Source organism: Coleofasciculus sp. G2-EDA-02 (assembly GCF_040226375.1).
Lineage (GTDB): Bacteria > Cyanobacteriota > Cyanobacteriia > Cyanobacteriales > Coleofasciculaceae > Coleofasciculus.
In genome coordinates this window covers 1-57671 of sequence record NZ_JAVKEW010000230.1, presented here as the reverse complement: position 1 = coordinate 57671, position 57671 = coordinate 1, and the positions used below count along the sequence as shown (strand labels likewise).

At 45.7% G+C, this 57671-nt stretch carries 52 protein-coding genes and 1 tRNA gene (1 of these 53 running past the window's edge); 22 read left to right on the top strand and 31 right to left on the bottom strand.

The annotated features are described in order from the left end of the window. Positions 1–278, top strand: the 3' end of a protein-coding gene (locus tag RLO19_RS26695) for a DUF6930 domain-containing protein (protein WP_446360411.1). 1375 nt of this gene lie to the left of the window's left edge; only the last 278 of its 1653 coding nucleotides appear in the window; its start codon lies beyond the left edge, outside the window; its stop codon occupies positions 276–278. 120 nt (positions 279–398) lie between these two features. Here the strand turns inward: RLO19_RS26695 and RLO19_RS26690 are convergent, their stop codons facing one another. Together RLO19_RS26690 and RLO19_RS26685 are read right to left on the bottom strand one after the other, a co-directional pair. Next, positions 399–1895: a hemolysin family protein gene (locus RLO19_RS26690; protein WP_446360410.1), complete on the bottom strand. Its 1497-nt coding sequence runs from the start codon at positions 1893–1895 to the stop codon at positions 399–401. 184 nt (positions 1896–2079) lie between these two features. After that, on the bottom strand, positions 2080–2847 hold the full coding sequence (locus RLO19_RS26685; protein ID WP_446360409.1) for a hypothetical protein: 768 nt from the start codon (positions 2845–2847) through the stop codon (positions 2080–2082). 60 nt (positions 2848–2907) lie between these two features. Here RLO19_RS26685 and RLO19_RS26680 point away from each other — a divergent pair, with 60 nt between their 5' ends. Together RLO19_RS26680 and RLO19_RS26675 are read left to right on the top strand one after the other, a co-directional pair. Continuing rightward, positions 2908–3183 (top strand): hypothetical protein, encoded by a 276-nt coding sequence (locus RLO19_RS26680; RefSeq protein WP_446360408.1) that lies wholly within the window; start codon positions 2908–2910, stop codon positions 3181–3183. 21 nt (positions 3184–3204) lie between these two features. Next, positions 3205–3277, top strand: a tRNA-Ile gene (locus RLO19_RS26675). 46 nt (positions 3278–3323) lie between these two features. Here RLO19_RS26675 and RLO19_RS26670 read toward each other — a convergent pair. Next, positions 3324–3704 carry a hypothetical protein gene (locus tag RLO19_RS26670; protein ID WP_446360407.1) on the bottom strand — a complete coding sequence of 127 codons (381 nt, stop codon included), beginning with the start codon at positions 3702–3704 and terminating at the stop codon, positions 3324–3326. A 156-nt stretch (positions 3705–3860) separates the two neighbouring features. Here RLO19_RS26670 and pyrE point away from each other — a divergent pair, with 156 nt between their 5' ends. Continuing rightward, a complete protein-coding gene (pyrE, locus tag RLO19_RS26665; RefSeq protein WP_446360406.1) occupies positions 3861–4490 on the top strand; it encodes an orotate phosphoribosyltransferase in 630 nt (209 codons plus the stop codon). Between the two features lie 284 nt (positions 4491–4774). On the opposite strand, the gene RLO19_RS26660 is transcribed toward pyrE, so the two are convergent. The 3 genes from RLO19_RS26660 to clpB all read right to left on the bottom strand — a co-directional run bounded on the left by RLO19_RS26660 (position 4775) and on the right by clpB (position 8163). After that, positions 4775–4972, bottom strand: coding sequence for a hypothetical protein (locus RLO19_RS26660; RefSeq protein WP_446338679.1), 198 nt, complete (start codon positions 4970–4972; stop codon positions 4775–4777). 240 nt (positions 4973–5212) lie between these two features. After that, positions 5213–5416, bottom strand: coding sequence for a hypothetical protein (locus tag RLO19_RS26655; protein ID WP_446338680.1), 204 nt, complete (start codon positions 5414–5416; stop codon positions 5213–5215). 119 nt (positions 5417–5535) lie between these two features. Continuing rightward, positions 5536–8163: an ATP-dependent chaperone ClpB gene (gene clpB, locus RLO19_RS26650; protein WP_446360405.1), complete on the bottom strand. Its 2628-nt coding sequence runs from the start codon at positions 8161–8163 to the stop codon at positions 5536–5538. Positions 8164–8382: 219 nt separating this feature from the next. Between clpB and RLO19_RS26645 the strand changes: the two genes are divergently transcribed. Beyond that, entirely contained in the window at positions 8383–8712 is a 330-nt protein-coding gene (locus RLO19_RS26645; RefSeq protein ID WP_446360404.1) for an element excision factor XisI family protein, read from the top strand. Between the two features lie 205 nt (positions 8713–8917). On the opposite strand, the gene RLO19_RS26640 is transcribed toward RLO19_RS26645, so the two are convergent. Next, positions 8918–9505, bottom strand: a complete 588-nt coding sequence (locus RLO19_RS26640) for a hypothetical protein (RefSeq protein ID WP_446360403.1) — start codon at positions 9503–9505, stop codon at positions 8918–8920. A 369-nt stretch (positions 9506–9874) separates the two neighbouring features. Between RLO19_RS26640 and RLO19_RS26635 the strand changes: the two genes are divergently transcribed. Then, entirely contained in the window at positions 9875–10552 is a 678-nt protein-coding gene (locus tag RLO19_RS26635) for a Uma2 family endonuclease (protein WP_446360402.1), read from the top strand. A 271-nt stretch (positions 10553–10823) separates the two neighbouring features. Here RLO19_RS26635 and RLO19_RS26630 read toward each other — a convergent pair whose 3' ends face one another. From RLO19_RS26630 to RLO19_RS26585, 10 genes are all read right to left on the bottom strand, one after another. After that, the gene (locus RLO19_RS26630; RefSeq protein ID WP_446360401.1) at positions 10824–12224 is read right to left on the bottom strand and encodes a tetratricopeptide repeat protein; all 1401 of its coding nucleotides are present in this window, start codon (positions 12222–12224) and stop codon (positions 10824–10826) included. Between the two features lie 146 nt (positions 12225–12370). Beyond that, positions 12371–12895: a cyclic phosphodiesterase-like protein gene (locus tag RLO19_RS26625; RefSeq protein WP_446360400.1), complete on the bottom strand. Its 525-nt coding sequence runs from the start codon at positions 12893–12895 to the stop codon at positions 12371–12373. 76 nt (positions 12896–12971) lie between these two features. Further along, positions 12972–15959, bottom strand: coding sequence for a hypothetical protein (locus RLO19_RS26620; RefSeq protein ID WP_446360399.1), 2988 nt, complete (start codon positions 15957–15959; stop codon positions 12972–12974). A 19-nt stretch (positions 15960–15978) separates the two neighbouring features. Then, on the bottom strand, positions 15979–16230 hold the full coding sequence (locus RLO19_RS26615; RefSeq protein ID WP_446360398.1) for a hypothetical protein: 252 nt from the start codon (positions 16228–16230) through the stop codon (positions 15979–15981). Between the two features lie 162 nt (positions 16231–16392). Further along, a complete protein-coding gene (locus tag RLO19_RS26610) occupies positions 16393–17307 on the bottom strand; it encodes a hypothetical protein (protein WP_446360397.1) in 915 nt (304 codons plus the stop codon). A gap of 165 nt (positions 17308–17472) precedes the next feature. Beyond that, a complete protein-coding gene (locus RLO19_RS26605; RefSeq protein ID WP_446360396.1) occupies positions 17473–18255 on the bottom strand; it encodes an RNA polymerase sigma factor SigF in 783 nt (260 codons plus the stop codon). A gap of 500 nt (positions 18256–18755) precedes the next feature. Then, positions 18756–19211 carry a DUF2996 domain-containing protein gene (locus RLO19_RS26600; protein ID WP_446360395.1) on the bottom strand — a complete coding sequence of 152 codons (456 nt, stop codon included), beginning with the start codon at positions 19209–19211 and terminating at the stop codon, positions 18756–18758. Between the two features lie 93 nt (positions 19212–19304). Beyond that, a complete protein-coding gene (locus RLO19_RS26595; protein ID WP_446360394.1) occupies positions 19305–19565 on the bottom strand; it encodes a MoaD/ThiS family protein in 261 nt (86 codons plus the stop codon). Positions 19566–19574: 9 nt separating this feature from the next. Then, entirely contained in the window at positions 19575–20129 is a 555-nt protein-coding gene (locus tag RLO19_RS26590) for a hypothetical protein (protein ID WP_446360393.1), read from the bottom strand. Positions 20130–20581: 452 nt separating this feature from the next. Continuing rightward, positions 20582–21307 (bottom strand): GNAT family N-acetyltransferase, encoded by a 726-nt coding sequence (locus RLO19_RS26585; RefSeq protein WP_446360392.1) that lies wholly within the window; start codon positions 21305–21307, stop codon positions 20582–20584. 463 nt (positions 21308–21770) lie between these two features. Here RLO19_RS26585 and RLO19_RS26580 point away from each other — a divergent pair, with 463 nt between their 5' ends. Together RLO19_RS26580 and RLO19_RS26575 are read left to right on the top strand one after the other, a co-directional pair. Continuing rightward, positions 21771–25442 carry a response regulator gene (locus RLO19_RS26580; RefSeq protein ID WP_446360391.1) on the top strand — a complete coding sequence of 1224 codons (3672 nt, stop codon included), beginning with the start codon at positions 21771–21773 and terminating at the stop codon, positions 25440–25442. 229 nt (positions 25443–25671) lie between these two features. Continuing rightward, positions 25672–26448 (top strand): DUF3747 domain-containing protein, encoded by a 777-nt coding sequence (locus tag RLO19_RS26575; RefSeq protein WP_446360390.1) that lies wholly within the window; start codon positions 25672–25674, stop codon positions 26446–26448. Positions 26449–26653: 205 nt separating this feature from the next. Here the strand turns inward: RLO19_RS26575 and RLO19_RS26570 are convergent, their stop codons facing one another. The 4 genes from RLO19_RS26570 to RLO19_RS26555 all read right to left on the bottom strand — a co-directional run bounded on the left by RLO19_RS26570 (position 26654) and on the right by RLO19_RS26555 (position 32383). Then, the gene (locus RLO19_RS26570) at positions 26654–27868 is read right to left on the bottom strand and encodes an FtsW/RodA/SpoVE family cell cycle protein (RefSeq protein ID WP_446360389.1); all 1215 of its coding nucleotides are present in this window, start codon (positions 27866–27868) and stop codon (positions 26654–26656) included. 272 nt (positions 27869–28140) lie between these two features. Continuing rightward, entirely contained in the window at positions 28141–28806 is a 666-nt protein-coding gene (locus RLO19_RS26565) for a hypothetical protein (protein ID WP_446360388.1), read from the bottom strand. After that, a complete protein-coding gene (locus RLO19_RS26560) occupies positions 28790–31864 on the bottom strand; it encodes an HsdM family class I SAM-dependent methyltransferase (protein ID WP_446360387.1) in 3075 nt (1024 codons plus the stop codon). The genes RLO19_RS26565 and RLO19_RS26560 overlap by 17 nt, the downstream gene beginning before the upstream one ends. 21 nt (positions 31865–31885) lie before the next feature. Next, positions 31886–32383, bottom strand: a complete 498-nt coding sequence (locus tag RLO19_RS26555; protein ID WP_446360386.1) for a MerR family transcriptional regulator — start codon at positions 32381–32383, stop codon at positions 31886–31888. A gap of 416 nt (positions 32384–32799) precedes the next feature. Here RLO19_RS26555 and RLO19_RS26550 point away from each other — a divergent pair, with 416 nt between their 5' ends. Beyond that, positions 32800–32961: a hypothetical protein gene (locus tag RLO19_RS26550; RefSeq protein ID WP_446360385.1), complete on the top strand. Its 162-nt coding sequence runs from the start codon at positions 32800–32802 to the stop codon at positions 32959–32961. Here RLO19_RS26550 and RLO19_RS26545 read toward each other — a convergent pair. The 4 genes from RLO19_RS26545 to RLO19_RS26530 all read right to left on the bottom strand — a co-directional run bounded on the left by RLO19_RS26545 (position 32958) and on the right by RLO19_RS26530 (position 38119). Beyond that, entirely contained in the window at positions 32958–33161 is a 204-nt protein-coding gene (locus RLO19_RS26545) for a phycobilisome linker polypeptide (RefSeq protein ID WP_446335895.1), read from the bottom strand. The two genes, RLO19_RS26550 and RLO19_RS26545, sit on opposite strands and share 4 nt — an antisense overlap. Before the next feature lie 202 nt (positions 33162–33363). Continuing rightward, the gene (gene apcB, locus RLO19_RS26540) at positions 33364–33849 is read right to left on the bottom strand and encodes an allophycocyanin subunit beta (RefSeq protein ID WP_446335896.1); all 486 of its coding nucleotides are present in this window, start codon (positions 33847–33849) and stop codon (positions 33364–33366) included. Positions 33850–33954: 105 nt separating this feature from the next. Further along, positions 33955–34440, bottom strand: a complete 486-nt coding sequence (apcA, locus tag RLO19_RS26535) for an allophycocyanin subunit alpha (protein WP_446360384.1) — start codon at positions 34438–34440, stop codon at positions 33955–33957. A 361-nt stretch (positions 34441–34801) separates the two neighbouring features. Further along, on the bottom strand, positions 34802–38119 hold the full coding sequence (locus tag RLO19_RS26530) for a phycobilisome rod-core linker polypeptide (protein WP_446360383.1): 3318 nt from the start codon (positions 38117–38119) through the stop codon (positions 34802–34804). A gap of 454 nt (positions 38120–38573) precedes the next feature. Here RLO19_RS26530 and RLO19_RS26525 point away from each other — a divergent pair, with 454 nt between their 5' ends. Further along, positions 38574–39773, top strand: coding sequence for a class I SAM-dependent methyltransferase (locus RLO19_RS26525; protein ID WP_446360382.1), 1200 nt, complete (start codon positions 38574–38576; stop codon positions 39771–39773). Between the two features lie 65 nt (positions 39774–39838). Continuing rightward, positions 39839–41506, top strand: coding sequence for a hypothetical protein (locus RLO19_RS26520; RefSeq protein ID WP_446360381.1), 1668 nt, complete (start codon positions 39839–39841; stop codon positions 41504–41506). A gap of 214 nt (positions 41507–41720) precedes the next feature. Here RLO19_RS26520 and RLO19_RS26515 read toward each other — a convergent pair whose 3' ends face one another. Continuing rightward, positions 41721–42191: a DUF4079 domain-containing protein gene (locus RLO19_RS26515; RefSeq protein ID WP_446360380.1), complete on the bottom strand. Its 471-nt coding sequence runs from the start codon at positions 42189–42191 to the stop codon at positions 41721–41723. Between the two features lie 154 nt (positions 42192–42345). Here RLO19_RS26515 and RLO19_RS26510 point away from each other — a divergent pair, with 154 nt between their 5' ends. The 6 genes from RLO19_RS26510 to RLO19_RS26485 all read left to right on the top strand — a co-directional run bounded on the left by RLO19_RS26510 (position 42346) and on the right by RLO19_RS26485 (position 48019). After that, positions 42346–43815 carry an ankyrin repeat domain-containing protein gene (locus tag RLO19_RS26510; protein ID WP_446360379.1) on the top strand — a complete coding sequence of 490 codons (1470 nt, stop codon included), beginning with the start codon at positions 42346–42348 and terminating at the stop codon, positions 43813–43815. A gap of 310 nt (positions 43816–44125) precedes the next feature. Then, positions 44126–44833: a hypothetical protein gene (locus RLO19_RS26505; RefSeq protein WP_446360378.1), complete on the top strand. Its 708-nt coding sequence runs from the start codon at positions 44126–44128 to the stop codon at positions 44831–44833. Between the two features lie 65 nt (positions 44834–44898). Further along, a complete protein-coding gene (locus RLO19_RS26500) occupies positions 44899–45336 on the top strand; it encodes a surface-adhesin E family protein (protein ID WP_446360377.1) in 438 nt (145 codons plus the stop codon). A 129-nt stretch (positions 45337–45465) separates the two neighbouring features. After that, a complete protein-coding gene (locus RLO19_RS26495; RefSeq protein ID WP_446360376.1) occupies positions 45466–45603 on the top strand; it encodes a hypothetical protein in 138 nt (45 codons plus the stop codon). Between the two features lie 103 nt (positions 45604–45706). Next, positions 45707–46915, top strand: coding sequence for a hypothetical protein (locus RLO19_RS26490; RefSeq protein WP_446360375.1), 1209 nt, complete (start codon positions 45707–45709; stop codon positions 46913–46915). 201 nt (positions 46916–47116) lie between these two features. Then, entirely contained in the window at positions 47117–48019 is a 903-nt protein-coding gene (locus tag RLO19_RS26485; RefSeq protein ID WP_446360374.1) for an RDD family protein, read from the top strand. Positions 48020–48182: 163 nt separating this feature from the next. Here RLO19_RS26485 and RLO19_RS26480 read toward each other — a convergent pair whose 3' ends face one another. The 4 genes from RLO19_RS26480 to RLO19_RS26465 all read right to left on the bottom strand — a co-directional run bounded on the left by RLO19_RS26480 (position 48183) and on the right by RLO19_RS26465 (position 49784). Beyond that, complete coding sequence (locus RLO19_RS26480; protein WP_446360373.1) at positions 48183–48404, bottom strand: rhodanese-like domain-containing protein; 222 nt, start codon at positions 48402–48404, stop codon at positions 48183–48185. Continuing rightward, positions 48392–48745, bottom strand: a complete 354-nt coding sequence (locus RLO19_RS26475) for an RRXRR domain-containing protein (RefSeq protein ID WP_446360372.1) — start codon at positions 48743–48745, stop codon at positions 48392–48394. Before RLO19_RS26475 ends, RLO19_RS26480 begins: the two co-directional genes overlap by 13 nt. 187 nt (positions 48746–48932) lie before the next feature. After that, positions 48933–49145 carry a hypothetical protein gene (locus tag RLO19_RS26470; RefSeq protein ID WP_446360371.1) on the bottom strand — a complete coding sequence of 71 codons (213 nt, stop codon included), beginning with the start codon at positions 49143–49145 and terminating at the stop codon, positions 48933–48935. Between the two features lie 117 nt (positions 49146–49262). After that, a complete protein-coding gene (locus RLO19_RS26465) occupies positions 49263–49784 on the bottom strand; it encodes a phosphoribosyltransferase (RefSeq protein ID WP_446360370.1) in 522 nt (173 codons plus the stop codon). 170 nt (positions 49785–49954) lie between these two features. Here RLO19_RS26465 and RLO19_RS26460 point away from each other — a divergent pair, with 170 nt between their 5' ends. The 5 genes from RLO19_RS26460 (at position 49955) to RLO19_RS26440 (ending at position 55983) form a co-directional block, all read left to right on the top strand. Continuing rightward, the gene (locus RLO19_RS26460; protein ID WP_446360369.1) at positions 49955–51325 is read left to right on the top strand and encodes an RNA-guided endonuclease InsQ/TnpB family protein; all 1371 of its coding nucleotides are present in this window, start codon (positions 49955–49957) and stop codon (positions 51323–51325) included. A gap of 151 nt (positions 51326–51476) precedes the next feature. Next, positions 51477–52445: a CBASS cGAMP-activated phospholipase gene (locus tag RLO19_RS26455; protein WP_446360368.1), complete on the top strand. Its 969-nt coding sequence runs from the start codon at positions 51477–51479 to the stop codon at positions 52443–52445. Between the two features lie 139 nt (positions 52446–52584). Then, complete coding sequence (rsmA, locus tag RLO19_RS26450; protein WP_446360367.1) at positions 52585–53421, top strand: 16S rRNA (adenine(1518)-N(6)/adenine(1519)-N(6))-dimethyltransferase RsmA; 837 nt, start codon at positions 52585–52587, stop codon at positions 53419–53421. A 97-nt stretch (positions 53422–53518) separates the two neighbouring features. Then, positions 53519–54499 (top strand): 4-(cytidine 5'-diphospho)-2-C-methyl-D-erythritol kinase, encoded by a 981-nt coding sequence (ispE, locus tag RLO19_RS26445; protein WP_446360366.1) that lies wholly within the window; start codon positions 53519–53521, stop codon positions 54497–54499. An 80-nt stretch (positions 54500–54579) separates the two neighbouring features. Then, positions 54580–55983, top strand: coding sequence for a protein kinase domain-containing protein (locus RLO19_RS26440; RefSeq protein WP_446360365.1), 1404 nt, complete (start codon positions 54580–54582; stop codon positions 55981–55983). A gap of 8 nt (positions 55984–55991) precedes the next feature. Here the strand turns inward: RLO19_RS26440 and RLO19_RS26435 are convergent, their stop codons facing one another. After that, entirely contained in the window at positions 55992–57392 is a 1401-nt protein-coding gene (locus tag RLO19_RS26435; RefSeq protein ID WP_446360364.1) for a GTP-binding protein, read from the bottom strand. Positions 57393–57671: the final 279 nt, after the last annotated feature.

Genomic DNA, 57671 nt, shown 5'->3' with positions numbered 1-57671 from the left:
ACGATTTGGGCATTCTGCAAACAGGAGATAGTCATCTTTACCTATTTGGTGAGTTTCCCGAAGCTGATCCGGCTCATACGGCTAATCGTAAGCATTGGGAACAACGGTGTCTAAAAACGAAGGGCTACTGTGGGTTAATTATCGCCAGAGGACTCAAAGGTGCTTCCCGTGGTAATCCTCAACCCAAAGACATGGTGGCATTTTTTGAAGCGCGATCGCTCTCGGTCAAGGAGTTAGGATTAGGGATGTTGCAGCTTATGCCTGTATTTGAATTCTAGATTCTGGGGAACAGGAAACAGGAAGTCTTGGTATGAAACACCTGTAGGGGCGACCCGCTTGCACCAATTAACAACTGTATCCACTCAATTTACTCGGGTCGCCCTTTACTCGCTTTTGGCTTATTCTAAATCATTGGTAGAAGCATCTGGCGTATCGCCTTGGGTTCCATTCGCTGTATTCTCGGTTGAAGTAATTTCTGACGTCACATCTGTTTCAGACAGATCTTCAGCGGGAACAGTTGTGGGTTCATTCCGATAAATGCGAATTCGGTTCAGGCGAGGTCCTTCGGCTGAGATAACTTTTAACTCCAGATTCTCATAGTTTAAGATTTCCCCTTGCAGCGGAATTTTTTGGAACTGATATAATAAAAAACCTGCCAAGGTTTGATATTCATCGGTTACAGGTAAATTTAAATCCAAAAGTTCGTTAACTTCTTCTAAATCTATTTGGGCTTGAACTAAAAAGGTTTGTTCATCCACAATTCGGATCGGCACCTCTTCGGGACTTTCTGGTTCTGGGTTATCACCAATAATTTCCGCCACTAAATCCTTCAGCGTCACCAAGCCAGCCGTACCGCCAAACTCATCTACAACCATCACCATCGCCAAGTGCGATCGCTGCATTAAGGGTAGGAGTTCGCTCAAGGGAGTTAATTCCGGGACAAATCGAGCCGGACGAATCCAGGGTTCAATTGGTGTATCTAAGGTTAATTTTCTCTCCGATAAGGGTTTAGCTAACTCTTTAAAATGAATAATCCCGCGAATATCATCCAGAGATTCCCCCGTTACCGGATAGCGAGAATGGTCAGTATTAGCAATTTCTTCTAACACCATTTGCACCGTTGCTGTACTGGGAATTGCGTCAATGCTGGTGCGCGGAACCATCACCTCCGTTGCCAAAACTTCGCCAAATTCAAAGACATTATTCAATAATTCTCGTTCTTCGGCTTCTAAACCCGTCGATTCCCGCTCGGTGGTAATAATTAACTGTAACTCTTCAGGGGTCACCTGATTATTCCACCATCCCCCCGTATATTGCACACCTACCAGCCGCAATAAACAGCGTGTTGATTGGTTCAAAATCCAAATAAACGGATTGAAAAATCGGGCAATTACCAGACTCGGAGGACCCAAAAGCCGAGCCAACTGTTCAGAATACAGCAACGCCACAGATTTAGGACAGAGTTCGCCGAGAACAATTTGCAGATAAGCAATCAGGAAAAATCCCACCGGAATCGCCAGAGAATGAGCCATTCCTTGAACCATCTCTGGGGGTAGGGGTAATTGAGTCAACACCGCCGCGACGAAAACGGCGACGGTATTTTCTCCAATCCAACCCAAGGCTAAACTGGATAGAGTAATACCTAGCTGAGTCGTCGAGAGGAGACGCTCAATACTCTGTTGTAGTGATTGAACCGTCTTGGCTTGCACATCCCCCGCATCAACCAATTGGTTAATCCGCGATCGCCGCACCGAAACCATCGAAAACTCAGCCGTGACAAAAAAGGCATTGATTGCAATCAAAAGCAGGACTAATAATAATCGCAACAGCATGTCCCGGCTGGTAAGGGGTCCAGAAGCACTCGCAGTGAGGAAAACCATTAACTGTGCAACCATAAGAACGGTAGCAGGTAACCCGCAAAAGTAGTTCTACTGCTTCCTAGAGAAAAGCTACAACGGTACTCCACAGATAGCCTTTCTCTAGGGGACTGTATTGATTGACAAATACCGTTTAACATAAAGGGAGCAATAGAACCGAAGGTAAGAAAAATATTATGCGCCAAACCTGCTCCGTTTCTGTTTACCTCGCGACAGGGATTTCGGACATTTTCAGCTTGAGCTTTTGATCAGGATAATCCGTGAGGGTTAATGACAGCGCTTTGGCGTCATCCAACAACGCTGTAGGAATACTCACCGTACCCGAAAATTCCTCGCCATTTGACGGCAATTCTCCCGGTAACCCTTCAGTAATCGCACTCAACGCTCGACCTTTGTCATCGGTAACATTTAAAAAACTATAAAGGAATCGAACCGGATTAGCGCCCTCATTCTTTAAGCTGACATCTAGCAACAATGAGCCTCCCTGAAGATTGGCGGAACGAACCTCCAAAGTGACCCCCCGATCCTGGCTTTTGAGGGGTAAATTTTGATTCGAGCCACTACTGGTAAACGATGTCTGTGTGTTGAATACATCCGATTCAGACGATGCTTCTTCAACTTCAGATTGCTGATTCTCTGCGGCTGACTCCTCTGGCTTCTGTGTATCACTCTGGCTCTTTGACTCAGAGTCGTTATTATCGGTATTGGAGTCTTTATCCTTGTCTTGGTCCTGGATATAGGCGTGAACGTTGACCAGGATATCCCGTTCACTCAAAAGCGTAACCTCTTTACCTCCAGGCTCAACCTCCTGGTTATTTGCCAGCTTCTTCGTCGGGCGAACATCGGGCTGAGTCACACCTTTGAGAGCTTCATGACCCAGGGAAAATCCCCACATCGCACTCACAAAGCCAGCACCTAACATCATTGCCAGCAGAATCAGAGTGAGTGCTACAGTCGAGTTGAATTTCATTAGTGATTCAAGTTATAGAAGAAAAGTAACACGACTTATGGTTATAGCGCATCGAGACAAGTGACAGCTTACACTAAAGCTGAAGGTAATACCCCCAAAGCCATTGTCGGGTGGGCAAGATTAGTCAAGAATAGCATAAAGCCCGATGACAGCTCACGGCTTTTACACAGCATTATCATAAATCCCAGGACTGGATTACTTCACAGAGCAGTCCTCTCCATTTTAGTTTTTGTCGCTGGGTTGATGTCAAAACTAAAAGCATCCTTGTGCAATAGGCGGCGAGCATCAGGAATAGCTCAACGGTTGCGGCAAGATATCCAACTCCGATTACTATAATATAGAGTAAGGATCAATTAACCAGGGTTGGCCGAGCGGTTGAGGCAGCGAACTCATAATTCGCCCAAGGCAGGTTCAACTCCTGCACCCTGGATTTTGTTTTGATATCCTCGTCCGCTCAAGTGGCTGATGTCAAGCCGCTAACGTGGCAATGGAGCTTCAAAGAAGAACTCACTCCCTTCAATTCGCGGACCCACCTGGGGTCTAAAGCGATCAGAAACAGGCAATAACCGAACCGAGGTGTCGAAGGGATTCGGTAAATCCGGTGTGCGAATTACTGGATCACTAGCAAACTGTTGGTTTAATGCATCCTCGTAGAGAATATTAATCAATTCGGCATCTCGCTCCAGTTCCAAATCTGGAAACGCCGCATCCCCTATTCCACCCGGACCGATAATATATTCAATCTGACGCCCGATACTGCGGTTTTCGTAAAACGTTCCCGATTCACTGAAAAACGCTCGATCAAAGGTGTCTGGAATCCTTTCTAGGCGGACTGGCTCAAAGTTTTCTTGTGCCATAGCTGTGCTAGCCACTATCGTGGAAGCAGCAATAAGTAAACCCCTGAGCGATATCCTCAACCCCTTATGCATAATTTGTCGCCTCACTTTTCCTCAATAATATTCTCATATTTGAATTCAGTATAGTGGTGGTTGGATTTTCACCCTTTGACTATCATGGCTGACAACAGTAAACCATTGCTTTCTCTGGATACCTCAACCCAATTAACACAACAGCGTCAGTTGCTGCTCGATTTATTTTGTCAACTGGCTTATCAAGAGGGAGACTTTGTTCTCTCCTCGGGACAGCGCAGTTCCTATTACATTAATGGCAAACAGGTGACGCTGCATCCTCACGGAGGATTAGCGATTGGACAATTGCTACTTTCTCTCCTCCCCCAGGATACCCAAGCCGTTGCGGGTTTAACTTTGGGTGCTGATCCGATTGTCAGCGCGGTGAGTGTGGTGTCTGCGATCGCAAATCGACCTATTCCTGCTTTAATTATCCGTAAAGAAGCAAAAGGACATGGTACAAAGGCATATATCGAAGGTCCTTCTTTACCAGCCGGCGCTAAGGTTGTGGTGTTAGAAGATGTGGTAACCACGGGAAAATCGGCAATGAAAGCAGTTGAGCGCCTGCGAGAGGCGGGGTATCAGGTGGATCAGGTGCTGGCTTTGGTTGATCGACAGCAAGGCGGTGCGGAATTTTACCAGTCGGTTGGGTTAGAGTTTCAGGCTGTGTTTACGATTCAGGATATCCAACAACGCTATCAGCAGCGCCTACATCAGGTATCGGGAATTATCTGATACCGGGAACATTGGGACAGGGGCTTTTTCGATATAGGTTAATTCTTACACCGCCTACTCTATGCAGCGACTCGCCCCTACAACCGCCAAAATTCCCACAATCTCAATCAATACTGCTCGGTTAAGAAAAATTGTTTGTTGGGTAGAGCGCAAGCGTTACCCAACAAACCCAGTAAAACGTTGGGTTTCGTTACCAAGGGCCCAACCTACCTGCCCTTCTGCTCAAGGCTTATCCGAGCAGTATTGCAATCTCAATGATAAGATGTGAGGTGAATTCATTTAGATTAGTACCGCTTGGTTTTCTGTACCCCGTAAATAACTCCTGTAGCAATCGACAGTAAAATTAATAACCACAAAATACCTCCGGGAATAAAGCTTAGGATTCCGAAACCTCGCAAAATATAAACCACAAACGTAACGGCTACAGAAATGGAAAAAATATAAGCATAAATTAGGGTATCCGATGGGGGAAGTGGACTCATAAGATGTCAGGGTTTATTCTAGATGAGTAACTTTATAGAGCCAAAGGCAGAAGGCAGAAGGTTTATGATGAGTACATAGTCATTTCAGCCATCAAGAAAGTCCTAACCTTTATGACAACAGCTATCTATAAGGAGTCGGACAAAATTAAAGATGATGGCTAAGGTTGGGAAACAGGAAACTCTTAACCAGGAATACCCAATTTAAATGCACATCAGCTAATCCACTCAGAACATCAAAATTTACCGCCTGATACTAATACCGCTGAGGATACCGATACCAATGGAAAAAAGAACGATCGCCCAGACAACAGCCGAGGGAATTTGCTTAATTACACCAACTCCCGTGAGTAGCAAAACAAATGCGGCGAGTAAAAGACCCACACCCAGGGAAATGCCAACAATATACAAAAAGGTTTTTGTGCCTTCATTTGGGGATTGATTCACAATCGAGTTCCTTGAGATTGAGACAACGACAGAATTACCGGACTTATTTTTGCATAGAATGGCACAATCCCCCTAAAGTGGGGGATTAACTTGTCCTAGATTCCCTGGCTGTCGAGGAATTAACTTGATTGCGTGGTCAACAACTCCGCAGGTAAGCGCTTGAACACCAGCCGTTCGTTCTCCACATCGACAAAGATGGTATCGCCATCGCTGAACTGACCCCGGAGGATGGCTTTGGCAAGTTGGGTTTCTAATTCCCGTTGAATCGCCCGCTTCAGGGGACGTGCGCCGTACACCGGATCATACCCCACTTCGGCTAAGTAATCGATCGCGTCTTCCGATAGCTTCAGCGACATTTGCCGTTCGGCGAGGCGTTTCTCCAGTAGGTGAGTTTGTAGGGAAACGATATGGCGTAACTGGTGTTTTTGCAGGGCGTGGAAGATAATCACTTCATCAATCCGGTTCAAGAACTCCGGACGGAAGCTAGTCCGCATCGCATCCATTACCCGTCCCCGCATTTCGTCATAGTGGGTATCATCGCCAGCTAAGTCGAGAATGTACTGCGATCCAATATTGCTGGTCATGATAATCACAGTATTCTTGAAGTCTACCGTATGTCCTTGAGCATCGGTGACCCGACCATCATCAAGGATTTGCAGCATGATATTAAATACATCATTATGCGCCTTCTCGATTTCGTCGAAGAGAATCACCGCATAAGGGCGTCGCCGAATTGATTCAGTTAACTGACCCCCTTCTTCATAGCCAATATATCCTGGAGGCGCACCAATCAGGCGAGAGACGGCGTGTTTTTCCATGTATTCTGACATATCAATCCGCACCAAGGCGTCTTCGGTGTCGAAGAGATAGGCGGCGAGGGCTTTTGCTAATTCGGTTTTACCCACACCCGTCGGACCTAGGAAAATGAAGCTAGCGGTGGGACGATTGGGGTCAGCTAATCCGGCACGCGATCGCTGAATTGCATCGGCTACGGCGGTAACGGCTTCTTCTTGTCCGACGACTCGTTGATGCAGTTCGTCTTCGAGTTGTAGCAGTTTCTCCTTCTCGGATTCTACCAGCTTGCTGATCGGAATTCCTGTCCACTTGGAGATAATTTCAGCAATATCAGACTCGGTGACTTCTTCCCGTAACAGGGACTTACCACTGGTTTGGGTTTCGTTTAGCTGTTGTTCAGAAGCTTGCAGCGATCGCTGTAACTCGGCGAGTTTCCCGTATTTGAGTTCAGCCGCCCGATTCAGATTGTATTCCCGTTCGGCTTGAGAGATTTCTATATTGACGCGATCAATTTCTTCTTTAATCCCTTGAATCCGATCCAGAACGTCTTTTTCGGATTGCCATTGGGCGTTTAAGGTGCGTTGTGCTTCTTTTAGATTAGCCAGTTCTTGTTCCAGGCGATCTAAGCGTTCCATGGAGGCTGGATCACTGTCTTTTTGTAGGGACAGTTTCTCCATTTCCAGTTGCAGGATTTTGCGATCGATTTCGTCAAGTTCTTCCGGTTTGGAGGTAATCTCCATTTTTAGTCTGGCGGCGGATTCATCGACTAAATCAATGGCTTTATCCGGAAGGAAGCGATCGCTAATATAACGGGTGGATAGTGTCGCGGCTGCAACTAAAGCACTATCGGAGATTTTAACGCCGTGGTGGACTTCGTAGCGTTCTTTTAACCCTCTGAGGATGGAGATGGTATCCACGACACTGGGTTGATCCACGAAGACTTGTTGGAAACGGCGTTCTAATGCCGCATCTTTTTCTAAATATTTGCGATACTCATCTAAGGTTGTCGCGCCAATACAGCGCAACTCCCCTCTAGCCAGCATGGGTTTGAGTAAATTCCCCGCATCCATCGATCCTTGTGTCGCCCCTGCGCCGACAACGGTATGGATTTCATCAATAAACATGATGATTTGTCCCTTGGAGTCGGTGACTTCTTTGAGAACCGCTTTCAGGCGTTCTTCAAATTCACCTCGGAACTTCGCCCCAGCGATTAACGCGCCCATATCTAGGGCGATTAATTTGCGATCCTTGAGGGATTGGGGGACATCGCCGGCGACAATGCGCTGTGCTAATCCTTCTGCGATCGCAGTTTTACCCACTCCTGGTTCCCCAATCAAAACTGGGTTGTTTTTGGTGCGACGGGAGAGAATTTGTACCGTGCGGCGAATCTCATCATCTCGCCCAATCACGGGGTCAAGTTTGCCTTCTCTAGCGGCTTCGGTTAAATCCCGTCCATATTTCTCTAGGGCTTCGTATTTGCCTTCTGGGTTTTGATCACTCACAGTTTGGTTCCCCCGAATTTGGGTAATCGTCGTTCTCAGCCTTTGTTCGTCTAGTTTAAATTCCTGAAATAGGCTTTTGCCAAAGCGATCGTCTTTAACATAAGCTAACATCAGATGCTCGACGGAGATGTAGTCATCGTTAAATTCTTTGCGGTAGCCATCAGCCCGATCTAACAAGGTATCCAGGCTACGCCCCATATAAATAGAGGAACTACTCCCAGAAACCTTTGGTTGACGCTGGATAAAGGCGTCTGTGGCTTCCCGTATTCGCTGTACCGGGATTTGGGCTTTATTGAGAATGCTAATCGCCAGCCCTTCTTGATCTAGGAGGGCTTTCATCAAATGTTCGCTTTCAATTTGTTGTTGCTGGGCGGCTTTAACTACATCTGGGGTATAGGCGAGGGCTTCCCAGGCTTTTTCGGTAAACAGATTGGGATTATTGGGTTGCATAGTCAGTCGTTAACGTAGAGAATTTGTTTAACTGACCTTATTGTAAGAAGCGGCTGGCGATGGCTGGATCGGTGTTCACGGCTTTTTTACGGGGTATTTCAGCACCATAGAGGCAGAAGGCAACAGTAATCTATTTTATTTCACCCTAGGGGCACGGCAATGAAAGAGCCCTACAAGTGCCAAACCTCCTGAAACTGAGGAAACTACCGTTATTAATTTATGGATAAACTAAACTATCGTCAACTGGTGCAAGGCATCCTGAAACGTCATGTAGGCAATGGTTTAAACAGTAATACAGAAGTTCAACTTATATTTGATCCAGAGCGCGATCGCTACCAAGTCTTGCATATCGGTTGGGAAGGGTTGAGTCGCGTCTTTGGTTGCATTATCTATGTAGAAATTAAGGATGGAAAGATTTGGATTGAGCGTGATGGAACAGAAATCGGAGTGGCTAATGAATTAGTTGAAGCTGGCGTTCCCAAGCAAGATATTGTTTTAGCCTTTCACGCTCCCTATAAACGTAAGTTTACTGAATTTGCGGTTGGTTAGAGTACGGAACTCTCATGTAGAGGTGGCTTTTTTGCGGCGTATTTCAGCACTACGGAGGTATGCCAGAAGGCTTTCAGAAGGCAGATGGCAGGAGACAGGAGGCACCAGTAATCTATTTTATTTCACCGTAGGGGCATGGCATTACCGTGTCCTACAAGTGCAAACCCTACTAAAACATTATGTAGGCAACCATTTAAACAGGTTTTCACGTTGCTGCCTCCAATACTGCTAAGATTTTACCCAAATTTTCCAAGCTATGCTCAACTGGAGAAATCCTGACAGCTTTGCTATTGATCTGCAAGAATTTCCAGCGATCGCCCGTTGTCACTGCACCATAAACCACGTCACTCTGATTGAATATCTGGGCGGCAATCATTGTGGCAAGACATTGCCCTAAGCCGGAAACAATACTCTCATTCTTTGCTTCGACAATCGTTAAAACTGGAGCTTTGATGTAATAGAATTCATCCGATGCCGTGACAATAAAATCGCAGCGTCCCTTTAAGCCCAGTTCTTCGTTGACGTTAAAGGTTTTACCCGAAAACACGACGACATTTTTTCTCCGACGCAACTCGTTCAGGATGGGAGTGATAATCAGTTCTGACCTCGCTTTTTCAGTATTGGTGGCTAAGGCGAGCAGTACATTATCCTCCAAGTCTTGAACTAATCGAGGGCTGGGTTCAACGGGTTCTATGTGAGCTGTCCAATTGGTTCGCTCATCTAACACTAACTCGAACATTTCCTGTACGATTGGCAGGGTGAACTGTTCGTAAGATGTGGGCTTATCTGTCATTAAACATACTCCTTAACTCATCAATATACTACGGCATGGCAATGCCAAGGGCACGGCAATGAAAGAGCCCCTACAAGTGCCAACCCTCCTGAAACGTCATGTAGGCATAATGTAGGGGCGGGTTTAGGGATAAACGTTGGATGCAACACCGCTAGCGTTGCTGCAAAACCCGCCCTACCCCTACTAAAATTGCTAACCTATGTTCAAAACCCGCCCTACCCCTACCTAAAATTGCTAACCTATGTTCAAAACCCGCCCTTAATCCTTGGCATCTCACCCCTCACCCTTATGCCAAACATTATTTATAACTGTCATCACTCAACGCTAAAATGAATTTAACCGTTAGCGATTACAGTTAGAGCGTGTCAGATGTCAATTAGTCCCACCGTTTCTCCTCCTCCCTTAGAAAGTGGCGATCGCCTCACCCGCATCGAATTTGAGCGTCGCTATCAGGAAATGCCAGAAAACAAAAAAGCGGAATTAATTGAAGGAGTGGTTTACGTGGCTTCACCCGTTCGCGCTAACCGTCACGGTAAACCCCATGCCAAAATCATCACTTGGTTGGGAACTTATGGGGTGGCGACACCGGGAGTTGATGTGCAGGATAATACCACAGTTCGTTTGGATGCCGATAACGAACCGCAACCCGATGCTTTACTGCGAATTGAACCGGAAGTCGGGGGGAATTCTCGGATTACTGAGGATGATTATATTGAAGGCGCACCAGAATTAATTGTAGAAGTAGCGGCTTCGAGTGCCTCTTATGATTTAAACGATAAACTGAATGCCTATCGTCGCAATGGCGTACAAGAATATATTGTGTGGCAAAGTTATGAAAATCGTATTGATTGGTTTCGCTTAGAAGCGGGGAGATATGTTTCCTTAGAACCCGATGAAGCAGGAATTATTCTCTCTGGTGTTTTTCCGGGATTATGGCTAGCGGTTAATGCATTGCGCGAGGGAAACTTAGCTGAAGTTTTGGCAGTGTTGCAGCAGGGAATACAGACAGCCGAACATCAGGTATTTGCCCAGCGTTTAAATCCATAAGCGTAGCGATTCTGTAGGGGCACCATCCTTGCGCCCAGAATCGTTTTAAGCGATGCTATTAAGCTGAGGGCGAGCCGATCCAATTGAGTGGAATAGTGTTGTTTATTGATACAAGCGGGTTGCCCCTACAGTTCATTAAATTCCTCGCCATAGCCATCGTGTAGGGGCGGGTTTAGGGATAAACGTTGAATCAACACCGCTAACTTTTATGCAAAACCCGCCCTTCATCATTGGTGTCTCACCCATCATTGTGTAGGGGCGGGTTTAATCATTATTGCCGTAGTTTTTTCAGTGTCTTTATGACTTCCTGAGATGACTTCATATCCCCTTGCTCATAAAACACCTTCGCGGCTTTCTGAAAATCTGCAATTGCCCGTGGCTTATCACCCAGACGACGATAAGCAAATCCGCGACAGGTTAACGCCGTGGCATTATTTGGATTATCCTGTAAGACATAATTAAACGCTTCAATAGCGCCGTGGAAGTCTTCCTGATTCAACTTTTCTACGCCGATATTATGGTACTCTTGAGGAGTTAGTTTATCCGTCGCCACGGATACGACTTCTAGGGATAACGGAGTTGTCAGGGAGAGCGTTTTCACCATGTCTAAATCCGCGATCGCACCTTGGTAATCCCCCATCGCCGAACGCACGGTACTGCGCTGGTTATACGCTTCTGTATGATTAGAATCGATAGTTAAAACCTGATTATACGCATTCAGCGCCTCTTGATAATCGCCTAGTTGATAGCGTAAATTCCCTTGAACCATCAACCCTTGAATCAGTTTTGATTCATTATCCTCAACGGCGTCTGGTTCTTCGTTCAACGTATTAGCAATCTGTTGAAAAAATGCCTTCGCCGCCACGGGTTCTAAGCGCATCGCTTGGTCAAAATCCTCAATACTTGACCAATTTTCTCCCAACTGCAACCGCACATAACCGCGATTTAGATAAGCTTGAGCATCATTGGGATTCAATTCCAAGACGTGGTTAAAATCCGCGATCGCCTCCTGATACGCTCCCAAAGCGATTTGATTCATCCCCCGGTTAAAATAAGCCGCCGCTAGATTCGGATTAATCCCTAAAGCGCGATCGCAATCGGCTATGGCGTCTTGATACTCTTCTAGTTCAAACCGGGCAATTCCTCGATTCAGATACCCTTCGGCGAGATTGGGATTAATCCGAATCACTTGATCACAATCCGCGATCGCGCCAGTATAGTCTTCTAGTGTCAACCGCAGCATACTGCGATTTAGATACCCTTTAGCATAATTGGGATCAAGTTGCAAGGCTTGATTATAATCCTGCATCGCGCCCCAGCGATCATTAAGCTGAGCCAGAATCAAACCGCGATCGCTGTAGACTTCAGCATAATAAGGATTAATCCGTAGCACCTCATCGAAGTCTCCAATCGCCCCCAAAGCATCTCCCTGACAATAATGACTCATCGCGCGATAACGATAAGCCTCCACCAAATCAGGATTAATCCGTAAGGCTTGGTTAAACGCCGCGATCGCACGCCGATAGTCCTTTTGCTGAAACCACGCCAATCCTTGGTTAAAAAAGTTGTCGGCTTCAGCTTGCACAGTCTCTATCCCAGTAGAAGGTTTCCCGGATACTTGAGAATTCCCTGATATCATAGTCTCATCCTGCTGATGCTTGTCGCTACTCATGTTCGTCAACCGAACAGTTTCTCCTTTTCTTGTTTCGCAGGTGCGATCGCCTCATCCGGATTTGTCATTTGTCATACTCGCTTTCCGAAAAGAAGCAAGCTACGTCATTTGCCCGGGAACAGAGAATAGGGAACAGACAGATAATTTTAGTCGAGTTTTCTAACACTAAGCGTTTGCCACTTTTCCACATCCTCCCCACTCCGAACATGTGCCGGTGTGGAAATAGCTCTGACTTCATTAAAGAAAACTTGAGTATAGGGAATAACTAACTCTGTAGCTAATTTTTCTTTAACGGCTTGATTAAGATGCTGGTAAAGCAAACTTAAATGGGGACTAAGAACATAATCAGAGGGTTTAGCCGAGTTATGGCGCAACCTTTCTGAAACCTGAGTCAGAATTGCCGATGGTTTAAATTGTACAAATAATGTCTTGGTGTATAAATCGGTATAGCCAAGCTGTTCGATATCTAGCATAAACCCAGAAACGTTCTTTACGGCTGTTTCGATTAATTCATCAACCGATTCATCAGCCCTATAGTCCCCCGAATACATAGTGACGTGAGGTTCAAACGTGGGTGAATTATGGGCTTTGGAGAGAGAATTGATCATCTCTTGGAAAAATGGTCGATAAGCGGCTGACGGTATCAGCCAAAACGATATCTTAGTATTCAACACCACAAATCCTTACTTGTATCACGTCTTGTCGCATTATTCTGATTAGTCAAACTGTTTCCCGTTCCCTTTGAATTTATAACTCATCGTCTGAAAAATCTGACAAGTTCGGCGGAACCACAACCCGATCAACAGTAACTTTATGGCTTTCCCGTTCACTGTTTAAATCTACAGTAATCGCCTCAAACCGGATTTCTACTGTACCAAAGGGTACAACTAACTGGGTTAATGCTTCTAATTCTCCCGCTTTATTTGGGCTTAAATCCATTAACCAACGAGGTCCATCTAACAGGGAGCGACTTTGGCGATCTTGAACCCATAATTTAACACCCAAGCGAGCCGAATCAGGGGTCACTTTAACTCGTACCAGTACAGGTTCCCCAGCCGCTAGTTCCTGAGTCGGGATAAACAGTTCTGGGGTGGGTAATAATGGTGTTTCTAAGTCAAGTTGAGCCATGTCAGCGGTTCTCAGGTGCGATCGTTGTGTCTCAATGGTTCTCGAACCAATTGGCTGAGACTCTGAGGGTTCACTCGCCTGGGGTTCATCCTCATCAACCACAATTTCTCGCTCCAGCAATTCCTCACGATTCAAGGGAGGAGGATCTGGTTGGACAGGGGGTTCGAGTTTTGGGATATTCTCATGACTTAGACTCCCTACCTCCTCGGTGTCTTCATCCCACATCGATTCATCAAAGTCATTTAAAGGGGTGTCTTCCTCTGATGATGGGGGGATTTCTGCGGGTTGAGCAAATAATGGATCAACTTCTGTCTCTGAGAGTCCCCCTTCCAACTCAACGAGGTTCTCGCTAGAAGGTAACTCGATTTTCAGCCATTCTGCCAAATCTGTATCTGTCATTAAAGCATTTAAACGCCCCCAGAATCGGTCATCCAGATTGAGTTGGGTAAAAGCATGATCGACGGCGAGAGGATCTTGATTTATGGGTGCAGCACTTGACATTGCGGCTGTTTTCCACTCGGATAGCTCTGGATTCGATATCTCCTCTTTCTGGAAAGATGAGGGTTCAGGATCGGGTGTTGATGTCCAAATATCGGATATCTCGGTTGACTCTATTGCCGCCTCCTCAGATGTTTCGGCTAACGCGGCGGGATTGTCCTCTAAGGGCGGTGTTTCGGGTTTTGAGGGTTCAGAGGCGTCCGTCACAGTTTTCCTCGGCACTGATGCTTCAGAGAAAGCCTTGCTAGGAATAGGAATATCCTTGTTGGTTTCCCCGTCGGTTGTTTCCTGCACCGGAAACTCAGTGACGGATGAGTCTATAACGAAGTCTTCTGTCGTATCGTCAAGTGCTGAAGGCGTTGTTTCGGTTGTCTGTTTCTCGGCGGGTTCAACGGCTTGCGATCGCGCCTCGGTTTCTGGTTCTATTTTCTCAAGGGATTCAGATGCTTTTGCTGTTGTTAGTTTGGGCTGAGAAAACGTAGGCAGCTCCAGGGATTTTGTTAACCCTGGCTGGGATTGGGGTTGGTAAAGCTGTGGGGGTAAAGGTTGATTTGCTGAGGGTTTGTAGATGAAAGGCTGACGGCTTGGCGGATTATCGATTAGCTCAAGAAATGTCTGATTCAGGGGAGTTGACTGTGACTTGGGGTTTGGGATAGAAACCACAGGAGTCGTGTCTTCAGATTTCATCCAACTTCCCGATTGAACAGCAACTAACAATTCATCTAAATCCACTGTCACGGTAAAGGGTTGACTGGCTAATGCTGTCCCCGTTGATCTGTACAGGTTAACTTTTCCTAGTAATAAACAGGTTTTGCTGTCTGAGGGAATGTCTAAACTCTGGCTAAATGCTACCGGAAAGGTTGGTGTGGTGATGGGTGTTTGCACATCTACGACAACCTGTCCGGTTTGCGGATGACGTAATTCATAGTGTAGGATGCCCTGAAACTGATGAGTCTCACTCTGGACGGTTGACCTTTGGTGTAACTGATGAATATTTAACCGATCCACCTGTCCCGCGACAGTGAGGGATTCTCCCCGTTGTGCTACTAATGCTTCCTCCTCTAAGGTTAAAATTAATCCTTGCCAGGGGGTATCCTCCTGTGAGGGAAACTCAGATTCTGTGGTGATGGGAATGGGTAATTCTGAAGACTCAGATTCTTCAAACTCTTTAATCACAGGATCAAGTACCTGTTGCAACACTTGCTCTAGCACTTGCAGGGATTGATCCAAGATGGGATTGGAGAGAGGAGATGGGGAAGGGTTAGAGGTTTGAATGGGGATATCGGCTTCGGGAATCTCTAACTCAGGTAATGCTTCCGGGGGGGGAGAGGTGGCTTTTGTTTCTAAGGGTTTTGTTTCCTCCCCATTCCCATTTTTGCCATTCGTTGAGTGGGAAACTGAGTTATCTGTCTGTGTGTCAGAGGTTTCTGTCGCCGCGACAGGGGTTTGAGAGGGGGTATAGGTTTGTGGTAATGCTACTATCTGAGCTAGGGTAGGCAGCTCAGTTGGCGAGGGGGATGGGGCGGGTTGGGCGATAGGGTCAGATGAGTCTGATGAACTATTATCTGCGATCGGGGATTCTTGTTGTGTGGGGTGAACCTCTTGTGTCTGTTGGCTATAGAGGGAAGCCATCAATGGTGGGTGAAGTTCCTCCGGATGCGTGGACTCACTATTGACCGTTTCATGAGTGATATTATTTTCTTCTTCCTTGCATCCTTCTTTGAAGTCTCTGTCTTGTGCCTGGTTTAAAACCTCACGCGCTTTGGGTGCAACTGATAACTGTACCATTTCCTGCCAAGAATTGCCCAGAAAATCGGACATAATATCACCACAGCAGCGTAGTTCCCACAGACCAGGCTTAAGATAGGTAAAGGGAATAATCACCATTAACCCATCAGGGTTGGTACGGCGCGATCGCTTTTGATACCGTCGCTTGGGTGGTGTTTCATTGGTATCGGTATGAGTCACGCAAATTTCTACGTCTGTATTGGCGCAACTTGAATGAGCCACCACCCGGTATCGACCCACCTCCAAGTCTAGCTTGGAGGATTTAATGGGTAGCCAAGTGCGATCGCCCTCTTTTTGGAGTAGAAATTCCCAATAGTCCATAATGGTTAACGATTCTTGATTAAGTTGTGAGTAGGTTATAGTGGGTCAAAATTTGGTTAACTCGTTCTCGACTCACCGCATCAGAATCATCAGCATGGTGAATCCACAACCCCTCTACTTGACTTTGATTGTAATCAAACCTCTGGGACTTTTGGCATATTAGATCAACGTCTACTCCTTCCACTTGTCGTAAATGAGCAGCCACCTCTCGATAAACGGCTAAAGGTAATCTCGAACAAGATACATAGTATCGTAGTGATTCGTTTGCCACAGGTTATACGTTTCAATCAATCGTTGACATTCTCCCCTATTAACCTTATCGGGTATGTGATGAATTTGTACTCCATTACAGATGCAAACCCCATACTATTCCCAGACAGATCACAAACAGACGCGCCATAGCGCGTCTGTTCTGTCGCAGGTATACCAACGATCACGCAGGTGGCGGTGGCAAGGAACCTGTAGAGGATTCCGCTTGTGCTGGAGCTTCCGCAGGTTGTTCGCCAACTTGTCTAGCCACCTCTTGACCATATTGCTCTAACACAACCACTGGCGTCGGACCCCGATTCACCTCAATCCGCTTAACCAGGACTTGTCCGTTGGAAATCCTTTGTCCTTCTTTGACGTAACGACTCGGTTCATTGGGAACTTGAACAATAGCTTGAGGCACATTGCCTACTTGGACTACACCTTTAACTTCCACTTGCCTAGCCAGTATAGGGTCTGGTAATTTGGGTAGTTCAGGAATAAAGGGAGGTGGCTCAGGAATCGGAGAGCCACTTGCTGTTTGGCTACCGGGTTTCCTCCCATTATCCCCATTGGCACTTGCTCCCCCATCCCCATTGGCACTCGCTCTCCCGGGTGGCGTGGGGGGTTTGGGTATGACATTGGGTCTATTTGGACTTGTTCCCGTTCCTCTGCTTTGATTGCCACCCCCTGGGCGACCATCACCATTTATCCCCCTCCTGACTTGAGGAGGCGAGGGGACTTGAGGAACGACAGGTACAGGTCTAGAGCGCGCTTCTGCCTGTGGGTTAGGTGATACAGTTACTTCTACTGATGGGATAATAGTAGCAAATGGATCGTTGCGTCCTTTTTCTACTTTTCTAACTTGCTCTTGGGGTGGCACAGTTGTGAGCAACTCTGATGCGGCTGGAGGTATCTGCTGCGCGTCTACATCAGGATTTGTAAAGGGAACTGCCTCCGGTGGACTTGGTGAGGGGCTTGGCGATGCCCCAGGCGTTGGCTCGGCTGGAACGTCACCCACTTCTACACTATCTTCACCTTGACAACCTCCCATAGATAGGGCTAGTAATGTGATCAACCCAACTAATAATTTTTTATCCATGATATAGTCCCCCTATATTTTTCCAGAAGACACCACACAGAACACCCCAATTGGAAATAATTTTCAATTATTCTCTCTACTTAACTATTATAGTGAAAGCTTTGGGGGGTTTGTGCCACCACAGCTACTCGCGATCGCATCATTATCCTTGAGCGTTACTCACCCTTACCGTTCCCCACCGTTCATGAGATTTTTCATGGTGTCGAGTCCTTTTTTCATGCGGCGAGACACTGTTACCACGCTAATATCCAACAGATCTGCCACCTCTTTCTGAGTCAAGTCATGTAAAAAGACAAATTCTAAAACCTCACGAGTCCGTTTTTCCAGGTGAACCAGGGCTTGTTGCAGGCGAATTTGGTCTTCTTGTGCCAGTTGAAAACTGCGATATCGTGGATCGGGGACTATATCACCCAAACTCGTTGTGCCGTCTTCTTCATCACCGACAGGTGTATCTAGGCTCAAGGGTTCTCGATTCTGATGAGCCAGCTTAATTTCTTGCCATTCAACTAGGGGAATGTCAAGAGCCGCTGCTACTTCAGCATCAGTCGGTTGACGATTTAATTTCTCTCGTAACTGGCGAATAATCGCGATAGACTGCTGTTGTAGAGCCAGCCAGCGTCGGGGGATACGCACACAACAGCCGCGATCGCGCAAATAGTGCTGAATTTCACCGCGAATGTAGGGAATAGCAAAGGAGCTAAAGGCATTACCCTTAGTGGGAGAAAATCGCTCAATAGCTCGAATCAGTCCAATACAGCCGATCTGTAGTAAGTCTTCGTAGCTTTCGGTGCATTGATTCACCCAATAATGAGCTTCTCGTCTAACTAGTCCAATATTGAGAGAAACTAGCTGATTTCGAGTCTCTGGCGATTTGGATTGCTGATAGTCTCGCAGCAATCGCAGGCTTTGGTGTTTTAGTTCTTGTTCGTGGGTAATCGGGGTCAGCATAGCAAAAGTAAAGGGGGTAGAAGCGTGCTTTTAGTGAGAACCCTTAACTCAAGCCAGCGGTTTATAGGAAAAGTTGCTGCTGGAATCTAGAGGTTCGGATCACTACTATAGGTCAGGAGCATCCTTAGATTAGCCAGCTACAGCCGTTTTTCACAAGTAGGGCTACCACGGCACCAGAAAGCCGGAGCACCGGGGAAGGGGAAACTCAAATGAATAACGTTTTGGCTAATCTCCAAGATGGCAGTCAGTACACCCTAATATTCCTCGCACTATCAGGCAGGACTCCTTTTTTTAAAAGATTTTCACCTGAAGTCTAGAGTTTTTACAACAGTTTACTATCAAGCATACCCCATGCAGTTAAGTATAACCCACAATCCTGATAGCTCAACAGGGGCGGGGGAGCAGGGGAGATGAGGAGGATAAATTAACTTTTTTCCCCCATCCTACACCCCAACCCTACACCCAGTCTCTTTCGAGTTCTTACCCCTCCATCAGTGTGGCTAATTTCTTGCCAACCATTTCTGAGCATTCAATCGCTGTATGGTATAAAACACCAGCAGATCGAGAGACACCTTACGTTCGTCAATCATAAATGACTCAAGGGTACTGGGTTTGGCTCCCTTGGTCGCATAGGAGAAGGCTTTCTGCTTTTTTATATCCTCATCGGGGAAATAAACGTTAAATTGACGCTGACCGTTGGCGAAGCTACCAATGACTTGCCAGCAGTCTGGCTGGGTACTTAAACCGGGAATCGGAATTTTTTCCTTGACAAAATTCACCTCTACATCATCGACACCTTGTTCGCCAAAGGCAGTCTTTAACGCGGGCAGGTATTCTTGTTCGATAAATTCCGAGAAGGGTTTGTCTTCAGGTGCTGGCGGTTTCTCTTTTTTCGCTTTAGGGGGTTTAGACTTAGCGTCTTGAGCGTCTGGGTTAGATTTGTTTGATTCTGGCATAACGACATTGATATCAGTTATTGCTCTTTATATCTTTACAGAAAACGTCAATTAATTAACCTGTTGCCCATCCCTTTGCTTGCATTCCTGGGATTAACCCCCACTGACAGGGGGAATCAATACAATCTCATCTCCCTGTTGCAAAATCGTATCCGGTTCAACAAATTGGAGATTGATGCCAAAACGAGTCAGATCCCGCCAGGGTTTCAGTTCAGGATGTTCGGTGATCAGGCAATCCAGAAGGGCTGATACAGGAGTTTGGGCGGGGAATTCCCGTTGAAGTTCAGGGACACCGTAGGCGTCTTGATACGCGGCGAACAGTTTGATGGTGACACAAATCAAAGGTTCTGACATTTTTTTGTACTAGGCTGGGTGACGCACTTTGATGACTGTCTGAGGCAAGACTCCCACCAACAGAGCAAAAGCCTCATTGGGTAATTTAGCAATTGTTTCTGCATCAAAGAAGCCCTCAAACTGCTCTAGCATCTTTTGGGCACGTTGCAGGGGAACTGGGTTATCAGTAATTTGCATCGTTAATCTAACCCATTGCCGTCGAATCAGATACGCCCGCTTTCGCTCATCTGATGATTCGGGAGAGAGTAAAGAAATATTTCCTACAGGTAGCACCTGTTGACAATCGAGATCGAACAAGCCTCCCACTCCTGAACCGGGACCTGCAAATTCAGCATGATAGCGCTTGAAGAGAATTAAGCCATTCCGACGCCGAGGATTAACGATCAGCAACTGTTGATCGTGAAGCTGCTGAAGAATTCTCCCTTCAGGTGAGTCTTGGGAGTTTGGGCTTTCTTTATTCATGCCACTAGAGCCTTGAGCGTTGGCGAAACTATTGGGGCGAGTAAGCACCTTCTCTTGTTCGTAAAGAGCTGTTTGGCAACGCTGGTTATTTTCGCTCTCCATTTCAACTCGTATTGCTTAATTTCAAGGGAGCAGGGATGCACCCAGGTTGAACCCACAACTAGGCAACTCAATAGGTTATCAGTCTTTGATAATAACCAACAAGAGCAGTTTTGTTGACCATCTATGTTTAATTCCCCTCTCAAACCAACTCAGATCGGTGTCATTTGTTGCTTCTCGACAAATTTATAACTCTATTTTATGGCATACCGTTACAGGTATAGGTCAGGTCAAGTCCCTACAGATGCCTGAATTGAGACACAATACGCCTATTTATCAAGAAATTTTATGAAGATTCTGTGAAGAAGCGGGAATGTTTTTTAAAGAAATGATGAAGCCCGCTCACGACGCTTGATTCCCAAAGGCGGCATAATTGGATTGTTTCCCCAACGAAAGCAACTTGCCCCAGGGAGGAGAAATTTCGCCACCCAGACGGGTGGGGAACGGAGGGCAAGTTAGGTTAAACGCTTGTGTAATAACAAACGTTGAGGACAGCGTCGCCAGAGACTGTAACTCGGCTCCAGATGATGCAGTTGATAGCCCATTTTTAGGTAAAGTTGCCGAGCTTTATCGTTAGTATCTAGAACATGAAGGTAGAGATGGGGAAAACCCCATGCTAAGGACTGACGCTCACAGGCTAGCAGTAATTGAAAAGCCACACCCTGTCGCCGACAGGACTTTCTGACCGCTAAATTAGAAATGTAAGGATAGTGGTGACCTTGAAGTTGCCAGGATGGGGGGGAACGTAGGGCAATTTCGACAGTGCCGACGAGTAGCCCGTCAGCACCATCGACAGAAGTATCAGAGTTGAGGGCAACAAAACAAGCATAATGGGGAGAATTGGTACGCAGCCGATTCCGCAAATCTTCATAAATTCCTAATCGCCAAATTGGATAAACCAAACGCCAGAGTCCCTTTTGAGAGTGAAAGCTATCCGCGAGAATGTCCGAGAGCGGAATCAGATCTTGGTCTTTTGCCCTCCGAATCGTCAAGCGGGAAGCATCAACACTCAGCGTCTGTTGAGCCTCAGAGGCAACTTCGTGGGGCGTCACGAAAGAAAAGCAGGGGTTCACCATCACACAAAAGAAAAAGAGTGCCATCACTACTCCAGTGGGATAAACACTTAAGCTCAAATCATCGTCTTTCGTTTCTAGAACGATAGTATTGTACAAGTAGAGCATTGACGAATCACTTCGCTTTATTCAGCGCTTTCCCAGGGGCATGACACCATCATAAGCCGATCAAGGCGCAGCGCTTTGCCTCCTCAAGGTAGGCTCGATCTCCTAAATTTTCATGATTCGCCAAAAATAATGGGAGGAGTGAGGCGCGATCGCACGACTCTCAGGCTCAACCCAAGACCAAGACGTCACAAAAAACATGACAAGTAGGTATCTTGAGGCAGAATACAACAATACGGGAAAACAAAAATTAAAATCAATTGGGGTGTACCACTAACTACCGTCACAACAGCCAAATTGCCGCAGGACAAGTAACATGCTTCCTTTAGCCAGTCGTGATAATCGAACCACACTTCCCTGGAGTCAGAGATTTCTCACCGAGCCAGTCATTGCCAGCCGTAAAAACTTATAGCGTGCGTGCAAACTGTTTTTATTCGCAAAAGCTCTGGCAGCAGGAGAGCGGTGCATGAGATCTCAATCCACAAGTAAGCCTAAACTTCTGGTTGTCGATGACGAACCCGACAACCTGGACTTGCTGTATCGAACATTCCATCGCGAGTATAAAGTCTTGCGGGCAGAAAATGGACCGAGAGCTCTAGAAGTTTTGGAAGCCGAAGGAGACGTTGCTGTCATTATCTCCGACCAGCGCATGCCATTAATGAGCGGTACTGAGTTTCTCAGCATCACCGCCGCTCAATACCCAGACATTATCCGGATTATCTTAACGGGGTACACCGATGTTGAAGACCTTGTTGAAGCCATCAATGCGGGTAAAGTCTTTAAATACGTAACCAAACCCTGGAATGCCGAGGAACTCAAGTCAGTCGTGCGGCAAGCCATGGATACTCATAACGTCCTCAAGTCCCGCACCAGCGAACTCTGTCGGGCGTTGCGTCGGGAAACCCTCCTGAATACGGTGACTAATACCATTCGCAATGCCCAGTATGACAAAAGTGGTAGTTCCCCGCTTAAGGACGTTCTGCAACGGATTGTCGAAACTGTAGGTCACTTGCTAGAGGTTGATGTATGCATCCTCCGTCCCTTTCAGCAAGAGCAGTTGGTCGATGAATGGTTCGTGTATCAACGGCAACTGAGCGACTCAGGTGGGGACACTTCACGGTTTAGAGACAATGGCAGGCAACCCTTATCACCGAGCCATCCGCCCTTAAACCTAGCACAAGTGCAACCCAACTCCTGTACCATACAAACCACAGGTGAAAATGCAGATGGTACGGCGTCGCTACCCCCACTTTTAACTCAGACGGTTTGGCAAACCAATGAAGTCACCGTTATTCAAGATGTATTGACTGATGAACGATTTAATCAGGATAGCCCCGAGATCAAAGCACGGATACAGGCTTATAAACACGCCAATATTCGCTCTAGCTTAGTCGTTCCCTTGATCAGTCAACAGGAATTAGTGGCGGTCATGGCTTTACACCAATGTGTAGAACCTTATAGCTGGCAAGATGACGAAATTCAGCTCGTCGTGATGGTGGCGGACCAAGCCGCCATGGCAATTTCCCAGGCGCGGGCTTATGAACAGCTACATGCATTAGCTACCCAGCAAACGTTAATCAATACAATTACCAGCGCTATCCGTTCGACCCTTGACCCCCAAGAAATTTTCACAGCGATTACTCAACAATTAGGCGTTGCTCTCAAAGTTGATGGTTGTGTTCTTTCCCTGTGGAGTGAAGACGATGAGTTCGTGCAGTGTGTGGGCTTGTATGATGGGAAATCTACAAAAGTGGTGGGAACGTCGGTTAATCATCAATATCAATCCCCAGACAATGATCAAGTTCCTCTAGCTCATTCTTGTGCCCCCTCAACTCAACTGCCCTCGTCAGCCGTTCCTATTGTCGGCAATCCAGTATTGCGGCAGCTTCTTGATACTCAAGCCCCAGTGGTTCTCAATGATTTGGCAGCCAATTCCCAAATGAGTGGAACTGACCTGCCCCTGCGCCAAAATGCCCGTGCCCTGTTGGTGGTGCCTTTATTAGTTGATGGCAAAATTATTGGTAGCATTAGCCTGCGGCAAACGGATACCCCACGCCACTGGTTACCATCCGAAATTGAACTTGCCCAAGCTGTAGCATCCCAAGCCGCAATTGCGGTTCAGCAATCGCGACTTTATCAAAAAACTCGACAGCAAGCGGAGCGGTTAATGGAATTAGACCGCCAGAAAACGGAATTTTTCCAAAATGTTTCCCACGAATTCCGCACACCCTTGACCCTGATGATTGGACCACTGGAATCGGCAATTAACCAACATCAGGGATTACCTTATGAACAAAGTGCGATCGCTCTGCGGAATTCGCGCCGCCTGTTGCGATTAGTCAATCAGCTATTGGATTTACAGCGATTAGATGCTGGACGGATGCAACCGAGCTTCCGTCCCTGTAATTTAATTGAATTTATTAATCAAATTGTTGAAACCTTTAGACCTTACTGTGAGAGAAAAAATATCAATCTCTTGACCCAGCTCATCCATTGTCCTGAGATTTATTTAGATGTAGAAAAATTTGACAAAGTATTGTATAATCTCCTGTCAAATGCGATGAAGTTTACTAATGCTGGGGGAAGTATTACCATCACCGTAAAATCGACGGACAATAAGGTTTGTCTGAAAATTTCCGACACGGGTATTGGTATTAATAAAGAACAAATTCCTCATTTATTTGAACGGTTCCGACAAGCAGAAGGCTCAGTAAACCGCAGTTATGAAGGTAGCGGTTTAGGATTAGCTTTGGTGAAAGAATTGGTAGAACTTCATGGGGGACAAATTGAGGTTTCCTCAGAACAGGGAAAAGGCACAACATTTACCATTCTTATGCCACAAGGAAAGGCTCACCTCCCCTTAGACCAAATTGTGAATGTTGCCACTGAAATCCAGTCAAGCCGCGCCTCTGTGGAACTGGCGGACTTGGAAATGGAACCATTGGGGGAACAACAGGAGCAAGGGGAACCGGAAGCGGAACAAGTTGGAGAAACCCCTTCTATTATTAAATCTATTTTACCTGGAAGAACGTCTGTCTCGCGTATTTTGGTGGTCGATGATAATTCCGATTTAAGGGCTTATGTGGGGAGTATCTTAAGGCAATCCGGCTATCAGGTGTGGGCAGCACGGAATGGCGAGGAGGGATGGCAGATGACGCAGAAGTGCTATCCTCAACTTATTGTGACTGATTTGATGATGCCAGTGATGTCAGGACTGGATCTGATTCATACAATTCGGGGTTCACAGGAATTTAAAGGAATACCAGTTATATTGCTAACGGCAAAAGCCGATGAAGCCAGTCGGATTGAGGGAACGGAAAAGGGTGCAGATGCCTATCTCTCAAAACCATTTAATGACCGGGAATTATTGGCAGAAGTCCGGAATTTGTTAGCGCTAAAAGAACAAGAACAGCGCGTGGTTGAGTTAAATCGATATCTAACCGAGTCGGTACTGAAACGCTTTTTACCCCCAGCTATGGTACAAAAAGCAGCACGGGGGGAATTGGTACTGGATTTACATCCAGAACCCCGCTTGGTTACCTCTTTGTTTAGTGATATTGTTGGCTTTACCGAGTTGTCGAATACCTTGCGATCGCGCCGAATTGCGGAGTTGCTCAATGAGTATCTGGCAGCGATGACTCGTGCGGTGTTTGATAATGGGGGTACGGTGGATAAGTTTATGGGGGATGGCATTTTAGCAATTTTCGGCGCTCCTGAAGAATTAAGTCCTCACGAACAAGCCCGACGGGCTATTGCGGCAGCACGACAAATGCTGCGATCGCTTGATCAGCTGAACCAACAGTGGCAAGCTAGAGGGCTGGTGGGCAATGGGGGACCCCCGCCTGTACGATTCCGCTGTGGTATTCATCAAGGAACCGCTGTAGTGGGCATGTTTGGCGGAGATGAACGAACAGACTATACCGCGATCGGTCCTTCGGTGAATATCGCCGCACGACTACAAGAAGCCGCTGAACCAAATTCAATCCTGGTTTCGGCGTCAGTTGCTGATTGGTTAGACGATGACGCGATCGCAAAGTATCGTTCTCTTAAGCTTAAAGGTGTCGATGAAACAGTCTTAACCTTTACCGTCAACCCTGTGTCAGTGAATTCCAATTCACCCGATAATAGGAGAAGCTAGTGCAGAGGAGCAGGAGGAAATATATTCGTAGGGGCTCTCGCATTCGCGCCCAGATCTATCGGTTTTCTACCCAAGTTTCAACGCGAATGCTTCGCCCAATCCCAGAGGATTAGGGGAGCAGAGGCGCGAGGGAGCCTTTGTGTATGGGGAAAAATGCTGCACTAGGAATCTTTGGAGCGTTCACTACGTCTATTTTTGAATGTAGAAATTTTCTGCTACTACGCTAACTATGAAACGTTTACGATGGCTCAACATTGGAGTTCTAACGACGGCATTTCTACTCACCGTCGGATCTTCAAATTCCCTAAAGGCAGGCACATTTGATAGTCAAGAAGTAAATTCTGATAATTTTATTGCCGTTGCTGCCCCTTTCCGGGATGATAAGTATCAATTGCTGATTATCGAGCAGCGCTCAAACCAACGCGCTTGCTGGCAAGAGGTGGGAAGTAATCCCGCGATCGTTGATCCGTTACTTCTTAATTTTGACTTTACAAGCATTTGCGGACGTAGCACCGATAGTAACGGCTATTCGATTCGCATGGAGGGTCAAGATTTAGGATTAGACTATTTGCTGAGAATTGTCGAGCGTAATGGCGAGTTAGTCCTCGTTGGTACAAATCGGATGAATCGTCAAGCCCCTAAGGTGGAAATTGGCAGAACCCAAGGGTTAAGTAATGGCAATTTCCTGAAAATTCAACTCAATCCCGGTTGGCGGTTCACTCGACGTGCCTATCAAGGTCAAGAATTAGGTCATATCTATCTAACTAGCGATACGGCGGCTCCCGTTGCACCAGCAATGAGTACTCCCCCAAACCCACTACCGCCAGCAGCACCCGAACCTGCACCTGTACAAACCGAGAGGGAGTTTATTTTTACTAAGCCAACCGAGGAAAATACTCCACCATCAGTCACCGTACCAACCCTAGAAAATCCAGCAACCAGTCCTCAAACCCTACCCCCTCCTTCTTCCAATCAGACTGTGCCAGTTTTGGAACAGTTAAGGTAAGTTCTGTGTAGGGGCTCTTTTCACGACTATCATTTCTTGCCTAACCCAGATGTGACTTATTCTCCCCCAGCTCCCCCAGCTCCCCCAGCTCCCTCTGCTCCCCCAGCTCCCCCAGCTCCCTCTGCTCCCCCAGCTCCCTCTGCTCCCCCAGCTCCCCCAGCTCCCCCAGCTCCCCCAGCTCCCCCAGCTCCCCCAGCTCCCTCTGCTAATCCCTAATCCTCTGTAACTGCGTTCTTTGTCGCCTACGCCGCTGAGGTGGTGATTGGCGACGGGCTTGTAAGGAGACGACTTGAGCCTCACTACTTTCTCTGGCTACCCGAATCAACAATCCAGCAGAACACAAATTGGCAATCATGGAACTACCCCCATAACTAAAAAATGGGAAGGGTAAACCTGTGGTGGGGAGAACACCTGTAGCGACGCCAATATTCAACAGCGATTGACCGACAATTAAAATCATCGCTCCGATCGCGACCAACCGATGTATGGGGTGACGGGTTTTCAGTGCCACGATTGTTGCCAGGGTAGCATAAGCCACGATCAGCAGCAGTAACAATGTAGTGCCCACAAAGCCAAATTCTTCCGCGAATACGGCAAAAATAAAGTCGGTATATTGAATGGGTAAATAAAATAGCTTTTGTTGGGATAGACCAAACCCCGAACCCCATGTACCCCCTGATCCCACCGCCAGCAGACTTTGAATCAATTGATAGCCGTCATTCATCGGATCAGCCCAGGGATTGAGAAACGACATCACCCGACGCCGCTGATATTCTTTGATGCTGATACTAATTGTTGCCAGTAATACGCCCCCTAAAGCGGTTCCTCCTAAGTGGGAAAATGGCAACCCCGCCGCGAGTGCTATCAACCATACAGTCATACCGCATAGCGCCGTTGTACTCAGATTTGGCTGGAGCAAAATTCCCAACAGCACCAGGGCAAACATCCCTAGCCAGAACAGGCGTACTCGCAGGGAAATCTGTTGCCATTGCCCAAAGATGCAAGCACTCTGGAGGATCAGAAACGGTTTAATTAATTCCGAGGGTTGTAGGGGAACAGGACCCAGGGATAGCCAACGGGTTGCGCCATTAACTGTCGTCCCGACACCGGGAATCAGGATGATCAGGATCAACCCCAATAACACCAGCATTATCCAATGGGCAATTTTCAGGATATACCGTAAAGGCGATCGCACAAAAAAATTAAAAGCGATCATGCCTAGGGTAATCCAGATGAGCTGTCGTTTGAAGTAGTATAAACCATCCCCAAACTCAGCATCGGCACTGGGATAGGATGCGGAGAACAGCACCGCTATGCCCACAAATAGCCACAGAAAGGTTAACCAGCGCAACAGACGGGCATCGATTGCCCAGTCCTTAGCCGAAGGATGAATCCATGAAATCAGGTTACGTAGAGTCACTAATCGTCAATGATTACTCTCAATTAGGGTAACGCAACCGGAGCCTACCATCCAATAATCGCTCGTATTCGTTCGTAGTTGCGCTGTCTTCGGCGGTCAAATCAGATCACCACAATGCTCAAACCCATCTTGTCATAGCGATCGCGTATCGATGGATTAATCCTACTGCTTGTAGCCAGAGTAACGCCTCTAGATATTGGCTTTTTTGGGAATTTAGGGTTAAATCTGGTGAACAAGGATTCCTCGGTTATCTATGGCTGAGTGCAGCATTTCTACTGCCAGGAGAGAAATAAGTGAAGCAGGTTTATCGAAGAGTTCTGTTTGTTTTGGCGATGACGAGTGCGATAAAGGTTGGAATATTCGCCAAAGCTATTCTCTGACATCAAACTTTCCTCGATACAAGTTTCTTGTTTGGTTTGTTCTAGTCGGTTAAAAATTCGCTCAACACAACCCTTGGTGTTACCATCAATCACAAAACCTAACATAGCAGCACATCCATGACGAGGACAGTATATACCGTTAACAAAACGCACAATTCCTTCTGTAATATATTTCTTAGCTAACTCTCTGTCTTTACCTGTTGTCCTGCTACTCACTCGTTTACACTCCATACCGAAGTATTCTTCTTCATCAAAGCTATAGATGATCTTTATATCAATTCTACCTTCTGGTTCAACTGAATCTGGTGAAGACAAAGTGCCAACTTCGGGTTCGATTCGGAGCTGGCTTTTTAACCCGGTACGAGAGTTTTTTTCGGATGTCATCGCTCTCCGCAAATAGCCAGCAATTTTTGGTTCGAGCATTGTTGGACTAACCTGATCAATAGTTATGACTTTTGACCAAGCAACGACAGTGATATTTAAAATTGTGGCAATAATATCTACAGATATGTTTATTGTCGCTTGTCCAACTGCACTCGATTCATCCAATGGAAGCATGACTTGTTCTTAAATACTCAGACAGTATAGTATCTGCATCATTTAAACCAGCAGAACGAGTCCAATAAATACGTTTAGCTGGTTTGACGATGTAGATATCTTTTCCTACATAAATTCGTAAGTCTCGACGAGTATAAATGCGATCGGCGATTTGCTGCGGTAATTGTTCAGCAATTCTCTTAAGAACTGCTTCTAATTTATGTCCTGATATAGTTTGTACAATAGGTAGCTGACTTGATACAGGAACTATACTGAACTTGACCACCTGTAATGGTGCTTTACCAACATCAATAACTTCAGCCACTATTTTCCTTTCATTTAGTGTTTGTAGAAAGGGTTGAATGACTCCGATTAACTGTTCTACATATAATTCTATTTCTTCAATTTTAGGATATTGAATGGCTTTTGATTTTTTTCGTTTCATAAACCAATCAATTGTAAAATTAAATTTGTCTTCTATTAAAATTTGTTCTTGCTTGTCTAACTTATAGAGTTCAAATACGGTTTGATTGAGTTGCTTGTTTAAAGCTTCTTTTTTTTCTTGGGTTGTATTTTGTTTTGAGTCCCTTAATTTTATTTCAATCTCTAAAATCCGTCTCATAATTTCTTCATTTTCATTGCTGGCTAAAGCAATAGGTAAGTGATATAGATCTACAGGTTTTATTTCGTCACGTTCAATTCCCCAAGTAGAAGAAGTCAAAAACAGAAAATATGACGCTATTTGAGAGTTTAGTATTGCATTCAAGTAATGAGCTAATTTGACTTGGGATTGAGGAATAGAAATGCCAGTATATTTCTCTGTATATACAATATCTTCTTGGCTAAAAGCAGAAAAAAATCCTTTTTTGCTCAGACCACCTGTTGTAATAACTAGCGGTCCTTTATAAATCCTGGAATCTCTTGGTCTATGAAATTTTTTTCCTATAGGGATATCTTCTAAAATATCTAGGTTTACTTGATAGGGTTTTATTTTTCCTGATGGCAGTTTTTTCTTGCCATATAATTCGGGGGCTGCGCCTTGACCACTAACGTCTTGAAATCCTTGACCTGCAAACCATTGATATGTATCAATTACATTTCGCAACGATTGATAATAACTTTTAAGTTTAACTATCAATGCCATGTCTCTTGGGCTTCCCCAAGAAGCAACCTTGAGCATATCTGGCTCAAAAATAACTCTAGAAATCGATAAACGTTTGATATCTTCTGCTCCAATTTCCAAAATGCCGTGTCGCTTATAATCTGGAGAACAGTCTGGACACACGAAGTAAAAATTATCCCTACTACTAATATCAGGAGATTTGTTTTGTGCAATTAGTACCATTGTTGGTGCTTTAGATTTAGGAAATAAATTATAATTTCGGAGTTTAGAAAGATTAATAACTATTTTAAGATTGAAACGAGAAAAAATAACTTTTTTCGCGTACTGAGCTTTTTCTGTTGCACTAAAAAAAGGTTTACCGTGTACAATCAAGCCAATCCAAGTTTCTTCATTAGCAAAATCGCCAATACGCCATAAGAATGCTTGATCCGGATTGTCACTACGAGTAATTGGATAACCTTTTGGATAATCTGAACGCTCACGCTTGCAATAGTCTATTGCTGACTTGTTGTACTTTGATTTAGTCCAAGGCGGATTGCCCACAATTGCACTAAACTGCTTATGAGCAAAAGGTTCTATTCTATTGAATTCTGCCTCTTCATCAAAAGCATCACCAACAAACAAATTTTTGCCAATAATTTTTTCAAATTGTAAATCCTCTGAAATGTCAGGATTTCGTTCTAATTCATAATCTAGCTCTAAAGCTGTAAGATATAAACTAAACGCAGCAATTTGAATAGCTTTTTGTTTTATATCTACACCATAAATTTGATGGTAGAGGGTGTCACGAACTATCTGACGGTAATTATGCTCTCCACTAGCCAAACGCTTCACCACTAATCGTCTTAATGCATCGACTAAAAACACGCCTGAACCACAAGCAAGATCGAGAACTTTGGCACTGCCATCAAGTTCCTTAAAGACTTCTGATAGAACTAGGTCAACTAAATTAATTGGTGTATAGTGGGTACTATGAGCTTTGGCAGACTTGGCATCTTCTGCATAAATAAACTTTTCGTAAATCGCACTGATTAACTCTACAGGAATAACTTTAAAATTATAGGCTCGCCAAAGGCGTAGTTGACCAGTTTTCGCTTCTTGCAGCCCACCGATAAAGTTTTTTATCACTTCTAAATGCTTGAGCTGCACTCGATTTATTTCTTCGCGAGATAAACCAAATAAGTCTCCATTAAATATTATTTGTATCCAGGAAAATAAATGATCAGTACCAGACTTACTATCCAATATTTCCGTAAAACTATTGAATCCGAATTGTCGCTGTAATAACTGAGAATTAAGGATTTCTCTATCTTGAAGATAAGCTACAAAAATAGACTGAATCAAAAAACTCTGAGCAACCGAACGTTTTAACCCTTTATTTACAACTAAAATTTCTTCCGTATCGGTTAAATCTTTAACCAAAACCGCATCAACTCTTTGCTTACGATCAATTTGTTTAGCTTTTTCCCATTGCCAAAATTCACCCGACTCAATTTGGATACGGCTAGCATACTGATTTAATTGCTTCAATCCAGTTTCAGTCTGCTGAAAAATCTCAATTAGATGTCGCTCTGGATTATTTCTATCGTTTTCTGTCGGTTGAGAATAGCAGTTATAGAGTAAAACCTTAGTGGGAGTCACAATCCACAACATTGGAGCTAAACCATGATTCCAAGACAATTGATGTAACCGTGCTAGTTCTTGAGGCTCAGGATCTGATTCTCGCAGTTGAGTAAAATAGATACAAGGCGATCCACATAACTCAAAAATTGCCGTAGCATTTAGCTGTTCAGGATTAATAACTGCACTGTATTTAATCCGTTTATCCAGTTGTTGAGGATTACTACGAAGTGATGCCGCTGGAATAACGCCAGATGTGGGAATGCCATTCCGATAGAAACCTGTTGCTTCCATAACTTGCAGATATGAAGTTGTAACCGCAGTTTGGGAAGACATACCGCTAACTCTATGGGAGATCTAATTCGTTACTAACTTGTCAACTGGATTTATAGCTCCTAGACGAGTCCGCTTGTCAAAGTCTAAAACTTGATGCTTTTCAGCTTCCCGGTATAGCTCAGTAATTACGTCACCAACTGGACCAACTTCCCGAATAACAACCTGTCCTTTGTTTTTCCCTGACGCCTCCAAGACTGTTAACCCAAAATCTTTGACATCTTCAATCAGATAAAGTTGGGAGTTAACGAAGACTAGACTATGAGCAAAAAGAGAAGGTTTGTGATTCTTTGCTCTCAAGAACTCAAGCACCCGCCGAATTTCTTGAAGTGAGAGTTTTTCTCTCAACCTCTCAATCGTCTTAATTTCCAAGACTTGTTCCCATCGGTAAACAACTTTAGGATGCTTGGGGTTACCAAACTTCCTGGGAACAACCAGCCCAGTGCGATCTAAGTAACTCAACCGACTAGAGCTGATACCCGTTAGGACTATGGTTTCCGGTCGGTTAAATCCGCTAACCACAAAAGACTCCTGGATATCACAGTTAGAACAAGAATAACTCGAATGTTTTAATTTTAAACCGAAATTAAAACATTTATTTAAAAATTGTTCACTAATGTATTAGGTGTAACCCCCTCAGTCCACCCCTACATCCCCCTGACAAACGTTTCTTTCACACATAGTGATCGTGTCTCCACCACTCAAACCCTCTGTTGACCTCTCAAGTACGATGAATGTGCCATAATCATCGTCACCTGTGCCATGGAGTTGAGGGTATCACTCAACAGTCAGAGAATCGCGATCGCAGGATTCAGCGTTAGCCGTTTCACCAAACAGGTAGATCCCCTTAAACTGTACAAAATAGTACGACTCTAAGATTTGACTACCACTGACTAAACTAAAAACTAACCACCTTCCTGGGTATTCTGGGTATTCCCATGACGCCTACCCAGAGTGCAGACGCCACAACTGAAAAAACTGCCCAACAGGATACCTTTCGCACACCAGAATATTTTTGGTTTCACCCTGATACCTTAGAGTTTCAATCAAAAAGGGGTCATCATGACCCCTCCACCTTTGCCGTAGAAGCTATTTTTTAAAGCAACCCCGTATTCGTACCCGGTTTGCCAGTGGCTAGCTTTACCTTGATAATTTTGCCGCCCATTTTCATGATCCGCTGTTGTTCCCGAAACCAGTTGTCGTAGGGAACTAACTTGGTGAAATAAGTGTTTTGCAACTCCCGTTGGGTTCGGGTTCGGGTTTGGCTAGGGACACAAGCGGTCACCTGAAACATTCGCATGATTGAAGTTCTCCTAATTAAAACTCAAAAACTTTAAATTTAAATCAGGTTTGGGACTCAACTGTCAATACCAGATTGTCAAAACTCATCTGCTTAAGCAAAAAGTCAGACTTGCCTTCAACAAGCTAGCACTCACAATTGACTTCCCAAACCTTGAAAAAATGACCGACTACAGGTTCACAACGGAACGTTTCAGAAGTCTTTAGCTCAAGCCAGAGCAAATGTAGTCGAAGTAAACACCCATTTCCTTACCAGCATCAGCACCAACCAGACTGGCGGTAACTTCTTTCATGGCTTGGATGGCTTGTACAGTTGCACCAACGGGAACACCTAAAGAGTTATAGGTTTCCTTGAGTCCATTCAGTACCCGCTCATCCAGGATGGAGGGATCACCCGCCAACATGGCATAGGTGGAGTAGCGCAGATAGTAGTCCAAGTCCCGGATACAAGCAGCGTAGCGGCGAGTGGTGTACATATTGCCACCCGGACGAGTGATATCCGAGTAGAGCAAAGACTTGGCAACAGCTTCTTTAACGATAGTTGCTGCGTTAGCACTAATTGTGGTTGCCGCACGCACCCGCAATTCACCCGTGGCGAAATAGCCCTTGAGCTTGTCCATCGCAGAGGCGTCCAGGTATTTTCCTTGAACGTCGGAAGAGTTGATAACAGAGGTAATTGCGTCTTGCATCGATTCTATTTTCCTTATTTCACCTAGTCTCTCAAATCCTTAAGACAGACGCGCACCTTCCCGGTGTGGAAGCGTCATGCTACGTCTTTCCCAGTAGGATAGGGTCTACTGCATTGCTCCGATTACATAGTCGAAGTAGGAGCCAGCTTCAGCCGCATCTTCCCCAGTCATCATACCGGTAGCAGCGCTTTTCATGGCACGAACGCCTTCGACAACAGCGTCAACGGGAGTTCCTAAAGACTTGTACATTTCGCGCACGCCGACTAAGCCAATTTCTTCAATTGGGGTAACATCGCCAGCGACAACACCATAGGTGATCAGGCGCAGATAGTAGTCCAAGTCACGCAAGCAAGTTGCTGTCATTTCTTCACCGTAGGCATTACCACCGGGAGAAACAACATCAGGACGCTTCTGGAATAACTGGTCTCCCGCTTGCTTAACGATGCGCTCACGAGAGTCTGTCAGCGCTTGAGCAACCCGTAGGCGACGCTCAGCAGACATAACAAACGACTTGATCCGGTCTAATTCACCAGGGCTTAGGTAACGAGCCTCGGCATCGGCATTCACGATTGACTTCGTGACTATACTCATTTACAGGATTCCTCCTCCAAGAATGTAACCAGGTGTGATTAAACTGGCTTATTGTAACTGTTGAAACGCTGAAACGCTTCCCAATGGGCTAGGCTCTCCAGCTCGGACGGCTGACTCTGCTCAATCTTGACATCGATCGATTAAGTCGTTTCAAGATTGGTGAGAGTAGCTAGCGATACATTAGGTCAGTGATACAGCTCTCTTCCGCAAATATTCTGCGATAGATTGTTCACATTTTTCCTATGTTCGCAACATTTTGTAACATTTGTCCTCAGATTTAGGGGTTGGGAACCCCTGAGGTGTAGAGACGTCATGCTACGTCTCTACACCTCATTGCACGTCTAGGACATTGACCTAATCCCTAATCAGAGATAGATTTAATGCTCCCTAAGTAATTGCCAGCAGGCAACGAGGGAACGCGAGGATAGGGAACGACATACTCCCCAAAGAAACGAGCATACTCTGAACTGTCAACCATGGCAACCACCGCCGCATTAAGTCCTTGCTCAGCCATCAATTTGGTGTAGTCCTGAATCTCCGTTTGAGTCGCAGGAGTCCGTCCCAGTAGGTGACGGAACAACAACTCGATGACTTTAGCACTAGGATAGGGCGAGTAGAAGCGCTGACGATAGCTTTCACTACAGGCCAACCCCTTGACAAATTCGCGCACAGAAATGTCACCCTGGCTTAGTTGACGATCTAAGTCAGGCTGTCGATAGGATGGGGGAATTTCACCCGTCCAAATATCCATCACCTGAGCGTAAATTGCCTCAATCACCTGAGCCGTTTCGCCCGGATTTCCGGGGTTCAGGCGAAAAATCCGTGCAGGTTTACGATTGGCAATTCCGATGGCGGCTTGAACCGACGGATTATCGTCCTTTGGTACAGAACGACTGAGTTCCACAAAATCAGGCTTAGCCGTCGCCGCCATATCCGCGATCGCTTTACCCGTCAGGGGCAGTTTTGCCCCATCCACTCGCGAACTGACTGGCTCAAAGCTAGGAACAACCAGTTGATTATTCTGCTTGGTCAGCTTGTTATAGAGTTTCTCCGTATTGGGGAAGTTCGCCGCCGGTAAAGTGGGGAAGCGACGATAGGGAACCGTATCTTCACCAAAGACTTGAACATACTCCATGCTGTTGACCATGGCACCGATAAAGCCTCGGATACCCTGGGACGCCAGAATCTGGTTGTACTTTTGAATTTCCTTTTGATTCTCCGGTGCCCGACCCAAGAAATGCTTCGTTCCCAACTCAATTACCTTGGTGTTGGGATAGGGCGTGTAAAACTCTTTGATGTAGAGTTCAGAGCAACCTAAACCTTCAATAAACTCCTTGAGGTTAATTTCACCGTTCCCCAGCTTGCTTTCCAGGCTAGAAAACTGACCTTTGACCACATAAGGTTCAACATCGCGCTCAAAGATTTGTCGATACGCTGCACGAATCAGAACCTTCACCGCTGGCTTATCATTGAGATCCGTCAGCTTAAAGATCTTGGTCTGCTGGCGCTTCGTACTCACGCCTTGATTAATCCGGAATTGAATATCCGGATCAGTCCGCGTTTCGGTCACCTCTCCCATCGCCACATAGGTGGGAGTTGCCGGTACTTCTGGCTTGGTACCCACATCCTCACGAATCGCACCCGGTCGAGTCGAGCGCAATTGTAAACCCCCAGGTGTCAGATAGCGCTCGTAGGGAACCGTATCTTCCCCAAAGGCTTCCTCGTATTCTTTGCTGTCAATCAGGGTATCAACCAGGGCGTAGAAGCCTTTTTTGGCACAAATATCAAAGTATTTGTTCGTCTCCACTCGCCCGTAAGTGGGACGTCCCAGCAGACGACGGTGGATATATTCCACAGCCTTCATCACGTATAGGGATGTCCAGTACATCTTGCGGAAGACATCAGATTTCGCCAAGATGCGGATAAATTCCCGGATAGTAATCTCGCCATTTTCCAGATTAATCTCCGCCACTTTCTGGCGTTGACCATCATAGACATCCCGCCCAAAGACTTGGCGATAGCAGGCGCTAATTACCTTTTGGGTCGAGCTTTCGGCAAATGTGACACTAGCCGCCTTAGTGATAGGAATCTGGTCTAAGCGGAAGACTTTAGCCCCCAGAGAACCTGGAAACTCACCCCTTGCCCGAGGATTACTGTTTTGGTTATTAGTAGCAGGTCCGCGATGGATCAGGATGCGCTTAGTATCCTTCCCAAAACCAGCCGGTTGGGTATTGGGATCGCGAGTTTCTTTGGGGAAAATTGCCCCAAACTGAATCTCTAGTGGGTCATTACCTGCACCGTATGGGTGTTGATCCGGTAACGGCTGCTCATACTTGGCAAAGGTGGTGATAAATTGGGGTACCTTGCGGAAGGGGGCGCTGTATTTGAGCAAGTCTTGCTGCATTCCCCAGTTGCGGCATTCCTGAGCCTCCTGTCCCAATCCCCGCAGGTAGGGAACGGTTTCTTCGCCAAAGTAATCTGAGTATTCCTGAGAATCGACCAAGGCGTCCACCAGCGCCGCTAAACCGCCATTGGACACAATCGAGAAGTAGGTTTGAACTTCTTCGCGAGACGAGGGTCCGCGACCCAGGAAATGACGGAATGCCAGTTCTAAAGCGCGACTGTTGATAAAGGGTTCGTAAAATTGTTTGCGGTATAGGGGCGATGTACCTAGGCGACGCACAAACTCCTTCATGGAGAGGTCACCGTTTTTCACCTGAGATTCCAGGTAAGAGATGGATTGGCTGTAGGCGCGGCTAATGTCACGCTCAAAGATTTGCCGATACGCCGCCTTGACCACTTCGTTTTTTTCTAACGCCGATAGTCCTGTCTTCATCACGAACTTCGGACGTCGTTCTGCTGCATTAAAGTAGCTTTGGGGCAGTTGTAACCCTTGCTGATCTGGCGAAGGACGCTGCCGTACTTTATCGGCTGGATTCGGGGCTTTGAATTCGTTAATCAGAATCTCAAAGTACTGACTAACCAGTTGAGCCGCTTCCGCATCGCGCTTAAAGTATCCCAGAGATGCTGCTCGCATTTCTTGAAGTGCCAGCAATGTGGCATCTCCCGAGCAGGCATTTTCGATAATTTCCCGTAATCCTCGGACGTTGACGGTAATAATGTTGGGGTCACCTGCAACGATTGAGTAGGTGAGGTAGCGCAGCATCCAAGACAAGTCCCGCAGGGATTTCTGCATATTGCTTGGACCGTAACGGGCGACGTTTATCGGTCGAAATCCCGATGGGGCAGGACCGCCACTTGAGGCGCTAAAGATGTTCCGGAATCCTTCAAAGAAACCCCCGCCACTTTCGACATACGTCGCGGTTCCCAATTCCATCGTGCGTCTGACATCGCCTGTACCCGCCGCACTGGCTGCCATTGCTGCCATTGCCATTTCTGGTGCGGGTTCTTCCCGTGGCTTCTCTAAATACGCCATTGGGGAACCGCCGACAAAAATCCGGTTAGCCGCACGGGATACAATCAAGTCTGAGTTTTGGGTAATCAGACTGGCAATATCTATCCGTCTGTTACCGGATTTGAAGTATTCGGACAGCTCACTCAGCTCTCCTTTGCCCAAGAACCGATCTTGCTGTTCGGCTTGGATAATGTTGCTAATCGGTACGGTTTGATAAAGTTGCGGACGCGCAACTGAGCTTCCACCACTTGCCTTAACACTCATTTATTTTCTTTCCGCTCCCATCGACAATTGCTACTGACTGTGTTAAGCCTGACCAGGGGATTCATGTAGGTCGCTTTCGTTTACATGAGGCTCAGCACATTAAGATTTTTCCCCAGACCCAATTGCTTATGATCTGGGATATTCTCTGTCACCTTGCCCTAAATCAACCAATGACCTAGCTCAACCTAGTCAGCATCTAGATTAAAACGTTTCTGATCTTCTTAACGGCTTTATTAAGAAGTGTATAGAATACATGCCAAAATTTTACAGTGTAATAACAGAGTCATCATAGTGGATTAAACCCGATCGCTGAGAAAAAGCATAAGTTTTGTTACATTGGTTCGGGTTGATGGTTCTCCTATTCCCTGTTCCCCGGTCAACCATCTGTCATATCCGTTATCACAAATAATGAATGACAAAGGACAAATGACCAATGACAAAGGACAAATGACCAATGACAAAGGACAACACCAGCATTGCTGTAGCCCGGTTGTATGACGCTTACCCCTTTCCCCCAGAACCCTTGTTGGACGAACCGCCACCTGGGTATAACTGGCGCTGGAATTGGTTAGCCGCCTATAATTTCTGCACGGGTCAAAAACCGTCAAGGCAGGATATTCGGATTTTGGATGCTGGCTGTGGTACAGGGGTAGGTACCGAATATTTGGTTCATCTCAATCCCCAAGCCTCAGTTGTGGGTATCGATTTGAGTGCTGGGGCTTTGCAGGTGGCGCAGGAACGCTGTCATCGCTCTGGGGCGAATCGGGTTGAGTTTCATCACTTGAGTCTCTATGATGCCCCCACATTGGCGGGAGAATTTGATTTAATTAATTGTGTGGGCGTATTGCATCATTTGCCTGATCCGATTCAGGGTATTCAGGCATTAGCACCCAAGTTAGCATCAGGGGGCTTGATGCATATTTTTGTCTATGCTGAATTAGGTCGCTGGGAAGTTCGGCTAATGCAACAGGCGATCGCACTCCTGCAAGGGGAACAGCGTGGGGATTACCAAGATGGTGTGCAAGTCGGACGTCAGGTGTTTGATTCACTACCAGAAAATAATAGAATTGTCAAGCGAGAAAAAGAACGCTGGTCATTGGAAAACCAACGGGATGCTAATTTCGCGGACATGTATGTGCATCCCCAAGAGATTGACTACACCATTGACACTCTATTTGAGTTGATTGATGCGTCGGGGTTAGAGTTTATGGGCTTTTCTAATCCCGGATATTGGCAATTGGATCGTCTATTGGGGAAAAATCCAGGGTTAATGGAACGGGCGAGTGGGTTGAGCGATCGCCAACGGTATCGTTTAATTGAATTGTTAGATCCAGATCTGTCCCATTACGAGTTTTTCCTGGGACGCCCGCCTCTACCGAAGGTCGATTGGTCACAGGATGAGGAGTTATTCGCCGCAATCCCAGAACGTAATCCCTGTATGGAAGGGTGGCCCAGTCAATGTCTATTTAACTACGACTATCAGATTATCAATTTATCAGATGCCGAGTTTGCTTTCCTACAGGCGTGTGACGAGAACAGCAGCCAACAGCGCACCGTGGCAGAGATTTTAAGGGATGTAGCATTAGGATTAGATGGAGTGCGATCGCTCCAACAGCAGCAGCTTGTTCTCTTAAGTCCCATGACACTGACTTAAGCCCTGAACTTAAACTAGAACCATAATCCATCCTCAAGCCATTGGTCACTCAAGCCAAGGACTTCATGTTTAGACTGATAGAGCGATTTATACAATGGCTGGGTCAACCGCCTCAGCCGCCTGTTGAACAGCCAAAGGGTGTAGAACTATCTCCACAACCCAAACCAGAGGAGTCTCCCCTTGATGATGTTGATGAACAAATTGCTGAGAAATTAAACGTTAGTAAACCGTCTCCTGAATCAGCGAATCCTAAAACTCTGCAAGAACAACTCAATTTCTTGGCTCAAGGGAAACTCTCCTTGTGGCCCCCCCATCAAGAGTATATTGGTTCAATTGTGATTAATCGTCCCCTTATTTTAGATGGACAAGGGGCAACCATTTGTACAAATCACGGACCAGTGGTGTCTATTGAGTCTGATAGAGTCAGCTTGCGTAATCTCAGAATAGAGTTCACTGGAGAAGTCGGAAGTCGTATAGAAGACCAGTGTGCCATTCTCGTAAAATCTGGACAAGGCTTACAGCTTGATAATGTCGAAGTACGAGGTTCAGTGATGGGATTACCAGAAGAAGAGGGTGAGTGGAACTATCCAGAATCATTGCATCTGGGTCAACTTTCCCATGGAAGAGAACATGATTTGCTCTTGCGAATTATTGTGCCAGTGAACTGTACAATTTCAGCTAATATATCTGGACTGGCATTTTCACCTCGCCACCTTACTCCAGGACAAAACGAGATTCGCCTCCATATAGATTCTCTGCCAAAAGATACGTTAATTAACGGTAGTATTTTTCTGGTTTCAGCATCTCTGAAACGCCGCATTACATTAACCGCTCATATTCTGGCTTTGCCGGATGAGAAAGTTCCCTCGACTCAGAATAAAATTGTTTGGCAACCTGATAACTATTCGAGTGTCTCTGTTCAAGAAGAGAGGAAACATAGGGAAGATAATGAAGTATTGTCAGAGTTCATTTCTAGCCAAACATCTGCCGATGTTGATGTACCTCAAACCGATGATGAAGTTCCCACTGAAGTTCAACCAAGCCAACCTTTACGAAAGCAGAAAATCCGCCAGAATCAACAGCCTAAAGAGGGGCTTTTTCCCCCCAAACAAAATAGCCCGTCTGTAAATGTTGAACCAAATTCTGATAGTTCTGTGGAGTTGACTCAATCACAGATTCCAGATTTATTTGCTCAATCTCAAAACCTTGTTCAGAGTCAGCCAGATTCTCTTGACTCAGGTAGTATTCCAGTCAAGGAACATCAGATAGGTTGTGCTTTCTCGATACCGATACCGAACTCAGACAATAAGACAACACCAGAAATTGAGGAGAAGCCTTCACAACCACAACCCAAGGTTTCCTCAGTATTTTTAGACCAAGAAACAGCATTCAGCCAAGAGCCATCTCAGGAAGCGCCGTCTTCATCTCGTTCCGTGCGATCGCAACCCATCAATAACCCACTATTTCAGCAAAACTCTACTTCTAGTATGCCTCTAGATGAACCGGATAAGACTGGGGATTCATCGTCATCTAGCGACGATTCAATTCACACAAATCCTCGCAAAAGTCAATCTCAAGATACACTAGACTCAGGCAAGAAGCCAGAATCATCTGCCAATAAGATTGCGCCCAGTCAATCTGTGTCAGGCAAAAGAAAAATAGTTCACCCAAATACTATTTCATCGATTTTCGGAGGTGATTCCGAGAAAAAACAGCCCGACGAACAAGAATAAGGTGGGGAAGATGAAGGATGAAAATTGAGAATTTTTTCTCCGTTCTCCGTTCTCCCTCATCTCCCCTACCAACTCGGTGTCCTAACCTTCCCGTGAAAAGTCAGGTGAGGGATTGGGTGGTAAGCTGTCACGCATTTAAATTGGGAATGGGTAGCGAGCTTGCTGGCTCGCATTACGCAGTAAAATCGTTAAGGTTTAAATGCCGAACAGCTTACTACATTTTGCTGATAATTTTTTGCACAATCTGCATTCCCGTTACAGCTTGCCAGCCAAACAGTCCTAAAAGCACCGCATTCAGGGCAATATGGCTATAGCGAGCCCACATTTGACCTTTTTGCATGAATGGTGTAAAGGACGCCGACATGGCAATGAGGGCAGTCATACTTAAGCCAACCAGCAAGTGGGGACCGAAAAATAACTTACCGTTGTTGATGTAAGTCACTGCCATTCCGCCAACGGTGCTAATCACCATAACGGCTAACAGGATTGAACCAATTTGATGGTGCTTGATATTGTATTTGCCCTTGATTAGCTCTTTGCGGAGTTCACCTTCTGCCGTTCTCGTCTGTTGAATTTTGATCCCCAGATACAGGGCATAAATGGCAGTTGCCAGCAGGAGCCACATCACTATAGGGTGAAAGAATTGGGAGTAAACTTTAATCGGTTCTGGGATGTCGAAGTTCATAAGCTTCTTAGAGGAGTTTCAATATAGTGACAAAAGTTAACATAGCATAGCTGCTGTTTCCTCTAAAGTCTGATAACGAAACTGACTTCCCTCCCAAGAGATAGATTTAACTAGTCTGATTGGCGCTGGCGTTGACCATTCCCCTGGAATAGCTATGATCCAAAACACTGATGGCTTACTGCTGAAAGCCGCCCAAAGTGGCAACTTGACCCAAATCAAAACCCTGCTGAGTCAGGGGGTGAATATCGATGCGACTGATCGCGATGGCACGACTGCCTTGATGATAGCCGCTCAACGGGGTTATACCGAAATTGTGCGATCGCTAGTCGCGGCTGGTGTCAATATCAACCTGCCACGAAAACGGTACAGTTTAACCGCACTCATGCTCGCTGTCGCCGCCAATCAGGTGGATGCAGTAGAAACCCTAATCGCCGCCGGTGCTGATGTTAATGCCAAGAATGAAGATGGTAGCACCGCGCTTATGGTGGCGGCACATAAAGGTCATCTCAAACTGGTACAACGCCTACTCAAAGCAGGTGCTGATGTCAATATCCAAGACAAAGATAACGATAACGCCCTGAAGCTAGCGGCGGAAAGTGGTCAGATTCAAATTGTCAACACCTTACTCGAAGCTGGGGCAGATAGCACACTGAGTTCAGAGGCATTGCTTTTGGCGGCTAGTGAGGGTCATACTCAGATGGTGAGCCGATTACTGGAGGGTGGGTTTGATGTCAATACTCGAAACGTTGATGGCAGAACCGCACTCATACAGGCGGCTGAGTTAGGCTATTTACCGATTATTCAGCTATTGTTGGCTCATGGTGCTGATGTCAATCTGCAAGATGAGGACGGTGAAACCGCGCTGACTTTAGCGGCAGATCAAGGTCATACGCCGGTTGTCCAGGCTTTATTAGCGGCGGGTGCAGATGTGAATCAGCACAATCTCAGGGGTGGAACTGCCTTGATGGCGGCAGCAGCAGGAGGTCATTGTGACATTGTTCGGGCATTACTGGATGCGGGGGCACAGATTAATGTTCAGGATGATGATGGGGAGACAGTATTACATTTAGCCTCTGTAGAAGGGCATGGGGCGGTTGTGGAGGCGTTACTCCAGCGCAACGCCAGCGTACACCTCAAAAATAACCTAGGCGACACGGCGCTGCTTCTAGCCGCTTTACATGGTCACACAGACATTGCGATCGCGCTGTTGCAACATGGCGCTGACGTGAATGCAACTAACCAAGCCGAAACCCCACTTACCCTTGCCCTATCTCAGGGATATTCAGAAACCGTCAAAGTATTGCTCAAAGCTGGGGCAAATGCCAATATGACGGACATCAAAGGGAAAACCCTGTTAATGAAGGTGGCTGATCAAGGGAATAGTGAACTGATACGCTCGGTATTAGAAGCGGGCGCGGATGTGAATCAGCGAGATAGTGCGGGGGCGACAGCCTTAATGTGGGCAGCCCATCGGGGTTATATCCCCGCTGTGAAATGTTTACTCGAAGCCGGTGCTGATGTCACCCTCAAAAATCGGGGTGGTTATACGGCGATGATGATTGCTGAATTTAATGGGTATCCGGAAGTCGTGGGTGTTCTTAAAGCCGCAGGGGCGGCTGAGTGAGGAATCAACGGATAATCCAGAATTTTCATCCCTCGCTCAACTAATGTGAGTTTGTAGGGGCGGGTTTAACTATTATCATTGTTTGCCCCCCTGATGTCATTAAACCCGCCCCGTTTGAATGACAAATAACAAATGACAATTCACAAATTGACAATGGATAATGAACAATGGATAATGACCTCTCCTTAAAAGAAGAGGATTGAAATTCAGGAAAATATTTTTTAATTTTTTCGTTTACGAAGAGGTCTTAGACCCAATTAATCAATTATCAATTATCAATTATCAATTATTAATTATCCATTGATAACAAATGACAAATAACAAAAAGATTTTACCCTTAGGTTTATTGTCAATAACTTTAATCACTTGGCTCGTTGGATATCAGCTATTCATACCAAGGATAACCCTGGCTCAACGTCAACGCTTTCTGTGGTTAGATTTATATCAAACCAACTCATCATCCAACAATAACACTGAACCCCCAGCGCGGGGAAGAACGGGAGGAAGTCGTGGTTCCGTTTGTCCAATTTCTCCAGCCTACAATCCTTTAGCCATTCCCTTAGTTTGGAGTAATCGCCCATTATTTATGTGGCGAGTTAAAGAGGGAGAAGAGATTGGCAAACTTGAACTGTGGCAGCATGTTACCCAGGATGTGGTGTGGAGTAAACAAGTGAGTCCATCAGAGGATATGCTTTTGTATGATGGGGAAGCGCTGCAACCGGGAGAGCGTTATTTTTGGGTATTATTTAATCAGGACTCTGTTCCGCTTTATCGGCTAGCCTTTCAGATAGTGGATCAACCAACACGCGATCGCATCTCTTCTGATTTGATGACTATAGAGGCACAATTGCAAGACGATAGAGCATCAGCCGAGGAGATAGCTTACGCTAAAGCCCAGTATTTTGCCGCTCGTCAGATGTGGGCGGATGTGTTGCAACAGGCGTACAGTGTGGAAAATCCGTCAATGGCTTTGACTGACTTTCTTCAGATGACTCGCCAGCAGTTTTGTTCAGGTTAAACTCGTTTTATTATTAATTAAAAGCATATGTATAAACAGTTCAGAACCCTTAAGCGGCTATCTATATGACAAATCCCTTAATTCAACTCAACCGCCGTTCTCTCCAAGGAGTATTCACCCTCCTTTCCCTAACCAGCGCCATCCTCATTTCACCCGTCGCGATCGCGCAGCAGTGGGTGAGAGTCAAAACCGATGCAGACAATAACGCCTACCACGTTAATGTCTCCACGATTGAAGGCAGAGGGCGCTTGCGCTACTTCTGGGCAAATGTTATCTACGGAGAACCCGACACTAATATCGTACCCGGAAAACAGGTATACAGCGCTACATATTATATCGCGGTGGATTGCCAGAATCAGATTTATCAAGTGCGCTTTGAGCGATTGCTAGATGCTAACGGACAAACCGTTAAAGATTATAACTATGGAGAAGATGGCAGAGGCGGTGTACCCGATTCAGGTTCTCCCGAAGAAGCCTCACTTAAGTTTGTTTGCTCAAAATAAAAAATCAGTCAATTCTGCTAAAGTTGTGCATAGCAATTTCTGCCTCAGAACCATAGAAGATTAGAACGCGAAGACTGAAGATCATTCGTTATTTTATCTTTAGTTGAATCTCATAAAATCAGTAATCGGGTGACAACAGATGTGATGGTATCCGTTGCGCCTCCAGCTCAAACGATTGGATTGCTCGGACAAGACTTTTTTGACGGCTATGAGGTTACGCTCAAAAAAAATGTGATTGAATTTCGTCGTCAACGCTACAGAAATTAGGAGTGGGGGTTGTATTGCACCTGCGCGATCGCGTTTTGCCAAAATCTTCTCAGAGCTATAGATAATTAAGCTATGGATCGACTGACCTGTTAAGGATAATGGCATGACTAGGATACCACCGATTATAGAACGGGCAAAGCAGGGGGATAGCCACGCGATCGCAGCCCTGATCAATCGTCATCTTCAGGTACAAGGCGTTACGGCTAAAACCAAGGTGAAAGGGGACTGCTTGCGCCTGATGCTGGAAGGTAATACTCTACCCAACCAAGAGGTGATGGTGCAGTTTATTTATCAGGGTATGACCAAACTGGCGGTTAAATCAATCAAAACGGTCAAAATTTATGGCAAACAAACCCATCTCGATTTTCCCGCATGGAGTCAGGAATTGGACTTAGGTGAGCAACCTCAACCTGTTCTCAATCATTCTCCCCTTGAGGAATCTAGCTCAATTTTACTGATTCCCCAAAGACAACTTGATCAGGAAATAGAACGCACCGAGAAAAAAACCGATCACAATCAAGTTGATGGAGAACTAGAAACCCAAAACTTGAACCTATCCGATACGCCATTCGTTACGGCTGAGATTTATCAAACCCGTGGAATCGCCAATTCTCTCAACCAAGCTAGCCCCAACTCAAAAGCCCAAGGGAAAAAAGCCCGTGTTCTAAAACAGATAAGTCGTGTTTTAATCGCCTTCCTGGGGTTAGAAATTAGTTTCAATAGCCTCTTTGTGATTTACGCGGCTGTTTGGGCAACCTCTTACTATATTTATGACCTATTGGATGTAGCCGATACGACGGGAATCCTCATCTATTTAATTCACCGCATGGTGATTTTTATTGACTCGTTCTGGAACCCTCTGGAATTAATCAGTGATTGCACTTACACCCTTGTCTTTCTCCTGAGTTTGGTTTGGCTGCATCGCGTTCATGGGTATCTGAGAACCCACCTACCTGACTATCCAATCACGCCTTGGGGGGCTGTTGCTCGCTTTGTGGTTCCATTTTATAGCTTCTGGGGAATCTGGAATACGTTGAACACATTAGCCGAGCGACTTAAAGTGCAGGAGGCTAAGCTAGCCCATTTAGGTACATCATTGAGTCGGTGGATACCGTGGTTGTATATTACATTATTTGGTTCAAATATTTTAGATCGGATGTATTGGTATGGCTTCAACAATGGGAATCAAGATTATTCTTTTCCCTGGTTATTCTTCGCCTACGCTAGTACCACTCTGTTCCTCTCTCTGGTTTGGCTAAAAATTGTGCGGATTATCAGCCAAGTTATGGTTAAAACTGGCAATAGGCAATAGATACCGATAAGCGTGCGTGGAAGTGCGATCGCGTTTTGGTTAAGTTTTATCAAAATTTACAAAAAATTAGGATCAGGGCGGATAATTGTGGTTTCCACACTAGATAATCAGCGTAAAATCCACCCCTATAAGTAGTGTTATGTGTCAAACGTCAACCCAATTGGTATTACTGATTACCCCTTCCTAAAAGGTCAATCTCTCATGAATCCTGAAAAAATCAAAAAACTGGCAAAACAAGGCAATCCTGAAGCCATTGCTGTTTTGCTCAATCGTTCTCTCCAGCCTCAAGGTGTTACAGCTAAAGTTGGTCGAGAAAATAATAACTTACAAGTAATGCTGGAATCGGCTCAGGTTCCATCCATGGACTTAACTCCAAGAATTTGCCAAGGATTGATTAATTTGGGTGTAAAATCAATTGAGCGAGTTCAGATATATGGACGGCAAATTGGTGAAGAGATTCCCGATTGGAATCAAGATATTGATTTAGCCAACCCAACTGAATCAAATCCCATCGAAGCTGATTCATCTGTCAGTGTTGCTAACAATGAACCTCAAGACTTGAGTTCATCTGTCACTTCTCAAGTCAAAATCAATACCCACAAAACATCTACCTTTGAAACAGACCAGGTTACTGACAATTATCAAAACCCGCCTCAAGCTCATTTTGCCACAGAGCCTAAACCGAGTCTCAAACCTGCCAGTCAAACAAAGAGATTTTTAAATTTTGTTCTAGATAGTTTATTTTTCTTACTTCTTTACTTTTTCATTGTCATAGTTATATTTATAATTTGGAGTGTATTTAATCCAGAACTTTTGGAAACTAATGAAGCGACGGCGTTAGAGGATTTAATTTATAATCTAATCGCCTACATTTTATTCTTGCTTTATTACCAAGTAACCGAATCACTATGGAGTAAAAGTCCGGCTAAATTTATTACCAAAACAAGAGTCGTAAACAACCGGGATCAAAAACCAAGTTCAGGACAAATTTTTCACAGGTCAGCCGCTCGGTATATTCCCTTTGAAGCCTTCAGTTTTCTTACTTCCAACCACCCACGCGGTTGGCACGATAAGGTATCTAAGACTAAGGTTGTCGATGATTAAAGACAATCATGAACAGTCTCAAGGGGGATCAATTTCTGCAATTAGCCGGTTATGCTCTGGCAACTATCGGTCTATTTTCTCCGGACTTTTTTTGGGGGAAATCCAATTATCCCGACAAATCATAGATTATGGTGCGGGACTTATTACCTCCCCCAAACTCCGATCATAAGCCAAAGTTGCTCGGCAGTTGCTCAGCCGGACCCTCTGTTGAACCAGAAATTGCTTTCCAAGCCGTTAATCCACCTTTGAGGACAGATACAGATACAAAACCCGCTTCCCGCAGTTTTGCGGCTGCTTGATTGCTTTGTTGATCATCGTCACCGTAGACGTAGATCTCACGTTGCGGTTCGAGACTGGATATGGCACGATCAGTTAATTCCGCCATCGGCATAGGAACCGCACCCCTGATCCGAGCTTGGTTAAAGGCAGCGCGATCGCGCTGCGACTTGATATTGCCTCTTGAATGGCAATTCCTCTATGGCTTAGTTCAGCCGCAAATATGACTCGCAGACCTTCTAAAATGGCTAGTCCAGTTACTCGGAAGCCAGGATCAATTTTTAGTTGATGTTCCGTAACAATGGGCTTCTTTACCTCCTGTTTTAAAATAATGGTAAAAGGATACCGCCTCCACACAGCCGCTTGACCAGAAGCAAGAAGCTTTCTCGCCTTGGCGGGATGACAACTGTTGAGTGGTTCCTGGTGGGAATTAATCACAAAAACTCGCATAATACGAAAACTCCTGTTTCCAGGGTAAATTGTGCCTCGTCAATGTTATTAGAGCTTGTCGTGTCTAGGTCACTGGCTATACCTAAATCACCTGTTTAAACCTAGACGGCTTTTAGACTATAAGCTGGCAAGCACTTATAGATTCCATGACCCTAATAACGTAGCGTTTGCTTAGACTGGCTATCCATCACTGGAATGATCGTGTTGTCAACGGTTGTCCAGTGTTAGGCGGATAGCGAACATCCAGAATTGTCAAAGCAGGTTCACCCCATTGTAGGCGGGATTTGAGTGCTTGAGCGCTAGACTCTGGCATCTGCTGGGGTGATGCTGGGGTAGGAATTGCCTCAGCCACCTTTTCTTTTGCCTGGGAGATGGGATTCGTTGTTTGTGGGTCTGACATAATAGTTGTGTGGTGATAAATCTTAATCACTTCACCATAATCAGATTTGCCTCCTGTAAACCTCTTTCTTTAGACGTAAGGTTTCACTCATCAGTGCGGTCTGATGAGTAAAAATGCTTAAGCTTCCTTGAGCAAATAGCTTGCGGCTAACTCATTTGGACTTATATTTTCATAAGGTTCAAAGGGTTGATGAATCCAGGGATTGGCAGATAAATAGTCTACATAATAATCAGGAGTGATCAGGGAGTGAGCTTTGAACCACAGAACCGCCGTGCGAATCTCCTCTAATTCATTCCCATACCGTTCCTCTAGCCAATGCATCGATTCCCGCAGGCTAACGCCAGAATCCACTAAATCATCCACAAGTAGCACACGATTCCCTAATGTTTCCGTTATCATCGTCAGATGGTGGGAAAAGGTGATTTCACCTCGGACACGGTTTTGGGAACCCCCATAAGACGATGCTGAAAGAATCGCTAAGGGTTTGTTGTAAATTCGGCAGAGGATATCCCCAACCCGCAGTCCTCCTTTAGCAATGCAGACAATTTGGTTAAACTCCCAGTTGGCTTGATAAATCTTGACGGCTAGGAGTTCAATTTTTTTATGGTATTCTGACCAAGAGACATAAAGGTCTGACATAAGCAGCATCCAGTAAAGGGTCAATCGGGATAGAATGGTTCCCTTAAATCCCAAATTAAAATAATTTTAGCTTGATCGGCGATTCATCTCACACCATAATCTTTGATTTGGTGTGATGAATCGCCTGTGTAGTGTGTGAGTTATAATTAAACTTAAGGAGGTGATAAAAATTGAAGCGAAGCAAAGACACATTTAAACTGAACTACCAGTATAGAATTGTGCCGGATAGGCAACAAACTTATCAGCTAAATGAATGGCTGTACAAGTTGTGCCGGATACACAATCTGATGTTGGAAGAACGGTTTAACTGGTGGGAGCGATTACGCTCACCTGTCAATGCTTGTCCAATTTTTGTAACTTATTTACCAGAACTCAAAGACCAGCCAACCTATTACTCGCAGAAACGGGCAACCCATTGGTCAAGGGAATCGAATAAACACCTGTACGAAGGGGTTCATTCCCAGGTAATCCAGGAAGCAATTAAGCGGGTAGAAGATACGTTTAATCGGTTTATTAAAGGCGATTTAAATGGGAAGCGAAGCGGAAAACCTCGCTTTAAATCAGTGCGGCGATACCGGACAGTTTCTATCCCTCAACTAAAAGCTGATTGCCTGAGTGTTACGGTTAACCCGCATCGGCGCAAAAATGGCGGTACACGACGGGATCTTGTCTATATCAACCTACCCAAGGTGGGTCAGGTAAAACTAATCTACCATCGCCCAATCCCAAAAGGATTCACTATCAAAGCGGCGCTAGTTTCCCACAAAGCAGATGGTTGGTATATTTGCTTAACCCTAGAGGATAAATCTATCCCCTTCTTTAAGCCACCAGAGATAGAAGCAACAGAAGAGAACTCCATTGGATTGGACGTTGGTTTGGAGAAGTTCTGGACGGCATCGGATGGGGAAATTGAGCCTATTCAACAACATTACCGCCAGTCCGAGGCGAAGTTGGCAAGGTTGGCTAACCGCAAAGATGGAAAGCCGCATAAGTCGGCATCACGGCGAAAGCTGGCGAAAAAAATATCGAAGCATCACCAAAAGTTACAGCGGAAGCGAAAGCAATTTCATTATGAATCTGCGACTCGACTGGTGAGCCGGGATGAGAAGGTGTTCTTTGTCGAAGACATCAAGCCAGGGAACTTATCCCGAAAAAACAAGCCAAAACAGGACAAAGATGGGAAATATTTACCAAACGGACAAAGCGCTAAGTCAGGTTTAAACAAATCAATCAATGACGCTGGCTGGGGTCAATTCCTTTCAATTCTCAATTACAAAGCTGCGAAAGCTGGTAAATTGGTGGTGAAAGTAAAGCCTCATAACACAAGCCAGGTATGCTCTTGTTGTAATCGCGTTGAACAAAAAGATTTATCAGTACGAATTCACCACTGTTTATGTGGGTTTGTACTGGACAGAGATTGGAACGCTGCCATTAACATCAAGAAAGTGGGGCTGGGCATATTCCCCACTATAAAACGCCGGAAGCGTCGTTCTAAAACGGCGACAAAGGAAGCCTACACCGTACCCCTAGGGTCGGTGTAGGAGGATGTCACCGACATAAATTATAAATGTGAAGTAAAAAAATACTAAGTCCATCCTTTTGTCCCCCTTCCCTCTTGATGGCTACCTAGTTGTTTCGGTTAAAAGTGTAATATAAGTTACAGTACAACTAGATTTTGGGAGACATTTGAAAATGACCTATCGAATTTTAAGCTTAGATGGTGGTGGCATTCGCGGCATTATTTCAGCCGTCATCTTAGCAGAAGTTGAACGAGTTCTAAACCAACCTTTAAACCAATATTTCGATTTGATTGCCGGAACATCTACGGGTTCAATCCTCGCCTCAGCTATCGCCATTGGACGCAAAAGCGAGGAGATTATCAGGCTATATCGAGAGAAGGGGGCAAGAATTTTTCCCTATCAAGGTCGCTTTTCCCCCCAGCGGTTGGGATTAGTGTTTCAACACGGTCTTTCAGCACCGCTCTACTCAGACGACGGCTTAATTAAAGTGTTGCAAGAAGAGTTTGGAACAACAAAACTATCGGATATTGAGAACCCCCTCCAACTGATGATTATTGCCTACGATACAATCGGGCGAAAACCCATTGTGTTTAAAAGTTGGCGTGAAGACCAAGATTTTTTCAATATTCCTTTATGGGAAGCCTGCGTCTGTTCCTCATCTGCACCAACCTATTTTCCGGCTCACCTTTTACAAACATCGAGTCGAGAATATTCTGTAATCGATGGTGGCGTTGGCGCCAACAATCCGGCGGCGGCAGCTCTGGCAGAAGCGCTACGATTAAATTATTCAATTCAAGATATTTCTGTACTCTCAATTGGCACCGGCAATTCTGACCGTCCATTTCCCTGGAAGGAGACACGCGGCTGGGGATTGGCACAATGGGGATGGCAAGGACGCCTAATTGACGTATTATTTGATGCGTCTTCTGATATTCACGATTATATTACCCGGCAGATCATGACTTCTAAGGACTTAGGTAATCCAGACGTTCAGCGCTACCTGCGCCTACAACCCGATATTATGAGTTTTGAAATCGACAACGCCAGTCCGGGAAATATTGCCAATCTTACCATGTTTTCCCGAGATTACATTGCGGAAAACCAACAGGTGCTGAAGAATTTTTTAATAAGTAATAAGTAGAGAGATGCCATGGCACGTCTGTCATCAGCAGGCTCTCTTTAGTCACTGTAGGGGCGGGTAGGGACTCAATAGCTTGTTGCCAACAACTGAGCAACTTGCACCCGCCCTAGCTTATCTTAAAATATAAAATAATTGAGTAATGAAACCCAAAGCCCGTAAACAATTCGCGCAACATTGGCTGCGTAGTGAAAAAGCCCTAAATCAAATCATGACAGCAGCAGACTTGCAGCCAAGGGATCGCCTGCTGGAGATTGGTCCGGGAACGGGTGTGCTGACGCGGCGACTCCTGGCGGAGGTGGAGTCATTGGTGGCTGTTGAGATTGACCGGGATTTGTGCCAACTTTTGGCAAAAAAGTTAGGTCAAAAGGAAAATTTCTTACTATTACAAGGGGATATTCTCTCCCTTAACTTAGCCGAACATATCGCCGCCTTTGGTCATTTCCATTATCCGAATAAAGTCGTTGCTAATATTCCCTACAACATCACAGGACCAATTTTGCAAACGCTCTTGGGAACCATCGCCCAACCCGTTGCTCCCGCCTTTGAGTTAATTGTACTATTGGTGCAAAAAGAAGTGGCGCAACGATTATGTGCTAAACCAGGTGGCAAGGAATTTGGCGCGTTATCGGTGCGGGTGCAATATCTGGCAGACTGTGAATGGATCTGTGATGTCCCAGCCAAAGCCTTTTCCCCACCGCCCAAAGTTGACTCAGCCGTAGTCTGCTTGCATCCCCGAATTGTAGAACCCTCAGCCGATAATCCCCAAAAGCTAGAAACCTTAGTCAAGCTGGGTTTTGCCAGTAAACGGAAAATGTTGCGAAATAACCTCAAATCTGTATGCGATCGCGATACAATTAACCAATTACTGGAACAATTAGATAGTCATCCCCAAGCGCGTGCTGAAGACTTGAGCGTTACTCAATGGGTTACTCTTGCCAATCGCTTAAATGTGACAGTAGGGGCAGCCGGGGGATAAGGTTTGTCGATTTCCGATAACGAGACTAAACCCGCCCTGCACCAGTGACTCATTTAATGTAATTTATAATGCATAATTCATAACTCATAATTCCCCCATGCGTTCCTATTCCCTAATCGCCCCTGCCAAAATTAATCTGTATCTGGAAATACTAGGCGATCGCGCCGATGGGTATCATGAACTGGCGATGATCCTGCAAAGCATTGAACTCGCTGATCAAGTTAACATTCGCGCTATTGGTACTCAAACCATTCAAGTTCACTGCGATCACCCGCAAGTTCCCCGGGATGAAACCAATCTGGCTTATCGGGCGGTGGAATTGATGAGTCAAGAGTTTCCCGATTGCTGGGCGCAGTTTGGCGGTGTGGAAGTCACGATTCAAAAGAATATTCCCGTCGCGGCTGGATTAGCAGGAGGGTCTACGAATGCTGCAGCCGTTTTGGTAGGATTGGATATGCTCTGGCAACTTGGACTTACGCAGCCAGAATTACAAGAGTTAGCCGCGAAACTGGGTTCAGACGTGCCATTTTGTCTAGCTGGGGGAACCGCGATCGCAACGGGGCGAGGCGAAGAACTTGATCCCTTACCCAGTCTGGATTCTTTCTATGTGGTGTTAGCCAAGCATCAGAACTTAGCTGTTTCTACCGCTTGGGCTTATCAAACCTATCGGTCTGAGTTTGGCAACTCTTATAGGCGTTCTGATCGATCATCCAAATCAATAGCAACTGAACCTTTAAATACCCCGACTCGCGTACATTCCGGTTCTATGGTTCAAGGTATTATAAATAAAAATGGCTCAAAAATTGGTCAACTGCTATACAATGATTTAGAAAAAGTTGTGCTACCTAACTATCCCCAAGTCTTGCAACTGCGGCAAGCTTTTGAAAATAGCGGTGCATTAGGCACAATGATGTCCGGTTCAGGACCTACGGTATTTGCCCTTTGTCAGTCCCAGGAACAAGCCCAAGAAATTTTACAACAAGTTCAGTCAGCGATTCGGTGTCCAGATTTAGGGTTTTGGGTGAGTAAGTTTGCCAGTCATGGGATTCAGATTATCTCCCCCATAAATCATTTATAGGGAATAGAGAATAGGGGTGTAAAAACGTGCCATGGCGCGTCTGAAAGCCGGGGAAGAAAAAATTAAATGTGATTTATAAAATGACGTATTGTATTACACCGGGATGTCTTACGCCAGAAAATCATGATTCCGCTCAATTTTGTCAAACTTGTGGGGGAAAACTACACCTAAAAGAACGATATCGCGCCCTAAAACCCATCGGGCGTGGTGGATTTGGCAGAACTTTTTTGGCAGTTGATGAAGATATTCCCAGTAAACCCTCTTGTGTGATTAAACAACTTTATCTGGAAAATCCCAAGCCGAACACATTTGCCAAAGCTCAAGAACTTTTTCAGCAAGAGGCAATCCGTTTAGATGAGTTGGGTAAGCATCCGCAAATCCCCACACTTCTGGCGCATTTTGAACAAAATCAACAGCTTTATTTAATTGAAGAATTCATTCCGGGACTAACCCTAAGTGAGGAGTTAAAGCAACAGGGACATTACAACGAAGATCAGATTTGGCAATTTTTGCGCGAGATATTACCCTTGGTTGGCTATATCCATTCCTGTCGTGTACTGCATCGAGATATCAAACCCGACAATATTATCCGCCGCCAAGATGATGGGAAATTAGTATTAATTGATTTTGGTGTTGCCAAATTGCTGACGGATACTGCCTTACTGCAAACAGGTACAATTATTGGTAGCCCGGAATACATGGCACCCGAACAACTCAAAGGTAAAGCATTTTGGGCAAGTGACTTATATAGTGTAGGAGTGACTTGCATTTACTTGCTGACTCAGGTATCCCCCTTTGATCTGTATGATGCATTTAACGAAACGTGGGTTTGGCGAGATTTCTTACCCCTTGGAACTAAAATTAGTGATCGCCTGGGGAAAATCCTAGATCAGTTAATCCACTATAGCCTTAAGCAACGCTATCAATCGGCTGATCAGGTGATAACAGCTCTGACACCTCCTACTTCTCCCCCGGTAGGCACTCATTTTATCAACCTCTGGCACCCTACAACTTGCCCAATCCCAGGGAATACTCTCACCTCAGAAGTGGGGATTGACTATCGACGATTAAAGCAACTGTTGGTTACCCATAAATGGCAACAAGCGGATAAAGAAACATGGACATTATTGTGTCAGGCGTGTGGCAAAACACCGGGTTATTATCTGAAGCTGGATGATATCCACGAATTACCCTGTGAAGACTTGCGTACTTTGGATCAGCTATGGGTAAAATACAGTAAAAACCACTTTGGCTTTACGGTGCAAAGCCGCATCTATCAAGAGGTTGAAGGGGATTATGCCAGTTTTTGCGATCGCGTGGGTTGGTCGGTTTACAATCCTCACTTTCCGGATACAGCTTATCACTTTAATCTTAAAGCTCCAGCCGGACATTTGCCATCCCGTCGCTGGGTGGGAGGCTATTACGACTGGTGGCGTCACGCTGAAGCGATCGCGGCTAAATTGGAACAATGTGGTTTGTCGTAGTGAAAATCCTAAGATAAGTGTTGACCCAGTTCCTGTCGCAGGCGATAGAGAATCATATCCGGTTCAACTTGATTGAGAATATCTTGAATTACACGACTCGCACCCAAAGGTCCCCAAGTGCAGCCTTGTTCTAAATAGACTTGCGCCGCATGACCAACCGTGTATGCGCCATACCCGGCAATCCCAGCTTGAGTCACAGCAACTCCAGCATAAGCCGTGATACCGCCAATACTATCTACTGTACTGACAACAGCCGAGGCACTTTTGCCCATTCCCAACAGCGCACTACTTCCCAGTTCACCCAAAAGCAAGCCCCCGGAACTGATTAATATTTTGCGCCATAGTTTTCCTGCTTCATAACTCGTCATCGGTAAACCGTAGAGTCGGGATAAGGAACGAATCAGTGCTAAGTCTGCTACAGTTCCACCTAAAATATCCAAGACACCAATCGGATTGAGCGCCACTGCCAAAGCTTTATACTTAGCAAAGCGCCAGATTAAATCTTCGGCTTCCGTTTTACGTTGGGCAACAGTTTTCTGGGCAATGTTAACTTGAGCAGTTCGGGCTTGAAACAGGGCATTGAGTGCCAACAGCGATCGCCCTTCGCGATTGAGTATCTTTAAAATAGCTTGCTTCAACTCATCCACCTGCGGCGGTAGAGTTTCCCATTCATAACTGACGTTTCCATCAGGCAATTCTACCCGCACTTGTATGGGTGACGGTTCTGCGGCTACCCTGACGATCTCCTCGGGTGATAACATCTTTTGTAAGCGGCGATCGCGGGGACTGCCTGTACCTAGTTCTTGCAGTTGCTGGTAAATCGCCTCTCTATCTTGTTCTGGATACAAATCAATCTTGTTAAATACGAGAATCAGAGGCTTTTGGGCTTGACGCAGTTCAGACAATGCCTCATACTCCGTGCGGGTAATATCCCCAGCCACCACAAATAAAATTAAATCCGCCTGGGAAGCCACCTGTCGCGCCATCTGCGCCCGTGCTTCTCCCTGAACCTCATCCAATCCCGGCGTATCAATTAACTCTAAGAGCACTTTCCCCTCACCACCGGGCGCCCAATGTACCGACTTGGGCCACTGCGTTACCCCATGCAGGGGACCCGTTTGTAAGATTTTTTGACCCAGCAAAGCATTGACGACAGCCGATTTACCGCGACTGACTAAACCAAAGGTGGCAATGCGAATCACACTTTGGTCAAGTTTGTCCAAGCTAAACTGCAATACCTCCAGTTCATTTTGTAATGCCGCTTGCAGTTCCACATCCGGATGGGGGCGGCGGTGATGCAGGTTGTTGTACCAAGACAAGGTGTGCCGCAAACTCGCACGAGCGCGGTGAATATAGTAGTCTTGGTGGTTTCGGCTGGGTTTAGGGGCAGAGGATGGTGATTGACTCAAGGTTAAATGGGAAAGGATGGGCTACAGTTCTATTTTCGTATAATTAGCGCTAGATGTTTTAGCTATAGCAACCGCCATAGCGGTTAGGACAGATCATTTGGTAGAGACTCCTCCGGCGGAACGTCTGGAACAACAGTTTTTAACTGACGAGGGGTTTGGGGAGCTATAAGTCTCACGCCATAATCTTTGATTTGGCGTCGAGATACATGGACTCCCCAAGTCTATTTTGGGGTTCGATACACCCAAAATAGACATTTACCGTAACTTGTCGTTTGCAGT

Excerpts from the sequence above, each read along its gene's own strand:
- RLO19_RS26640 (WP_446360403.1), bottom strand. The coding sequence starts at position 9,505 with ATGACAGATAAGCCCACATCTTACGAACAGTTCACCCTGCCAATCGTA.
- RLO19_RS26560 (WP_446360387.1), bottom strand. The coding sequence starts at position 31,864 with ATGTCTTCCCAAACTGCGGTTACAACTTCATATCTGCAAGTTATGGAA.
- RLO19_RS26580 (WP_446360391.1), top strand. The coding sequence starts at position 21,771 with ATGAGATCTCAATCCACAAGTAAGCCTAAACTTCTGGTTGTCGATGAC.
- RLO19_RS26475 (WP_446360372.1), bottom strand. The coding sequence starts at position 48,745 with ATGCGAGTTTTTGTGATTAATTCCCACCAGGAACCACTCAACAGTTGT.
- RLO19_RS26685 (WP_446360409.1), bottom strand. The coding sequence starts at position 2,847 with ATGAAATTCAACTCGACTGTAGCACTCACTCTGATTCTGCTGGCAATG.
- RLO19_RS26585 (WP_446360392.1), bottom strand. The coding sequence starts at position 21,307 with ATGCTCTACTTGTACAATACTATCGTTCTAGAAACGAAAGACGATGAT.
- RLO19_RS26440 (WP_446360365.1), top strand. The coding sequence starts at position 54,580 with ATGACGTATTGTATTACACCGGGATGTCTTACGCCAGAAAATCATGAT.
- RLO19_RS26520 (WP_446360381.1), top strand. The coding sequence starts at position 39,839 with ATGTTTAGACTGATAGAGCGATTTATACAATGGCTGGGTCAACCGCCT.
- RLO19_RS26670 (WP_446360407.1), bottom strand. The coding sequence starts at position 3,704 with ATGGCACAAGAAAACTTTGAGCCAGTCCGCCTAGAAAGGATTCCAGAC.
- RLO19_RS26590 (WP_446360393.1), bottom strand. The coding sequence starts at position 20,129 with ATGGAGAGCGAAAATAACCAGCGTTGCCAAACAGCTCTTTACGAACAA.
- RLO19_RS26530 (WP_446360383.1), bottom strand. The coding sequence starts at position 38,119 with ATGAGTGTTAAGGCAAGTGGTGGAAGCTCAGTTGCGCGTCCGCAACTT.
- rsmA (WP_446360367.1), top strand. The coding sequence starts at position 52,585 with ATGAAACCCAAAGCCCGTAAACAATTCGCGCAACATTGGCTGCGTAGT.
- RLO19_RS26490 (WP_446360375.1), top strand. The coding sequence starts at position 45,707 with ATGACTAGGATACCACCGATTATAGAACGGGCAAAGCAGGGGGATAGC.
- RLO19_RS26630 (WP_446360401.1), bottom strand. The coding sequence starts at position 12,224 with ATGAGTAGCGACAAGCATCAGCAGGATGAGACTATGATATCAGGGAAT.
- RLO19_RS26620 (WP_446360399.1), bottom strand. The coding sequence starts at position 15,959 with ATGGACTATTGGGAATTTCTACTCCAAAAAGAGGGCGATCGCACTTGG.
- RLO19_RS26575 (WP_446360390.1), top strand. The coding sequence starts at position 25,672 with ATGAAACGTTTACGATGGCTCAACATTGGAGTTCTAACGACGGCATTT.
- RLO19_RS26480 (WP_446360373.1), bottom strand. The coding sequence starts at position 48,404 with ATGGCGGAATTAACTGATCGTGCCATATCCAGTCTCGAACCGCAACGT.
- RLO19_RS26485 (WP_446360374.1), top strand. The coding sequence starts at position 47,117 with ATGAATCCTGAAAAAATCAAAAAACTGGCAAAACAAGGCAATCCTGAA.
- RLO19_RS26465 (WP_446360370.1), bottom strand. The coding sequence starts at position 49,784 with ATGTCAGACCTTTATGTCTCTTGGTCAGAATACCATAAAAAAATTGAA.
- ispE (WP_446360366.1), top strand. The coding sequence starts at position 53,519 with ATGCGTTCCTATTCCCTAATCGCCCCTGCCAAAATTAATCTGTATCTG.
- RLO19_RS26610 (WP_446360397.1), bottom strand. The coding sequence starts at position 17,307 with ATGGATAAAAAATTATTAGTTGGGTTGATCACATTACTAGCCCTATCT.
- RLO19_RS26690 (WP_446360410.1), bottom strand. The coding sequence starts at position 1,895 with ATGGTTGCACAGTTAATGGTTTTCCTCACTGCGAGTGCTTCTGGACCC.
- RLO19_RS26470 (WP_446360371.1), bottom strand. The coding sequence starts at position 49,145 with ATGTCAGACCCACAAACAACGAATCCCATCTCCCAGGCAAAAGAAAAG.
- RLO19_RS26525 (WP_446360382.1), top strand. The coding sequence starts at position 38,574 with ATGACAAAGGACAACACCAGCATTGCTGTAGCCCGGTTGTATGACGCT.
- RLO19_RS26635 (WP_446360402.1), top strand. The coding sequence starts at position 9,875 with ATGTCAATTAGTCCCACCGTTTCTCCTCCTCCCTTAGAAAGTGGCGAT.
- RLO19_RS26505 (WP_446360378.1), top strand. The coding sequence starts at position 44,126 with ATGACAAATAACAAAAAGATTTTACCCTTAGGTTTATTGTCAATAACT.
- RLO19_RS26510 (WP_446360379.1), top strand. The coding sequence starts at position 42,346 with ATGATCCAAAACACTGATGGCTTACTGCTGAAAGCCGCCCAAAGTGGC.
- RLO19_RS26600 (WP_446360395.1), bottom strand. The coding sequence starts at position 19,211 with ATGCCAGAATCAAACAAATCTAACCCAGACGCTCAAGACGCTAAGTCT.
- apcB (WP_446335896.1), bottom strand. The coding sequence starts at position 33,849 with ATGCAAGACGCAATTACCTCTGTTATCAACTCTTCCGACGTTCAAGGA.
- RLO19_RS26550 (WP_446360385.1), top strand. The coding sequence starts at position 32,800 with ATGACGCCTACCCAGAGTGCAGACGCCACAACTGAAAAAACTGCCCAA.
- pyrE (WP_446360406.1), top strand. The coding sequence starts at position 3,861 with ATGGCTGACAACAGTAAACCATTGCTTTCTCTGGATACCTCAACCCAA.
- RLO19_RS26545 (WP_446335895.1), bottom strand. The coding sequence starts at position 33,161 with ATGCGAATGTTTCAGGTGACCGCTTGTGTCCCTAGCCAAACCCGAACC.
- RLO19_RS26645 (WP_446360404.1), top strand. The coding sequence starts at position 8,383 with ATGGATAAACTAAACTATCGTCAACTGGTGCAAGGCATCCTGAAACGT.
- RLO19_RS26660 (WP_446338679.1), bottom strand. The coding sequence starts at position 4,972 with ATGAGTCCACTTCCCCCATCGGATACCCTAATTTATGCTTATATTTTT.
- RLO19_RS26455 (WP_446360368.1), top strand. The coding sequence starts at position 51,477 with ATGACCTATCGAATTTTAAGCTTAGATGGTGGTGGCATTCGCGGCATT.
- RLO19_RS26605 (WP_446360396.1), bottom strand. The coding sequence starts at position 18,255 with ATGCTGACCCCGATTACCCACGAACAAGAACTAAAACACCAAAGCCTG.
- RLO19_RS26595 (WP_446360394.1), bottom strand. The coding sequence starts at position 19,565 with ATGTCAGAACCTTTGATTTGTGTCACCATCAAACTGTTCGCCGCGTAT.
- RLO19_RS26565 (WP_446360388.1), bottom strand. The coding sequence starts at position 28,806 with ATGCTTCCATTGGATGAATCGAGTGCAGTTGGACAAGCGACAATAAAC.
- RLO19_RS26515 (WP_446360380.1), bottom strand. The coding sequence starts at position 42,191 with ATGAACTTCGACATCCCAGAACCGATTAAAGTTTACTCCCAATTCTTT.
- apcA (WP_446360384.1), bottom strand. The coding sequence starts at position 34,440 with ATGAGTATAGTCACGAAGTCAATCGTGAATGCCGATGCCGAGGCTCGT.
- clpB (WP_446360405.1), bottom strand. The coding sequence starts at position 8,163 with ATGCAACCCAATAATCCCAATCTGTTTACCGAAAAAGCCTGGGAAGCC.
- RLO19_RS26500 (WP_446360377.1), top strand. The coding sequence starts at position 44,899 with ATGACAAATCCCTTAATTCAACTCAACCGCCGTTCTCTCCAAGGAGTA.